General features: G+C 68.0%; 51 protein-coding genes. 23 read left to right on the forward strand and 28 right to left on the reverse strand.

The window, feature by feature from the left end:
* The 4 genes from U0177_RS22620 to U0177_RS22635 all read right to left on the reverse strand — a co-directional run.
* The coding region (locus U0177_RS22620; protein WP_409572941.1) for a (Fe-S)-binding protein at positions 1-724 on the reverse strand (724 nt) is incomplete at its 3' end.
* 94 nt (positions 725-818) lie between these two features.
* Complete coding sequence (locus U0177_RS22625; RefSeq protein ID WP_409572942.1) at positions 819-1,592, reverse strand: SDR family NAD(P)-dependent oxidoreductase; 774 nt, start codon at positions 1,590-1,592, stop codon at positions 819-821.
* Between the two features lie 36 nt (positions 1,593-1,628).
* Positions 1,629-2,369: a GntR family transcriptional regulator gene (locus U0177_RS22630; RefSeq protein ID WP_409572943.1), complete on the reverse strand. Its 741-nt coding sequence runs from the start codon at positions 2,367-2,369 to the stop codon at positions 1,629-1,631.
* A gap of 351 nt (positions 2,370-2,720) precedes the next feature.
* Positions 2,721-3,389, reverse strand: a complete 669-nt coding sequence (locus U0177_RS22635) for an adenylate kinase (protein ID WP_409572944.1) — start codon at positions 3,387-3,389, stop codon at positions 2,721-2,723.
* Between the two features lie 533 nt (positions 3,390-3,922).
* Here U0177_RS22635 and U0177_RS22640 point away from each other — a divergent pair.
* The gene (locus U0177_RS22640; protein WP_409572945.1) at positions 3,923-4,456 is read left to right on the forward strand and encodes a GNAT family N-acetyltransferase; all 534 of its coding nucleotides are present in this window, start codon (positions 3,923-3,925) and stop codon (positions 4,454-4,456) included.
* Positions 4,457-4,473: 17 nt separating this feature from the next.
* On the opposite strand, the gene U0177_RS22645 is transcribed toward U0177_RS22640, so the two are convergent.
* Positions 4,474-5,193, reverse strand: coding sequence for a response regulator transcription factor (locus U0177_RS22645; RefSeq protein ID WP_409572946.1), 720 nt, complete (start codon positions 5,191-5,193; stop codon positions 4,474-4,476).
* A gap of 444 nt (positions 5,194-5,637) precedes the next feature.
* Here U0177_RS22645 and U0177_RS22650 point away from each other — a divergent pair, with 444 nt between their 5' ends.
* The 7 genes from U0177_RS22650 (at position 5,638) to U0177_RS22680 (ending at position 14,993) form a co-directional block, all read left to right on the forward strand.
* Positions 5,638-6,447 carry a polyprenol monophosphomannose synthase gene (locus U0177_RS22650; RefSeq protein WP_409572947.1) on the forward strand — a complete coding sequence of 270 codons (810 nt, stop codon included), beginning with the start codon at positions 5,638-5,640 and terminating at the stop codon, positions 6,445-6,447.
* 12 nt (positions 6,448-6,459) lie between these two features.
* Positions 6,460-7,914, forward strand: a complete 1,455-nt coding sequence (locus U0177_RS22655) for a hypothetical protein (RefSeq protein WP_409572948.1) — start codon at positions 6,460-6,462, stop codon at positions 7,912-7,914.
* A 74-nt stretch (positions 7,915-7,988) separates the two neighbouring features.
* Positions 7,989-9,536: a hypothetical protein gene (locus U0177_RS22660; RefSeq protein WP_409572949.1), complete on the forward strand. Its 1,548-nt coding sequence runs from the start codon at positions 7,989-7,991 to the stop codon at positions 9,534-9,536.
* Positions 9,537-9,626: 90 nt separating this feature from the next.
* On the forward strand, positions 9,627-11,744 hold the full coding sequence (locus tag U0177_RS22665) for a molybdopterin-dependent oxidoreductase (protein WP_409572950.1): 2,118 nt from the start codon (positions 9,627-9,629) through the stop codon (positions 11,742-11,744).
* A gap of 377 nt (positions 11,745-12,121) precedes the next feature.
* The gene (locus U0177_RS22670) at positions 12,122-12,568 is read left to right on the forward strand and encodes a ribosomal protein L7/L12 (protein ID WP_409572951.1); all 447 of its coding nucleotides are present in this window, start codon (positions 12,122-12,124) and stop codon (positions 12,566-12,568) included.
* A complete protein-coding gene (locus U0177_RS22675) occupies positions 12,555-14,273 on the forward strand; it encodes a M14 family zinc carboxypeptidase (protein WP_409572952.1) in 1,719 nt (572 codons plus the stop codon). The genes U0177_RS22670 and U0177_RS22675 overlap by 14 nt, the downstream gene beginning before the upstream one ends.
* A gap of 24 nt (positions 14,274-14,297) precedes the next feature.
* A complete protein-coding gene (locus tag U0177_RS22680) occupies positions 14,298-14,993 on the forward strand; it encodes a 2-phosphosulfolactate phosphatase (protein ID WP_409572953.1) in 696 nt (231 codons plus the stop codon).
* A 36-nt stretch (positions 14,994-15,029) separates the two neighbouring features.
* Here the strand turns inward: U0177_RS22680 and U0177_RS22685 are convergent, their stop codons facing one another.
* Positions 15,030-15,683, reverse strand: coding sequence for an HAD family hydrolase (locus U0177_RS22685; protein WP_409572954.1), 654 nt, complete (start codon positions 15,681-15,683; stop codon positions 15,030-15,032).
* A 638-nt stretch (positions 15,684-16,321) separates the two neighbouring features.
* Here U0177_RS22685 and U0177_RS22690 point away from each other — a divergent pair.
* The 14 genes from U0177_RS22690 (at position 16,322) to U0177_RS22755 (ending at position 30,345) form a co-directional block, all read left to right on the forward strand.
* Complete coding sequence (locus U0177_RS22690; RefSeq protein WP_409572955.1) at positions 16,322-17,065, forward strand: AzlC family ABC transporter permease; 744 nt, start codon at positions 16,322-16,324, stop codon at positions 17,063-17,065.
* Positions 17,066-17,128: 63 nt separating this feature from the next.
* Entirely contained in the window at positions 17,129-18,088 is a 960-nt protein-coding gene (locus U0177_RS22695; RefSeq protein ID WP_409572956.1) for a threonine/serine dehydratase, read from the forward strand.
* 3 nt (positions 18,089-18,091) lie between these two features.
* Positions 18,092-18,427: an AzlD domain-containing protein gene (locus tag U0177_RS22700; protein WP_409572957.1), complete on the forward strand. Its 336-nt coding sequence runs from the start codon at positions 18,092-18,094 to the stop codon at positions 18,425-18,427.
* A gap of 179 nt (positions 18,428-18,606) precedes the next feature.
* Complete coding sequence (locus tag U0177_RS22705; protein WP_409572958.1) at positions 18,607-19,866, forward strand: MFS transporter; 1,260 nt, start codon at positions 18,607-18,609, stop codon at positions 19,864-19,866.
* A 34-nt stretch (positions 19,867-19,900) separates the two neighbouring features.
* A complete protein-coding gene (locus tag U0177_RS22710; protein ID WP_409572959.1) occupies positions 19,901-20,317 on the forward strand; it encodes a PaaI family thioesterase in 417 nt (138 codons plus the stop codon).
* Between the two features lies 1 nt (position 20,318).
* Positions 20,319-21,458, forward strand: coding sequence for a DUF711 family protein (locus U0177_RS22715; RefSeq protein WP_409572960.1), 1,140 nt, complete (start codon positions 20,319-20,321; stop codon positions 21,456-21,458).
* Positions 21,455-22,297: a GNAT family N-acetyltransferase gene (locus U0177_RS22720; protein ID WP_409572961.1), complete on the forward strand. Its 843-nt coding sequence runs from the start codon at positions 21,455-21,457 to the stop codon at positions 22,295-22,297. The genes U0177_RS22715 and U0177_RS22720 overlap by 4 nt, the downstream gene beginning before the upstream one ends.
* 21 nt (positions 22,298-22,318) lie before the next feature.
* Positions 22,319-23,233 carry a DMT family transporter gene (locus U0177_RS22725; protein ID WP_409572962.1) on the forward strand — a complete coding sequence of 305 codons (915 nt, stop codon included), beginning with the start codon at positions 22,319-22,321 and terminating at the stop codon, positions 23,231-23,233.
* Positions 23,234-23,520: 287 nt separating this feature from the next.
* The gene (locus U0177_RS22730; protein ID WP_409572963.1) at positions 23,521-24,783 is read left to right on the forward strand and encodes a THUMP-like domain-containing protein; all 1,263 of its coding nucleotides are present in this window, start codon (positions 23,521-23,523) and stop codon (positions 24,781-24,783) included.
* Positions 24,784-25,097: 314 nt separating this feature from the next.
* Complete coding sequence (locus U0177_RS22735) at positions 25,098-26,066, forward strand: ATP-binding cassette domain-containing protein (RefSeq protein WP_409572964.1); 969 nt, start codon at positions 25,098-25,100, stop codon at positions 26,064-26,066.
* A gap of 15 nt (positions 26,067-26,081) precedes the next feature.
* The gene (locus U0177_RS22740) at positions 26,082-26,882 is read left to right on the forward strand and encodes an ABC transporter permease (protein ID WP_409572965.1); all 801 of its coding nucleotides are present in this window, start codon (positions 26,082-26,084) and stop codon (positions 26,880-26,882) included.
* A 235-nt stretch (positions 26,883-27,117) separates the two neighbouring features.
* Entirely contained in the window at positions 27,118-27,915 is a 798-nt protein-coding gene (locus tag U0177_RS22745) for an ABC transporter permease (protein ID WP_409572966.1), read from the forward strand.
* Positions 27,916-27,979: 64 nt separating this feature from the next.
* Positions 27,980-29,209, forward strand: coding sequence for an MFS transporter (locus U0177_RS22750; protein WP_409572967.1), 1,230 nt, complete (start codon positions 27,980-27,982; stop codon positions 29,207-29,209).
* Between the two features lie 65 nt (positions 29,210-29,274).
* A complete protein-coding gene (locus U0177_RS22755; RefSeq protein ID WP_409572968.1) occupies positions 29,275-30,345 on the forward strand; it encodes a serine hydrolase domain-containing protein in 1,071 nt (356 codons plus the stop codon).
* Positions 30,346-30,431: 86 nt separating this feature from the next.
* Here U0177_RS22755 and U0177_RS22760 read toward each other — a convergent pair whose 3' ends face one another.
* From U0177_RS22760 to U0177_RS22800, 9 genes are all read right to left on the reverse strand, one after another.
* Complete coding sequence (locus U0177_RS22760) at positions 30,432-31,619, reverse strand: rhamnose ABC transporter substrate-binding protein (protein WP_409572969.1); 1,188 nt, start codon at positions 31,617-31,619, stop codon at positions 30,432-30,434.
* 269 nt (positions 31,620-31,888) lie between these two features.
* Positions 31,889-32,854, reverse strand: a complete 966-nt coding sequence (locus U0177_RS22765) for an ABC transporter permease (RefSeq protein WP_409572970.1) — start codon at positions 32,852-32,854, stop codon at positions 31,889-31,891.
* Positions 32,855-32,993: 139 nt separating this feature from the next.
* Positions 32,994-34,040: an ABC transporter permease gene (locus tag U0177_RS22770; protein ID WP_409572971.1), complete on the reverse strand. Its 1,047-nt coding sequence runs from the start codon at positions 34,038-34,040 to the stop codon at positions 32,994-32,996.
* Positions 34,041-34,145: 105 nt separating this feature from the next.
* Positions 34,146-35,681: a sugar ABC transporter ATP-binding protein gene (locus U0177_RS22775; RefSeq protein ID WP_409572972.1), complete on the reverse strand. Its 1,536-nt coding sequence runs from the start codon at positions 35,679-35,681 to the stop codon at positions 34,146-34,148.
* Between the two features lie 72 nt (positions 35,682-35,753).
* A complete protein-coding gene (locus U0177_RS22780; RefSeq protein ID WP_409572973.1) occupies positions 35,754-36,077 on the reverse strand; it encodes an L-rhamnose mutarotase in 324 nt (107 codons plus the stop codon).
* 151 nt (positions 36,078-36,228) lie between these two features.
* Positions 36,229-38,523: an alpha-L-rhamnosidase N-terminal domain-containing protein gene (locus U0177_RS22785; protein WP_409572974.1), complete on the reverse strand. Its 2,295-nt coding sequence runs from the start codon at positions 38,521-38,523 to the stop codon at positions 36,229-36,231.
* Between the two features lie 254 nt (positions 38,524-38,777).
* The gene (locus U0177_RS22790; protein ID WP_409572975.1) at positions 38,778-39,764 is read right to left on the reverse strand and encodes a uroporphyrinogen decarboxylase family protein; all 987 of its coding nucleotides are present in this window, start codon (positions 39,762-39,764) and stop codon (positions 38,778-38,780) included.
* A gap of 131 nt (positions 39,765-39,895) precedes the next feature.
* Positions 39,896-40,957 carry a DUF4037 domain-containing protein gene (locus U0177_RS22795; RefSeq protein ID WP_409572976.1) on the reverse strand — a complete coding sequence of 354 codons (1,062 nt, stop codon included), beginning with the start codon at positions 40,955-40,957 and terminating at the stop codon, positions 39,896-39,898.
* Between the two features lie 60 nt (positions 40,958-41,017).
* Positions 41,018-41,785 carry a DeoR/GlpR family DNA-binding transcription regulator gene (locus U0177_RS22800; RefSeq protein WP_409572977.1) on the reverse strand — a complete coding sequence of 256 codons (768 nt, stop codon included), beginning with the start codon at positions 41,783-41,785 and terminating at the stop codon, positions 41,018-41,020.
* A gap of 430 nt (positions 41,786-42,215) precedes the next feature.
* Between U0177_RS22800 and U0177_RS22805 the strand changes: the two genes are divergently transcribed.
* A complete protein-coding gene (locus U0177_RS22805) occupies positions 42,216-42,590 on the forward strand; it encodes a CBS domain-containing protein (RefSeq protein WP_409572978.1) in 375 nt (124 codons plus the stop codon).
* A 488-nt stretch (positions 42,591-43,078) separates the two neighbouring features.
* On the opposite strand, the gene U0177_RS22810 is transcribed toward U0177_RS22805, so the two are convergent.
* The 13 genes from U0177_RS22810 to U0177_RS22870 form a co-directional block, all read right to left on the reverse strand.
* Complete coding sequence (locus U0177_RS22810) at positions 43,079-43,609, reverse strand: GTP-binding protein (RefSeq protein WP_409572979.1); 531 nt, start codon at positions 43,607-43,609, stop codon at positions 43,079-43,081.
* 108 nt (positions 43,610-43,717) lie between these two features.
* Entirely contained in the window at positions 43,718-44,539 is an 822-nt protein-coding gene (locus U0177_RS22815; protein WP_409572980.1) for a DUF4388 domain-containing protein, read from the reverse strand.
* A gap of 73 nt (positions 44,540-44,612) precedes the next feature.
* Positions 44,613-45,611, reverse strand: coding sequence for a DUF1385 domain-containing protein (locus U0177_RS22820; RefSeq protein ID WP_409572981.1), 999 nt, complete (start codon positions 45,609-45,611; stop codon positions 44,613-44,615).
* A 140-nt stretch (positions 45,612-45,751) separates the two neighbouring features.
* On the reverse strand, positions 45,752-46,186 hold the full coding sequence (locus U0177_RS22825; protein WP_409572982.1) for a hypothetical protein: 435 nt from the start codon (positions 46,184-46,186) through the stop codon (positions 45,752-45,754).
* Positions 46,187-46,278: 92 nt separating this feature from the next.
* On the reverse strand, positions 46,279-46,527 hold the full coding sequence (locus U0177_RS22830; protein ID WP_409572983.1) for a hypothetical protein: 249 nt from the start codon (positions 46,525-46,527) through the stop codon (positions 46,279-46,281).
* Positions 46,528-46,531: 4 nt separating this feature from the next.
* Positions 46,532-47,704, reverse strand: coding sequence for a tRNA 2-thiouridine(34) synthase MnmA (gene mnmA, locus U0177_RS22835; protein ID WP_409572984.1), 1,173 nt, complete (start codon positions 47,702-47,704; stop codon positions 46,532-46,534).
* Positions 47,705-47,805: 101 nt separating this feature from the next.
* Positions 47,806-48,834, reverse strand: a complete 1,029-nt coding sequence (gene mvk / locus U0177_RS22840) for a mevalonate kinase (RefSeq protein ID WP_409572985.1) — start codon at positions 48,832-48,834, stop codon at positions 47,806-47,808.
* 2 nt (positions 48,835-48,836) lie between these two features.
* On the reverse strand, positions 48,837-49,967 hold the full coding sequence (locus U0177_RS22845; protein ID WP_409572986.1) for a serpin family protein: 1,131 nt from the start codon (positions 49,965-49,967) through the stop codon (positions 48,837-48,839).
* A 275-nt stretch (positions 49,968-50,242) separates the two neighbouring features.
* On the reverse strand, positions 50,243-51,718 hold the full coding sequence (locus U0177_RS22850; protein ID WP_409572987.1) for an aldehyde dehydrogenase family protein: 1,476 nt from the start codon (positions 51,716-51,718) through the stop codon (positions 50,243-50,245).
* A gap of 373 nt (positions 51,719-52,091) precedes the next feature.
* Complete coding sequence (locus tag U0177_RS22855; RefSeq protein WP_409572988.1) at positions 52,092-53,438, reverse strand: aminotransferase class III-fold pyridoxal phosphate-dependent enzyme; 1,347 nt, start codon at positions 53,436-53,438, stop codon at positions 52,092-52,094.
* 241 nt (positions 53,439-53,679) lie between these two features.
* Positions 53,680-55,080 (reverse strand): dihydropyrimidinase, encoded by a 1,401-nt coding sequence (hydA, locus tag U0177_RS22860; protein ID WP_409572989.1) that lies wholly within the window; start codon positions 55,078-55,080, stop codon positions 53,680-53,682.
* Between the two features lie 103 nt (positions 55,081-55,183).
* Complete coding sequence (locus U0177_RS22865; RefSeq protein ID WP_409572990.1) at positions 55,184-55,720, reverse strand: O-acetyl-ADP-ribose deacetylase; 537 nt, start codon at positions 55,718-55,720, stop codon at positions 55,184-55,186.
* 15 nt (positions 55,721-55,735) lie between these two features.
* Positions 55,736-56,737, reverse strand: coding sequence for a TIGR03842 family LLM class F420-dependent oxidoreductase (locus U0177_RS22870; RefSeq protein WP_409572991.1), 1,002 nt, complete (start codon positions 56,735-56,737; stop codon positions 55,736-55,738).
* Between the last annotated feature and the right edge of the window lie 88 nt (positions 56,738-56,825).

The following is a 56,825-nucleotide window of genomic DNA, read 5'->3' on the forward strand; positions in this document are numbered from 1 at the left end:
CGGTCGCGGCGAGGATCTCGGCGAGATGCACGGCGCGCACTCCGGCACGCTGGCGGTGCAGCGCCCCGCCGATGTGCATGAGGCACGAGTTATCGGCGGCGGCGCATATCTCGGCGCGCGTGTCGAGCACGCAGCGCAGCTTGTCGCCGAGCATGGCCATCGACGTGTCGGCGTTTTTGATCGCGAAGGTGCCGCCAAAGCCGCAGCACTGCTCGGCGTTGGGCAGCTCCACCAGGTCGATGCCGCGCACCTTGCGCAGCAGCCGCAGCGGCGCGTCGCCCAGGTGCAGGACGCGTAGCGAGTGGCAGGTTGGGTGGTATGTAACGCGGTGCGGGTAGTAGGCGCCCACGTCTTCGACGCCGAGCTTGTGCACCAGGAACTCGCTCAGCTCGAACACGCGCGGGATCAGCGCGGCCACCTCGTTGGCCAGCCAGCGGTCGCCCGACACATCGGCGACGCGCCCGTAGAACTCGCGCACCATGCCGACGCACGAGGCCGACGGCGCCACGATCGTCTCGTAGCGGCCGAAGACCTCGGCGAAGTGGCGCGCCAGCGGCACCGCCTCGCGCTGGTAGCCGGTGTTGAAGTGCATCTGGCCGCAGCACGTCTGGCCCTCGGGGAACACGACCTCGTGGCCGAGCCGCTCGAGCAGCCGCACCATGGCCTGGCCGGTCTGCGGGAAGATCGTATCGTTGAAGCAGGTGATGAACAGCGCTACGCGCATCGCTCTTCTTTCTTGTTCTGCATTTCCTCGCCCTGCCCGGCGCTTCCGTGCGCGGGAGAGGGAGGAATTCCCGCCCATGCAGGTGGATGGGCCGCTACTTGGCAGTCCAGCCGCCGTCGATCACCAGGCACGCGCCCGTCACAAATGCGGCCTCGTCGGCGGCGAGGTACAGCGCGGCCGAGGCGATCTCGTCGGGCCGGCCCATGCGGCCGATTGGCTGGCGGGCGTGCAGCTGCTCGCGCACCGCGTCGGCGGTGTCGGGGAAATTGCGCGCCAGGTAGCCCTCGACGAATGGCGTGTGCACGGTGCCGGGGCAGATCGCGTTGACACGCACGCCGCTGGTAGCGAAATCGATCGCGATCGAGCGGGTGATGCTGATCACCGCGCCCTTGCTGGCGCTGTACGGGAAGCGCCGGTCGACGGCGATCATGCCGGCCACCGAGGCGATATTGATGATACTGCCGCCGCTTGGCTGCTGGGCCAGCATGTGGCGCAGGCCCTCGCGCGCGCACAGAAACACGCCGCGCGCATTCACCGCCATCACGCGATCCCAGTCGTCGGCGCTGGTCTCGAGAATATTGCCGACATGGCTGATGCCGGCGTTGTTCACCAGGATGTCGAGCCGGCCGCGCTGCGCTACCTCGGCGAACGCCTGGCGCACCTCGGCCTCGTCGGATACGTCGAGCTGCAGCGCTTCGGCCGCGCCGCCGGCGGCGCCGACCTCGGCCACCACCGCCGCCGCGCCGGCCGCGTCGCGGTCGGCGACGATCACGCGGGCGCCCTGGCCGGCGAACAGCAGCGCAATCGCCCGGCCAATGCCCGAGCCTGCGCCGGTGACAAGCGCGTTTTTGCCGTCGAGCCTGAACATATACCCTCGCTGTGAAACAAAGTGCCCGGCCGCGCGCTAGCGGCTGCGCGGCGCTGCGAAGCGCACCAGCACGCGCTCTTTCATCGCCTGAATATGCCCGTGCATCGCCGCTGCGGCGTGCTCGGCGTCGCGCTCGATCATAGCCCGCACGATCTGCTCGTGCTCGTCGAGCGCCCAGCGCATCAACGAGAGGTCGCGCAGGCCGCCGATCAGGAAGATGCCGATCTGGGCGCGCTGCTGCGCGATCGCTTCGGCCAGGCGGCGGTTGCCGGCATTCGCGGCGATCATATCGTGGTGAAAGTCGATCTCGCCGCGCATCAGCCGCGCGCTGATCGCCGCGTCGGCGGCAATGCCCGCGCGCAGCGCGCCGATCTGGGCCAGCGCGGCCTGCATGCGCGCCAGCTCGACGCGCGGTGTGGCCGCGCGCACCGCCGCGACCTCAAGCACCGTGCGCAGGTCGTACAGCTCGCGAATGTCGTCGGCGCGAAAGATTGTGACGTGAAACCCGCGGCGCGGCCCCGTCTGCACTAGGCCGAGCCGCTGGAGCTGGTGCAGCGCCTGGCGCACCGGCGTGCGGCTGACGCCCAGCTCGGCGGCCAGCTCGGAGTCCGACAGGTTTTCGCCGGGCTGGCGCTCGCCGGCGACGATTTGCTTCCACAGGGCGCAGTACACCGTGTCGACCAGCATGGGCGACTCGCCGGCGAAGTGCACCATGGTCTGCCACAGGGCGTCGCCGATCGACGGCTCGGCCGCTGTCGCCTCGGTCGCGATGTTCATGGCTTCAGGTTTATGCTGGAATGAATACAAAAAGTATAAAGCCTTGAACCGGGCGTGTCAATAGCCGTGCGTGGCGTGGTGACGGCCGGGCTCGTGCAATGTCGGCCCTCACCCCCCTTTCCCGCCTCTCCCGCGCGGGGAGAGGGGAGTATTAACCAACTCTGTTTGATTACTTGTGTTTTCTTGCAGCGCCCGGCTTTGCCGGGCGCCGCACAAGAAAAGAATGGAGGCTTCGCCGCCCCAAAGCCCAATGAACAGCCGGGTAGGCACGAATGCCTACCCGGCTGATATATCAACGCGGGGCGCTACGGGCGCTTGGAGGCGGGCAACCCGCAACCCCCGACGATGACGCTAGGCTGCGTGCTCGAGCACGTTCAGCACGCCCAATGCCACAAGCATTGCTTCGGTCACCTGCTCGATCGGCTGCAAGCCGTCGATCTCGTGCAGCTTGCTCTGGCTGCGGTAGTAGCTGATCAGCGGCAGTGTCTGCGCGAAGTAGACATCCAGGCGGTTGCGCGCGGTGTCGATGTTGTCGTCGCTGCGCTGAATAAGCCGCGAGCCGCAGGTATCGCAGATGCCCGCGCGCTTGGATGGGAAGAAGTAGATGTTGTGCATCGCGCCGCACAGCCCGCACACCTGCCGGCCGGCCATGCGCTTCAGCAGCACATTTCCGGGCACGTCGAGGAACAGCGCCATATCGACCTGGCGGCCGTGCTCGGCCAGCGCCGCGTCGAGCGCAGCTGCCTGCGCCTCGGTGCGCGGGAAGCCGTCGAACAGCACGCCGTCGGCGCAGTCAGGCTGGAGCACCCGCTCGATCACCATGTCGATCACCAGGCTGTCGGGCACCAGCGCGCCGCGGTTCATATACGCCTGGGCCTGCTGGCCAAGCGGCGTGCCCTGCTTGATCGCGGCGCGAAACAGATCGCCGCTTGAGATGTGCACCAGGCCGGCCTGCTGCTCAATCGCGAGCGCCTGGGTGCCTTTGCCCGCTCCGGGCGGGCCGAGCAGAATGATGTCCATAACACCTCGTGAGTGGCAGCCGGCGCTGCATGCGCCGCCCGACCGACCGTAAACGCCATTGTTCCGATCGCCTCCACAATAGCAGCGGAAGCACTGAGACGCCCTACTCGATTGCCGACCCTGGCGGTAAGTTCCCGGTTTGCTGGAATGGTGCTGGCGCTGCGCGCCGCCAAATGAGGATATGAACAGTTTCCATGGCCGAGTTACAAATCAGTTCCAGCCTTGTGAAAAACGGCACGCTAGCGGCACTGATTGTGCTGGTATGGGCCACGAAGCGCCAGGCGCCGCCTGGCCGCGATGGTAGATTGGTATTTGCTAGGGCTTACGCAGCCGCGCTGCTTGGCATCTCACTGTGGCGAGGGTGCAGCCTGCGGCCGAGCGCCAGCGCGCAAGCCCTATGTGTACTACCAAAACGACTTGAACACGCGACACGCAGCAGGAACGGAAGGCAGAATACGAAGGACGAATAGCACAGCCTTCCGTCCAGAATGGCCGATCTAGATTGCTTTGGTATAAGTGGGGGATGGTGGGCGATGAAGAAAACAGCTGCTCAGTCGCGCGCGCGCGTGCACGCCCGCACCAGCGCGGCCCGCGCCGTGACGATCCGGCATATTCAGCATTCCGACGCCGAGCTGCTGCTCGATATGTTTCGCGGCCTTTCGCCGCGCACACACTACCTGCGCTTCATGCGCCCCGCAGCAGCCCTGAGCGAGCGCGCCGAGCGGGAAGAGATGGCGCGGCTGGCCGCGCCCGGCCCGCACCAGATCACGCTGATCGCCCTCGCGGGCGCGCGCGCGGTTGGGCTGGCCCAGCTGGTGCGCGATGCCGGCGACAGCAGCTCGGCCGAGGTGGCGCTGCTGATCCACGACGCCTACCAGGGCGAGGGGCTGGGGACGACGCTGCTCGATCTGCTGGCGCAGTCGGCCATGGCCTGCGGCATTGCGCGCCTGCAGCTGAACACCCTGGCCGAGAACCGGCCCATCCAGCGCGCGGCGCGGCGGCTGGGGCTGCCGGTCGCCAGCCAAACCTCGGCCGGCGAGACAACCCTTACGATCTCGGTGCTGTGATGCGGCGCGGCGCAGGGCTAGCCGCCGACCTCGATCTCGCGCAGCGCTGCGCGGGGAGGGGCGGCCTCGAACTTATAGCCCATGTTCCACACCGTGATGATATGGCGCGGCGCGGCCGGGTCGGCCTCGATCTTGTTGCGCAGGCGCAGGATGTAGGTCGAGATCACCGAGAAGTCGTTCGAGTCGCCGCGATCCCACACCTGATCGAGGATCTGGCGCGGGCTGAGCACGTGGCCGGCGTTGATCACCAGGTATTCGAGCAGCCGGAACTCGGTGGGCGTCAGCTCGATCGCGCGCGTGCCGAGCAGCACGCGCTGGCCGAACTGGTCGAGCAGAAAACCGCCGTAGCCGAACCGGCCAGCGGAGGCGGCCGGGATGTGGCCCGACCGGCGCAGCACTGCGGCGATGCGCGCCAGCAGCTCGGCGGCCTCGAACGGCTTGGCGACGTAGTCGTCGGCGCCGAGCGAGAGCCCAAGCACGCGCTCTTCGACCTCGGCCCGCTGCGCCAGGAAGATCAGCGGCACGTCGGAGAGGCCGCGCAGCCGCCGGCACAGCTCGAAGCCGCTGCCGCTGTGCAGCTGGGCTTCGAGCAGCACAAGGCCAGGCCGCACCTGCTCGATCGCGCCGATGCAGCTGGCCCAGTCGCTGGCGCTGGTGAACTGGTAGCCAGCGTCGTGCAGCACAAACGCGAGCAGCTTGAGCGTGTCGGGGTCGTCGTCGATGGCAAGAACGTACATAATGTTGTTCCACTAGATCAGGAGAGTCGCGCGGCTGCGGCGCGTGACGGAGGGTGAGTGATGCGAGTGGCAGCATTTGGTGTGCCATGAAACGGGCTTACCTTGCCCAGCGCGATATTTCCGGCTATAGGCGCCGGCTTTGGCGCGTAGCAGAGCGAGAAAGGCGAATGATGACATCTTTCTGCACTTTTTTTCATCTAGCGCGCCAACAGAGCTTCATCCAACCGTGACATGTTTCCTTAATAATGGCGCAAACCAATGCTGACCAGGCTCCACGCTATCCTCGGCCGATACGCGTAGCTACCAATGCCGCCTCACGGCAGACGCCCCACCTTATTTCCATCAGCTGCCTGTCTCGTTCCCCAACCGCCCACCGCGCGACGCTCGCGCCGTGTTTGTGGCGCATGGCCAGCACAGAGAGAGAGAAGAGAAGGAGTTACTACTATGTCGCATCGTGATGCGAATGACGCGCGAGCCGGCGGCGCGGTGGCGCCGGAAGGCGCGACGCCGCGCTACTGCCTGGTGGTAGTGCCGACGTACAACGAGGCCGCGAACATCGGCGCGCTGATCGCCCAGATCCTGGCCCAGGGGCCAGACTTCGACGTACTGGTGGTGGACGACGGCTCGCCCGACGGCACCGGCGACCTGGTGGCCGCTGTGGCCGCCACCAACCCGCGCGTGCAGCTGCTGCGGCGCAGCGGCAAGCTTGGCCTGGGCAGCGCGTATGTCGCCGGCTTTCGCGAGGGCCTGCGCCAGGGCTACCGCTTTCTGTGCGAGATGGACGCCGATTTCTCGCACCAGCCGCGCTACCTGCCGGTGCTGCTGGCCGTGGCCGAGCGCGCGGCCGACGTGGCGCTCGGGTCGCGCAACGTGCCGGGCGGGCGCGTAGAAAACTGGTCGTTTGTGCGCAAGCTGATCAGCAAAGGCGGCAGCCTGTACGCGCGCAGCGTGCTGGGCGTGCCGGTGCGCGACATGACCGGCGGGTTCAAGTGCTTTCGCGCCAGCGTGCTGCGCCAGCTCGATCTGGCGACGGTGGGCTCGAACGGCTACGCATTTCAGGTCGAGCTGAACTTCCGCTGCCACCAGGCCGGCTTCCGGCTGCACGAGATCCCGATCGTGTTCCCCGACCGGGTGGCGGGCGAGTCGAAGATGTCGGGGGGCATCGTGCGCGAGGCCGCGCTGATGGTGCTGAAGCTGCGCCTTTCGCCGAACCCCTACAAGGCGCTTGAGCTGGCGCGGCAGTACGAGGATTAGGGAGTGGTGGCAATGATGGCATTGATGGACGTAGGGGTGATGCGCCTGCGTGGGCGCCAGCTTGGGCTGGCGCTGGCGCTGCTGGCGCTGGCGCTGCTGGCCACTAGCCTGTTCTTCGCTTTTATTCTGCCGCAGTCGCCTGGGCGCATGGCCGACCCCAGCGCGGCGCTGATGCCCAGGCAGCAGCTGTGGGCGTTTGTGCTGGCGCTGGGGCTGCCGGTGCCGCGCAGCAGCGGCAGCCTGGCGGCGGCGCTGCTGGCCGTCAGCGCCGCGCGCTTCGCGCTGTATGGCCTGGCGGTGCTGCTGTGCTGGCAGGGCCGCGGCGGGCGGCTGAGCCTGGCCATAGCGATCGGCGGCGCGCTGCTGCTGTGCCTGGTGGCCGCCTGCGCGCTGCCGAATATCGACCGCGATATCTACAACTACATTTTATCGGGCCGGGTCGCCGCGGTGTATGGCGACAACCCGTACACCGTGCCGCCGAACAACTTCCCGGCCGACCCGATCTACCAGTTCGCAAGCCCGCAGTACACCGGCTTCGCCGGCGACAACAAGTTCCCGGCGTGGGCGCTGCTGAACATCGGGCTGGCGCGGCTCGGCGGCGACGCGCCGACCACGAACCTGCTGCTGTACCGCTCGGCGTTTCTGCTGGCGAACGGCGCGAACATCGGGCTGGTGGCGCTGATCCTGCGCAAGCTCCAGCCGCGCCGCCTGCACGCCGGGGTGGTGCTATACGGCTGGAACCCGATCGTGATCTCGTACGGCCAGAGCAAGGTCGACACGATCATGGTGCTGTTTCTGCTGCTGGGGCTGCTGGGGCTGGCGTATGGCCGGCGCCGGCTGGGCCTGCTGGCGCTGGGCGTCTCGGCCTGGGTGAAGCTGATTACGCTGCCGCTGGTGGTGGTGTACCTGCTGCGCGATCTGCGTATGCGGCGCTGGCGCGAGCTGGCGCTGGGCGTGGCGCTGCTGGCCGGCCTGACGCTGGCGCTGTACGCGCCGTTCTGGGCCGGCCCGGGCATGCTCGGCGGCCAGCTGCGGCTGCTCAGCAGCGGCGGATCGAGCAACCCCGCCGTGCTGCGGCTGCTCACCCAGGCCGGATTTGGCGTGGCAATGGTGTGGCTGGGCTACCGGCGCGACGCCGGACCGCACGAGCTAGCCCGGCGCTGGGCGCTGCTCGCGCTGCTGTTCTCACTGTTCCTGACGCGGCTGGGCTTCTCGTGGTACTTGCTGACGCTGATCGCGCTGGTGGCGGTAGCGGCCGAGTGGCGCCTGGCGCTCGCCACCGTCGTGCTCTCGTGCGGCGCGTTCCTGATGAACGTGTGGGACTCGGCCTCGAACGGGGCGTTTGCCTTGCCCGATCTGTTCGCGCTGCCGCGCTTTGTGATGTACCTGGCGTTTGTGGCCGCGCTGGCCGGCGCGGTGCTGGCGGTGCAGCTGGGGCGGCGCGGCCGGGCCCAAGGCAGCACGTAGTGCCTACCCACGACACACGCGCGCCCCGGGTCACTTCCCGCATCCCTGCGCTGAAAGCGCACGATCGAGGAGCCATGCCGGCCCGACAGCCGAACCTCCTGCGCTACGGCCTGCTGCTGTTTGCCGGCTTTCTGGCGCTGTTCGCGCTGCGCCACGCGCCAACCCCGCAGAAGGTGCCCGGCCTGCTGGCGCTGGACCCGGCCGGCTACCTGGAGCTGGCCAGCCGGCTCAACCCCGTTCTGCTGATCAACCAGTGGCTGGGCGTTGCGCCAATGTGGCTGTACCGCGCCGAGCTGCTGCTGGTGCTGGCATTTCTGTTCGCCGTCGCGTGGCGCGCGATCGAGGCGGCGCGCCGCCGCCCGCCGCGCCCCGCCGACGCGTGGGTGATCGGCGCGGTTGTGCTGCTGTGCAGCCTGCCGCTGCTGCTGCTGCCCTACATTTTCTCGCGCGATGTGTACTCCTACATTGTGTACGGGCGCATCGCGGCCATCCACGGCGCCAACCCCGAGCTGACGCCGCCCAGCGCCTACCCGGGCGACCCATTCTTCCAGTATCTGGTGTCGTGGAGAGACACGCCCTCGGTGTACGGCCCGGCGTGGACGCTGGTGTCGCAGGCGATCACGCTGCTGGCCGAGGCCGCCGGCGGCGCGCTGTGGCAGTACATGCTGGGCTACAAGCTGCTGATGCTTGGGCTGCACCTGGCGAATGCCTGGCTGATCTGGCGCCTGCTTGGCGAGTGGCAGCCGGCGCAGCAAACCTGGGGCACGCTGCTGTACGCCTGGAACCCGGTGGCGCTGATCGAGTTTGTCGGCAGCGCGCACAACGACATCCTGATGCTCAGCTTTGTGCTGCTGTCGGTGCTGCTGGCGTGGCGCGGGCGCTGGCGCTGGGCGCTGGTGGCGCTGGTGTGCGCCGGCATGGTGAAGTGGATCGCGCTGGCGCTGCTGCCGCTGTATGGCTTCATGCTGCTATGCCGCGCGCCGACGTGGCCGGCGCGGCTGCGGCTGGCCGGCGAGGCCGCCGCGCTGGTGGCCGCCACGGTGCTGCTGCTGCACCTGCCCTACGGCCAGGTGGCTCAGGCCATCGCGGCGCCGATCAGCACCCAGACGGCGATGAGGGCCGAGAATACGATCGGCGCGCTGGCGATTGCGGCTGGCCGCCACGCCGCCGGCCGGCTGGGCCTGGGCAGCGCCCACGACCCGGCGCTGCGCCAGGCGCTCGAGGCCGGCCTGGGGACGATCAGCAAGCTGCTGTTCGGGCTGGGCTGGCTGGTGGCGCTGTTCGCGATCGCGCGGCGGCCTACGCTCGAGCGCTACGTGGCGAGCAGCTGCTGGCTGCTGGTGTTTCTGCTGCTGGTTGCGCCGGTGTTCAGGGTGTGGTATGTCACCTGGCCGCTGGCGCTGGCCGCGCTGCTGAGCTGGCGCCATGCCGCCCGGCTGGTGTTCGTGTTCAGCGCCACCGCCCCGCTGGTGTACCTGCACTGGGGCGCCAGCGGCTGGTCCGACGCGCTGGTGTACGCGCCAGTCGTCGCGCTGCTGGCGGCACAGCTGTGGCGCGCGCGCGCTACGGCCTGGCGCTGGCGGCCGCTGGAGTGGCGCGCGCGCGCGTGGCGCGCCGAGTAGGCCCGCTCGGCGCAGCCGCAGCCCTCGCCTGCACAGTTGCATTCTGTGGTATGCTACAGGCCACTTCCGCACCATACCACGGAGACTGTGATGGCTGCTTCCCATGATACCCGGCTGGTGCGCGGCGCCTGCCCGCACGACTGCCCCGATACCTGCGCGACCGTCGCCGAGGTGCGTGATGGCACGGCGGTGCGCTTCTACGCCGAGCGCGACCACCCGATCACCCAGGGCTGGCTGTGCGCCAAGGTGCGCCCGTACCTCGAGCGCGTCTACGCGCCCGACCGGCTGCTGTTCCCGCTGCGGCGCGTCGGCCCGAAAGGCCCCGGCGGCGCCGGCCGCTGGGAGCGGATCGGCTGGGACGAGGCGATCGGCGAGATCGCCGCGCGCTGGAAGGCGATCATCGCCGAGCATGGCGCGGCCGCGATCCTGCCGTACTCGTACAGCGGCACGCTCGGCCTGCTGCAGCTTGGGATCGTGAACGCGCGGCTGTGGAACCGCATGGGTGCGAGCGGCCTCGACCGCGCGATCTGCGGCGCGGCGGCCGAGCGCGCGGTCGAGGCTACGCTGGGCGCGCGCTGGGCGCCCGACCCGCGCGACGTGCTGCACAGCGAGCTTGTGCTGATCTGGGGCCACAACCCCGCCAGCACCGGCCCGCATTTCATGCCGCTGCTGCGCCAGGCCCAGAAGCGCGGCGCGCACGTGGTGGTGATCGACCCGCGCCGCACGCTCACCGCGCGCAGCGCCGACGAGCACATTCGCCCGCGCCCCGCCACCGACGGCGCGCTGGCGCTCGGGCTGCTGCATGTGATCTTCGCCGAGAAGCTCCACGCCGAGGCCTGGCTCGAAGCCCACAGCGTGGGCTGGCGCGAGCTGCGCGAGCGCGCCGCCGAGTACCCGCCCGAGCGCGTCGCAGACATCACCGGCGTGCCCGCCGAGGCGATTGTGGCGCTGGCGCGGCGCTATGCCACCGCCCGCCCGGCGCTGCTGAAGACCGCCGACGGCGTGCAGCGCCACGGCAACGGCGGCCAGACGATCCGCGCGATTGCGTGCCTGCCGGCGGTGGCCGGCCACCTGGGCGCGCGCGGCGGCGGCCTGAGCTACAGCACCAGCGGCTATGTGCGCTGGGACGCCGAGGCGCTGGGCCATGCCGGCGAGTGCCCGCCCACGCCGCGCTCGATCAATATGAACCGGCTCGGCGCTGCGCTGGCCGGCGAGGCCTCCGGCCCGCCGATCCAGTCGCTGTTTGTGTTCGCGGCCAACCCGGTCGCCTCGGCGCCGAACGCCGGCCTGATCGCGCGCGGGCTGCTGCGCGACGACCTGTTCACCGTGGTGCACGAGCAGTTCATGACCGACACCGCCGAGTATGCCGATATTGTGCTGCCGGCCACCACCCAGCTCGAGCACGCCGACCTGCACAAGGCCTACGGCCACCGCAATCTGCAGTACAACCAGCCGGCGATCGCGCCGCTGGGCGAGGCGAAGAGCAACTGGGACGTGGCGCGGCTGCTGGCCGCCGCCATGGGCTACCGCGAGCCGTGGCTGCACGAGAGCGCCGAAGACGCCATTCGCGGCGTGCTCGACGCGACGCGCGCGCACAACCCGCTCCTGTCCGGCATCACCCTCGAGCGGCTGCAGGCCGAAGGCACCGTGCCGCTGAGCTTCGCCCCCGGCGAGGAAGTGCCATTCGCCGACGGGCGCTTCCCCACGCCTTCCGGCAAGGTCGAGCTGCGCTGCGATGCGCTGGCAGCCGAGGGGCTCGACCCGCTGCCGGAGTACACGCCGCCCGCCGAGTTTGCGAACGGCCAACGATCAAAACCCGAGGACGAGAGAGCTTCAAAAGAGCAATCGGCTTTGATCCTGATCTCGGGCGCCTCGCACCACTTTGTCTCGAGCAGCTTCGCCAACCAGCCCAGCCTGATGGCCAAAGAGGGCGTGCCGTTCGTCGAGCTCAACCCGGCCGACGCGGCCGCGCGCGGCATTGCCGACGGCGCGACGGTGTGCGTCGCCAGCGAGCGCGGCGATTGCGAGCTGCGCGCGGTGCTCACCGACGACGTGCCGCCGGGCGTGGCGGTGGCGCCGAAGGGGCAGTGGGCCAGCCGCTCGCCCGGCCGGCGCAATGTGAACTGGACGACCTCCGACGCGCTGGGCGACCTTGCTGGCCAGAGCACCTTCCACAGCAACCTGGTGACTATTCGCCCGCTGGGGTAGCCCGGCGCCGCGCAATCTTTTACCTGGCGTCGCCGCTGAGCCTCAAAGCTTGCGGAAGGGCGACGCCAACGTCAGCCCTCACTCCTTTCCTTCCTCTCCCGCGGGAAGGGGCGTTGGTGCGGTCGCCGCGGCGACCGCACCACAACGCCAGATATGTTTCCGCTTCCCCCGATACCAAATTCCGCTTGATTACTGACACTTTGGTGGGGTCCGGGGCGGCTTCGCCGCCCCCGAAATTTTTTTCTTAGCGGCCCGGCTTTGCCGGGCGCCGCACAAGAAAACACAAGTAATCAAACGGAGTTGGTATTACGAAGCCCTTCCAGCGCTGAGGCGGCTGTGGTACGATAGGCGTAGCTGTGAAGCGAGACGGAGGGCAGATGGACTCCAACACTCTGCTGCTGCTCGGCGCGGCCGTGCTGCTGCTCGCGCTTGTGGCGATCGTGCTGCGGCGCGGCTGGCGCGGCTCGCGCGATTCCACCGGCGTGCTGCGGCTCGATATGCCGCCGGCACCGCCCGCGCTTTCCGACGACGAGCGCGCGGCCGTGGTGGCGCTCGCGGCGGCCGGCAACAAGCTCGAGGCGATCAAGCGCTACCGCGCCCTGACCGGCGCGGGCCTGAAGCATGCCAAAGATTATGTCGATGCGCTGGCGTCCGGTCGGCCCGCCCCCGCCGACGCGCCGGCGCGCCTGGCCGCAGGCGGCGGCATGGACGAGGTGCGCGCGCTCGCGGCGGCCGGCAACAAGCTCGAGGCGATCAAGCGCTACCGCGCCCTGACCGGCGCGGGCCTCAAAGAGGCTAAAGACTTCGTCGATGCGCTTACCTAGATTCGCCACATGCTTGCTGCTGGTGCTGCTGCTGGCGCTGGCCGCGCCGCTGGCCCGGCCGCCGCTGGCCGCCGGCGCCGGCGGCCAGCGGCTGGTGCTGCGCGTGTACTACCACGGCGCCGCCGAGCGCGACCGGCTGCTGGCCACGCTCGCCACGCCCGACCACGCGGTGCAGCCGGCCGGCTACCTGCTGGCCTACGGCGACACGAGCACGCTTGGCAGGCTGCGCGCCGCCGGCCTGCGCGCCGAGATCGACCAGGCGCGCACCGATGACGAAGCGCGCCCGGCGGCCCAGGCCTTCGACGGCGGCTACCTCACCGTCGACGAGCTGTACGCCAACCTGCGCGCCGCCGTGGCCAGCCACCCCGCCATCGCCGAGCTTGTCGACGCCGGCGACAGCTGGTGTAAGCAGCAGGGCGGCTGCCCGCTGCCCTCAGGCCAGTCGCTCGCCGGCGACGACCTGCTGGCCGTCCATATCACTAATCGCAGCATCGCCGGGCCGAAGCCGGTGGCGTTCTGGGTTGCGGCGCACCACTCGCGCGAGCTGCACACCACCGAGATCGCGCTGCGCTATATTCACTGGCTGCTCGACAACTACGGCAGCGACGCCGACGCCACCTGGATGACCGACGACCTCGACATCTGGGTGATCCCGCTCGGCAACCCCGACGGCCGCCGCCTGACCGAGATGGGCGGCGACGCGCCATACTGGCAGCGCAAAAACCTGAACGTCGCCGATAGCGCGCCGTGGAGCGCGTGCGCCTGGCCGCCCACGGCGTACACCCAGTCGGGCGTCGATCTCAACCGCAACCACAGCTTCCACTGGCGCAGCCCGAACGGCGGCTGGGATAGCGCGCCCTGCGGCCAGACCTACCCCGGTGCACTGGCGCGCGGCGCCGCCTCCGAGCCCGAGGTGCAGGGCTACACCGCGCTGGCAAGCTCGCTGCTGATCGACCAGCGTGGGCCGGGCGACGCCGACCCGGCGCCCGATACCGCTACGGGCATCTTCGTCAGCCTGCACAGCGGCACATCCTGGCTGCTGATCCCCTACGACTGGACGTCCACGCCATCGCCAAACCTCGCCGACCTCACGGCAGTGTGGGGGCGCGTCGCGCAGTGGACGCCCGGCTGGCCAGCGTGCCAGACCGGCCCGTGCTATGGCATCACCGCAGGAACGGCGGCGGATTGGGCCTACGGAACCTTTGGCGTGGCCGCATCGATCTGGGAGATCGGCGACTTCATGCCGCCCTACGCCGAGGTGGACGGCTACTACTGGCCGTTTCTGCGCCCGATGATGATCTACACCACCCGGATCGCGCGCGCGCCCTACCGCGAGGCGCGCGGCCCCGACGCGCGCCCGGATGGCGCCGAGCTGCGGCCACAGATCGGCTGGCCCGCCACCGTCAGCGCGACGATCGACGACACGCTGAACGGCGACCGGCCGATCGCCAGCGCCGAGCTGTATATCGATACCCCGCCGTGGGCCGGCGGCACGCCGGTAGCCATGGCGCCGCTCGACGGCGCGTTCGACTCCCCGGTCGAGCAGGTTGTGGCCCAGGTGCAGCTGTGCGCCCAGCCGGGCGTGCGGCATATGCTGTTCGTGCGTGGCGCCGACGCCGACGGCAACACCGGGCCCGTGTTCGCGCGCTTCGCCGGCCCGTGCGCCGGCACGCCGCGCGTGTTCGTGCCGCTGGCTGCCCGTTGAGCAAATGTAGAAAGCGAGAATCCTGTGCAGATTGCGCGCGCCACCAACGAAACATGCGGCGACGCCACCGGTGCTGTGGTGGTGATCGACGTGCTGCGGGCGTTCACCACCGCCGCGTTCGCCTTCGCCGCCGGCGCCGGCGAGATCGTACTGGTCGGCACGGTGGCCGAGGCGCTGGCGCTACGCGAGCGCTTCCCCGGCAGCTTCGTGATGGGCGAAGTCGACGGCCTGCCGGTCGAGGGCTTTGATTTCAGCAACTCGCCCGGCGACCTGCTGGGGCGCGATTTTGCCGGCGCGCGCTTTATCCAGCGCACCAGCGCTGGCACGCAGGGCGTGGTGCGCAGCCGCCAGGCCAGCCTGCTGCTGGCCAGCAGCTTTGTGGTGGCCGACGCCACGGTGCGCTTTCTGCGCCAGCACGCCCCCGCCGGCGTCACGTATGTCGTGACTGGCATCTATCCCGATCGCGACGGCGACGAAGATGCCGCCTGTGCCGACTACCAGGGCGCGCTGCTGCGCGGCGAGCGGCCCGACCCGGCGCCATACCTGCAGCGCGTGCACGACTCGGTGCCGGGCCTGATCTTCGCCGACCCGGCGCGCCCCGAGTTTCCGGCGATCGACCTTGAGTATGCCAGCGAGCTTGATCGCTTCGACTTCGCCATGCTGGTCGAGCGCCGCGACGGCCTGCTGATCATGCGCGCGGTGCCGGTGGCCGCAGGCTGAAGGCGTGGCGTGATGTGATGCCTCGGGCCATTTCCTCTACCAGCCGGTGAGCCGTTCGAGCGCGCCCGGCAGCTCGGCCAGCGTCTCGAGCCGGATGTGCGCGCGCGCCGCCTCGGGCAGCCCGGCCTGGAGCATGGCCCACGGCCCGCGCCGCAGAAAAACCGCCAGCATCCCGGCCGCCGCCGCCGGAGCCACGTCGTTGTCGGCGCGGTCGCCGACGTAGGCGATGCGCTGCGGCGGCACGCCGGCCAGCCCAGCCACGCGCGCGAAGAACTCGGGCGCGGGCTTCTCGACGCCCCAGCTGGCCGATGACGCGATACAATCAACTGGCAGGTTCATGGCGCGCAGCGCCCGCTCGGCGCTGGCCGGGTTGTTGCCGGCCAGCCCAATGCGGTAGCCGCGCTGGCGCAGCGCAGCCAGGCACGGCAGCGCGTCGGGGTAGAAATCGCGCCGATCGAACACCGGCGCCTGCCCGGCGGCGGCGCGCGCGGCCTCCTCGGCGGCTATGTCGATGCCCGGCCGCACAATCTCGAACACCGCGCGGTGATGCTGGCCGCGCGCGATCACCCCGCCCAGCACGCCGAAAAGCGTCAGCTGCGGCACGTTCAGCCATTCGGCCCAGCCGGCCCACAGGCGCGTCTCGTCCACCAGCGTCTCGCCAACGTCGAAGAAGACTGTGTCGATCGGCATGTGCTCCCTCCCGTGTTGCTTGGTACCAAATCCGGCCGATTGCTTATACGCCTTTCGCTTGATCACGTATCGATTGTGTTGCACTACGTGGCTTGCCACGTAGTGCAACACAATAAGAAGTTGTTTGAAATTCGTGGCCGCCACCCGCCAGAAGGGAAGTGCGAGGGGCATAGCCCCTCGCGCACCCTCTTTTCAAACAGGCTCTAAGAAATTTGGGGGCGGCGAAGCCACCCCCAAACCCCCACCAAAGTGTAAGTCGTCCGGAGTTGGCATGAAATTGGCCCGCCTTGAACCGGGCGATTGTCACTGTATGAACCACCTTGTACGTGCTATACTCGCTGAACAATTGTTCATCCGGTACGTTATCACTCTGGACGTATCCGTGCGTCGCAGAGTTTCTTTTATCTATACAAGCTGCACGGCCGGCGTTTTTTCCTTCGGCAGAGCGCCCTATTGTATGAGTTTTCTGCGCGGGGCGCGGAAAATCGCGCTGCCGCAGTCTGAGCCAGCCCACGACGCGAGCACCGCGCCGTATATCTACCGGAACTACGCGCCAGGGGCGTGGGGCGGCCACTTTGCTGAACCCAAAGCCCCGCGCCGAGGCGAGCGCGTACGCCCGGTATGCACAGGAACCGCCCATGACCAGCGAGCCGCTTGGAGTCCAGGCTCAGCCGCACCCGCCCGAGGCGCACGGCCGCGCCGACACATTTCGCGCCGGCTTTCTTGCGACCATGCCGCTGTGGCTGGGGGCGGCGCCCTTTGGCGCGATCTATGCCGTGAGCGCGCTGGCGGCCGGGCTCACGCCCGCGCAGACGCTGGCGATGTCGCTGATCGTGTTTGCCGGCGCGTCGCAGTTTACCGCCGCCGGCCTGTTCGCGGCCGGGGCCGCGCCGCTGGCGATCGTCGTCACCACGCTGATCATCAACGCGCGCCACGCGCTGCTGGCGGCCTCGCTGGCGCCATATGTGCGCGGCGCGCGGCCGGCGGCCAAGGCCGCGCTGGCGTTTCAGCTCACCGACGAAAGCTACGCCATTGGCATGCGCCGCTTTCTGGAAGGCGGCGGCAGCATGGCCTACCAGTTCGGCTCGAATATCAGCCTGTATGTGATCTGGCAGTCGAGCACGCTTGCCGGCATCCTGCTAGGCGCGCAGATCCCCGACCCGGCGGCCTACGGGCTGGATCTGGTGTTCCCGCTGACATTTATTGGCCTGCTGGTACCGCTGCTGCGCGACCGGGTGAGCGGCGCGGTGGCCGCGCTGGCCGCCCTGCTGGCGGTGGCGGGCGCTATGCTGCTGCCGGGCAGCTGGTACCTGCTGCTGGCCGGCATTCTCGCCAGCGGTCTCGGCGCGCTGCTCAGCCCGCGCTGGCGCCGGGGCGGGTAGTTTCGTGCGCCGTGCGAGCCTTGCGAAAAGCCCAACCATCGCATAGGCGTGAAGGAGCATCCCATGCAGATCCCTTTGTTTCGCGATGTGCTGCTGGCGCAGCGCCAGATACGCCCGTACCTGCCGCGCACGCCGCTGCACACCTACCCGGCCCTCGACGAGCTGATCGGCGCGCGGGTGTTTGTGAAGCACGAAAACTACCAGCCTGTCGGGGCCTTCAAGGTGCGCGGCGGCGTCAACCTGGTGTCGCAGCTCAGCGACGACGAGCGCCGGCGCGGGGTGATCGCCGCCTCCACCGGCAACCACGGCCAGTCGGTGGCCTTTGCGGCGCGGCTGTTCGGCGTGGCGGCGCGGATCGTCGTGCCCGAGCGCGCCAACCCGGGCAAGGTGGCGGCCATGCGGGGCATGGGCGCCGAGGTGATCTTTCACGGCGCGAGCTTCGACGAGGCGCGCCTGCACTGCGAGGCGCTGGCGCGCGAGCACGGCTACCGCTACATCCACTCCGGCGACGAGCCGCTGCTGATCGCCGGCGTGGCCACCGAGGCGCTCGAAATGCTCGAAGATCAGCCCGGTATCGACACAATCATTGTGCCGATCGGCGGCGGCAGCGGCGCGGCCGGCACCTGCATTGCGGCCCACGCGATCGATCGCGGCATCCGGGTGATCGGCGTGCAGGCCGAGGCGGCGCCGGCCGCCTACCTTGCCTGGCAGCGCCGCGGGCCTGCCACCGCGCCCGACCAGACGTTTGCCGAGGGGCTGGCTACCGCCAGCAGCTTTGCGCTGCCGCAGGCGATCTTGCAGCGCGAGCTCGACGCGTTCGTGCTGGTGGCCGACGACGAGATCCGCCGCGCTATGGTGTGGATGATCGAGCGCGCCCATACCCTCGCCGAGGGCGCGGGCGCCGCGCCGCTCGCGGCCGCATACCGCCTGCGCGACGAGCTGCGCGGCCACACGGTTGGGCTGATCTGCTCGGGCGGTAATACCTCGCTCGACCACCTGCGCACCGCCTTGGCGCTGGAGTAACCCATGACACACCTGAGCCAAACGGCGATCTGGCTGACGCTGATCGGCATGGCGCTGGCCACATACCTGACGCGCGTTGCGACCATGCTGGCGCTGCGCGGCGATATGGCGCCGTGGCTGCGGCGCTGGCTGGGCTACGTCCCGGTGGCGGTGTTCACCGCGCTGGCGCTGCCGCCGCTGCTGCTGCAATCGCGCGACGGCGCGCGGGTGCTGGCGCTCGGCCCGGCGCTGCCCGCCGGCGTCGCCGGCGCGCTGGTGGCCTGGCGCGGCGGCAATGTGCTGCTGACGCTGCTGGCGGGCATGGCTACCTTCTGGGCGCTGCGCTGGCTGGGCATGTAGCCGGGCGCCGCGTGTGGCGCAGCCGCCTTCGGCAGATTGGACGTGTCCATTTTCCACGCGCAGCGCGAAAAACTGGACACGATGATCAAAAACTACCGTGCTGCCGCAGGCACCATGTACGGCTTTGGGAAGCCGAACAGCGCAACTGCGTGAGTCCATAAAAGAGTAGGAGTATTAGCGTGTACAAGCTACCAGGCGCGCGCCTGCACTACGGCTGGGTGGTGGTGGCGATCACCGCCCTGACCCTGATCATCTCGGCGGGCGTGCGCTCGGCGCCGGGCGTGATGGTGGTGCCGCTCGAGCAGGGCATGCACTGGAGCCGCGGCGCGATCTCGTTCGCGGTGTCGATCGGCCTGCTGTGCTATGGCCTGACGGCGCCGCTGAGCGGCTGGCTGATCGACCGGATCGGGCCGCGCTGGGTGATGTTCGCCGGCCTGGCGATCATGGGCGCGAGCATGCTCGCCAGCGCCTGGATGAGCGCGCTGTGGCAGCTCGACCTGTTCTGGGGCGCGCTCAGCGGCGTGGGCACCGGCGTCGTGGCGCTGGTGCTGGGCGCGGCCGTGGCCAACCGCTGGTTTGCGACCCGGCGCGGCCTGATCACTGGGATCTTCGGCGCCTCGACCTCGGCCGGCCAGCTGATCTTCTACCCGCTGCTGGTGTGGTACGTCGGCGCGTTTGGCTGGCGCAGCAGCGTGCTGATGCTGGCGGCCGTGGCCGGCCTGCTGCTGCTGCCGGTGCTGCTGCTGATGCGCAACGCCCCGGCCGACATGGGCCTGCGGCCGTATGGCGCCGCGGGCGAGGCGCCGGCCGTGGCCAGCGCGGCCGGCGACGTGGGCGTGCTGCGCCGCGCGGTCGCGACTCCGGCGTTCTGGCTGCTGACGATCACCTTTTTCATCTGCGGCGCTACCTCGAACGGCCTGATCGGCACGCACTTCATCCCGCACGTCGGCGACCACGGCATCTCGCCGAATATTGCCGCCGGGCTGCTGGCGATCATGGGCGCGATGAACTTCGTTGGCACGATTGTCTCGGGCTGGCTGACCGACCGCTTTGATCCGCGCAAGCTGCTGGCGTGGTACTATGGCTTCCGCGGGCTCTCGCTGCTGCTGCTGCCGTTTGTCACCAGCTACGCCGGCCTCACGGTGTTCGCGGTGATGTTCGGGCTCGACTATATCGCCACGGTGCCGCCAACCACCGCGCTGGTGGCCGATACCTTCGGCCGCCGCCATGTCGGCACGGTGTTCGGCTGGATCTTCTGCGCACACCAGATCGGCGCGGCGCTGGCCGCCTGGCTCGGCGGCGTGGCCCACGATCAGTTCGGCCACTACGGCACCGCGTTTTTGGTGGCCGGAATCCTGGCCGTCACCGCCGCCGGGCTGGCGCTGCGGATCGGCCGCGCCCCGGCTGCGCGCGCGCCCGAGGCGGCTGTCGCGGGGTAGCCGCCCGGTATTCTGCCGCACGAAGGAAGCGTCTATGACCGAAAACTATGCCGACGCGCTCAACCAGGTGACCAAAGGCACCCTAGCCGAGCTGCTCGGCATCACGATCACGCATGCCGAGCCGAGCCGCGTCGCCGGCCGGATGCCCATGCGTCCCGATCTGAGCCAGCCCTTCGGCTACATCCACGGCGGCGCGGTGATGACGCTGCTCGACACGCTCGCCGGCCTTGGCTCGGCCCTGAATGTGCCCAGCGGCAGCGCTTTCACCACGGTTGAGTTCAAGGTCAATTTTTTGCGCAGCCTGCGCACGGGCACGCTTGTGGCCGAGGCCACTGCCGTGCACATCGGCCAGCGCACCCACGTCTGGCAGGTGGCCGCGCACGACGATCGCGGCCGCCAGGTTGCGCTGGCGACGCTCACGCAGATGGTGATTGAGCAGCGCTTGGAGTAATATGGAAATTCGCACAATCACGGCCGGGGCGCGCGAGGCCGACCTCGAGCGCGTGGGGCGGGCGGCCCAGGCCGCGCGCGCTGCGCTTGCCGCCGCCGGCTACACGGTTCAGACGCTGCGCCTGGCGCTCGCCGCAACCGGCGCGAACCGCTGCGGCGATTTCGCGACGATCGCGCAGGCCGCCGAGGAGCAGGCACTGGCCGCCGGCTTCGACTACGTGTCGATCGGCGTGGTCGACGCCGAGCGCCTGGCGGCGCTGCCCGAGGCCATCCGCGCCACCGAGCGGCTGTTCGCCTCGGCGCAGATCGCCACCGTCGACGGCACGGTTCTGCCCGAGACGATCCGCGCGGCTGCGGCGGCCATGGCCGCGATCGGCGCCGGCACCGAGCTGGGCTTCGGCAACCTGCGCTTCGCCGCCGCGGCCTGCGTCGCGCCGGGCTCGCCGTTCTTCCCGGCGGCCTACCACGACGGCGGAACGCCCTGGATCGCCGTTGGCCCCGAGGCCGCCGCGCTGGCGGTCGAGGCGGCCGAGCACCAGGCTCGCGCTAGCCAGGCGGCCCCTGGCTCTCGGCTCGCGGCTTTGGCGCACCTCACCAGCCTGATCGAGCAGCACGACGCCCGGATCTCCGCCGCACTGAGCGGGCTTGCCGCCGATACCGGCGTGGGCTTCGCCGGCTGCGACTGGTCGCTCGCGCCGCACCCCGACCCGGCCCGCAGTGTGGGCGCTGCAGTCGAGGCGCTGGCGGGCGCGCCATTTGGCGGCTGGGGCACGCTGGCGGGCGTGCGGGCGCTCACCGCCGCCATCCGCGACGCGCGCGTCACCCGGCTGGGCTTCAGCGGCGTGATGCTGCCAGTGCTCGAGGATGCGACCCTGGCCGCGCGCAACGCCGAGGGCCGCTACGGCGTGCGCGACCTGCTGGCCTTCAGCGCGGTGTGCGGCACCGGCCTCGACACCATCCCGCTGCCCGGCGACACCGCGCCCGAGCAGATCGCCGGGGTGCTGCTGGAAGTGGCGACGCTGGCGAGCGCGCTGCGCAAGCCGCTGACGGCGCGGCTGCTGCCCATCCCCGGCATGCGCGCCGGCCAGCTCACCACCTTCGATTTCCCATACTTCGTGAATACGCGCGTGATGTCGCTATGACGGGCGCGATCGGCGCGCTGACCGTGGCCGAGCTGGGGCTGGCCGACGAGCTGCTGGTAGCGGCCTATGGCGGCCCCAGCCGGCGCAAGCGCCTCGCCAGCTACCTCGCGCTCCAGCCCGACGGCTGGGTGCTGGCCTGGCTCGATGGCGCGCCGGCCGGCGTCGGCGGAGTGATGCACTACGGCCCGGTCGCCTATGTCGGGCTGGTGGGCGTGGCCCCGGCCTACCGCCGGCGTGGCGTGGCCCGCGCGATCATGGCGCACCTGCTGGGCTGGCTGGCCGAGCGCGGCGGCCCGGTGGTGCTGCTCGACGCCAGCGCGTCCGGCGCGCCGCTCTACGAGCAGCTGGGCTTCACCGACGACGAGAAGACCGTCGTGTTCGTGCAGGACGACTGCGCGCGCCGCCCGCCCGAGCCGGCGCAGGTGCACGCGCTCGCCCCGGCCGACCTTGCGGCGGTGGCGGAGTTCGACGAGCCGATCTTCGGGGCTGGCCGCGCGGCAGTGTTCGAGCTGCTGCGCGCCGAGGCGCCCGAGCGCGCGTTTGTGGCCCGCGACGGCGGCGGCATCGCGGGCTACCTGTTCGCGCAGGACGCGCTGATCGGGCCGTGGGCCGCGCGTACGCCCGCCGTGGCCGAGGCGCTGCTGGGTGCGGCGCTGCGGCTGGAGTACCACAGCGCCCCGACGGTACTCGCGCCCGGCAGCAACCCCGATGTCGCGCGGCTGCTTATGCGCTACGGCTTCAGCCCGGCGCGCTCGCTGCGGCATATGCGCCTCGGCGGCGCCGGGCCGGTGGGCCAGCGCGCGTGGCTCTACGCGCTCACCAGCTTCGCGATTGGCTAGCTTCCAGTGGCAAGGAATACCATGCAAACTCGTAATTTGGGCGCGCTGCTGCTGCTTGGCGCGGTGTGGGGCGCTTCGTTTCTGTTCATCAAGATCGGCGTGCGCGAGATGCCGCCCGAGGTGCTGGTGGCGCTGCGCGTGGGCATAGCTGCGCTGGTGCTGCTGGCCATCCTGTACGCGCGCGGGCTGCGCCTGCCGGCCGCGCCGCGCATGTGGGGCCACTTCCTCTTCACCGGGCTGGTGGGGCTGGTGCTGCCGTACGTGCTGATCACCTGGGGCGAGCAGTCGATCCCCAGCGGCATGGCCGCCATCCTGAACGCCACCACGCCGCTGTTCACCCTGCTGCTGGCGTACCTCTGGACGCGCGAGGAGCACCTGACCGGGATGCGGCTGCTGGGCGTGGCGATCGGCTTTGTGGGCGTGGTGGTTGCGGTGGGCGCCGAGGGGCTGAGCATCTCGAATGCCAGCACGCGCGGCCAGCTGGCCGTGCTGGTGGCCGCGGCGGCCTACGGCGTGAATGGCGTGTACAGCCGGCGCGCGTTTCGTGGCATGCCGCCGCTGCTGCCGGCCACCGGCCAGATGCTCTCGGCGACGCTGATCATCGCCCCGCTGGCGCTGGCGCTGCACGGCCTGCCCACCGCGCTGCCCTCGGCGGGCGCGCTCGGCGCGGTGCTGGCGCTGGCGGTGTTCGGCACTGCGCTGGCGTACATTCTGCTCTACTGGCTGATTGAGCGCCTGGGCGCCACGCGCAGCTCGATGGTCACATACCTGCTGCCGCCGTTCGCGCTGGTGTACGGCACGCTGTTTCTGCGCGAGCCGATCGCGCTGAACGCGCTGCTCGGCCTGGCGCTGGTGGTGCTGGGCATCCTGCTGGCAAATGGCGTGCTCGGCCGTGCGGCGGGTCGGCGGGCAGCTGTTAGAACGATAGAACGGTAGCAGGTTCAGCTCTGCCGAAGGCGAAGCACGCCAACTGCGTTTGTCCTATCGTTGGGAGGCTTGGAGGGCGTAAGCCCTCCAAAATCATCTCTTTTTGGCCAGTCGCGCCACGGCGGTGGCCGCGGCTGGCAAATTTGAAGGCTCATACGCTGTTCGCTTGATCACGTATAGATTGTGTCACGACGTGGCTTCGCCACGTCGTGCAACACAATAAGAAATGGGCGGCTTTGCCGCCCCCAAACCCCCACCAAATGTACGTCATCAAGCACAGCCTGCAACCTGCAACGATGGATCTCGATACCTTCAACTGGCTGCTGTCCGACGACGGCCAGGCGCTGCTGGCGAGCGCCGAGCAGGCCGATCTGAGCGAGCCGGCGCGGCTGCGCGAGCTGACGCAGCTGCGGCGCCTCGCCTCGGCCGAGCGCGCCGCTGCGGCCTACGAGATCGCCCGGCTGCGCGCGCATGCTGCGGCTAAGTTCGCGCGCGCGGGCGCTATGTACTTCACCCGCGAGGCGCTTGAGCAGGCGTCGGGCGAGCTGATCGCCGGCTACCGCGCGCGCCGCTATGCCGCCTATGCCCGCGTGGCCGACCTGTGCTGCGGCGTGGGCGGCGACACGCTGGCGCTGGCGCGCGTGGCCCACGTCGCCGCCGTCGACCGCGACCCGCTGCGCCTGGCCATGGCCGAGGCCAATGCCCGCGCGCTCGGGCTGGCCGGGCGTGTCGCAGCTAGTCTGGCCGATCTCGAGCAGGCGCCGCCGCCCGACGCCGACGCGCTGTTCTTCGACCCATCGCGGCGCAGCGCGGGGCGGCGCGTGTTCGCGCTGGCCGAGTACCAGCCGCCGGTGGCGCTGCTGGCGCGCTGGCGCGCCGCCGCCCCGGCGATTGGCGTGAAGCTGGCGCCTGGCGTGGCCGACGAGGATCTCGCGTGGCTCGGGCGCGCGGTGGGCGCCGAGTTCGAGGCCGAGTTCATCTCGGTCGATGGCGAGCTGAAAGAGGCGGTGCTGTGGTTTGGGCCGCTCGGCGGCGCAACCCGCCGCGCGACGCTGCTGCGCTCGGGCGAGGCGGCGCCGGCTTCATCCGGCCTCGTGGCCGCAACGCTATGCGCCCAGCCGGCGCTCGCGCCCGCCGCGCTCTCCGAGCCGCTGGCCTACCTGTACGAGCCCGACCCGGCGGTGATCCGCGCTCACCTGGTGGCCGAGCTGGCCCAGAACCTCGGCGCGGCCCAGCTCGATCGGCAGATCGCGTACCTCACCGCCAGCCGCCACGACGCTACGCCATTCGCGCGCTGCTGGCGCGTGCTCGAGTGGCAGCCGTTTGGCCTGAAGCGCCTGCGCGCGCGCCTGCGCGCCCTCGACGCCGGCCCGGTGACGGTGAAAAAACGCGGCTCGCCGCTCGACACCGACGCGCTGGCACGGCAGCTTTCCGGCGCAGGTGCGCGCGCGCTGGTGGTGGTGCTCACGCAGGTGTCCGGCAGGCCGGTGGCGCTGGTGTGCGAAGGCCCGCTCGGCGCGCCGGAACACTCCACCCCCGCCGCCAGCCGCAGCGCCTGAAGCTCGGCCTGGAGCTGCGGCGGCAGCGACTCGATATCGATGCTCGCCAGCACAGCTGGCCACTCGCGCACGGCGTCGGCGCCAGTCTGATTCATATACGGGCAGCCAAGCTGGTTGCGCGCTTCGTTTGCTGTGCTCTGAGCGATCATGCCTGCCCTCCCTTCGGGCACTGTGCTGGTGCGGGTACTACAAGCGATAAAACAAGAATCGTGCCACCGCGTAGATCAGACGTTTTGCCCCGCCGCCCGGTGGCGGCCCGGCGCTCGGCCGAAAGTCGTAGCGGCGCGGCGCGATTTACGTGGTAGAGTAGCGACATGACAAGCGCAGTCGAACTTCAGGGCCTATCCAAGACCTTTCAGCTCAGCTCGGGATGGGGCCGCCGCCGCGTGCGCCGCGATGTGGTGGCCGTCGACGGCATCAGCCTCGACGTGCCGGCCGGCCAGGCGGTGGCGTTTATCGGGCCGAACGGCGCCGGCAAATCTACCACCATCAAGATGCTCACCGGCATCCTGCACCCCTCGGCCGGCGAGGCGCGCGTGCTCGGCTACACCCCGTGGAAAGAGCGCCGCGCGCTAGTGCGGCATATCGGCGCGGTGTTCGGCCAGCGCTCGCAGCTGTGGTACCACCTGCCGCCGCGCGACACATTCGAGCTGCTGGCGCGGATCTACAGCCTCGACCGGGCCAGCTACACCCGCCGCCGCGACATGCTGATCGAGCGCTTTGGGCTGGCGCCGTTCCTCGAAACCGCCGTGCGCAAGCTTTCGCTCGGCCAGCGCATGCGCGCCGAGGTGGCGGCCAGCCTGCTGCACGCCCCACGCGTGCTGTTCCTCGACGAGCCGACGATCGGGCTGGACGTGATCGCGCGGCAGGAGCTGCGCGACCTGATCCTCGAGTGGAACCGCGACGAGGGCCTGACGGTGTTTCTCACCAGCCACGATGCCGGCGATATCGAGCGAGTGGCGCGCCGCGTGATTGTGATCAACCACGGCCGCGTCGTGCTCGACGACAAGGTTTCGGCGCTGCGCCGCCAGTACCTTGGCTCGAAGATCCTGAGCGTCAAGTTCCACGCGCCGGTGCAGCCGCTCGTGCTGCCGGGCGTCACAACGCTCAAGGCCGCCGAGTACGCGCTGAAGCTCGAGGTCGATACGCGCGTCGCCCCGATCGAGCAGGTGATGGCTGCGGTGCTGCGCGCCGGCTCGGTGGCCGATATCGCGATTGAGGACCCGCCGCTCGAAGAGGTGATCGCGCATATCTATGCGCAGGCGCCGGCGGGCGCGGGCTAGCTGCGTGTGAATGGCATGATCCAAGCAACCCGAAAGTATAGCTGGATCGCCCTGACCGCCGCGCGCTCGAACCTGGCCTACCTGAGCGAGGTGGCCACGCGCGCGCTGTTCCTCGCGGTGATCCTGTATATCTTCCTGCGGCTGTGGCAGGTGACGTACGGCGAAACCGGCGCCGAGCGGCTGGGCGGGCTGTCGCTGCCGCAGATGCTGTGGTACCTGGCCATGACCGAGGCGCTGACGCTTTCGGCCCCGCGCGTCGCGGCCGAGGTCGACCAGGACGTGCGCACCGGCGCGCTGGCGGTGCAGCTCATCCGCCCGCTCGACTACCCGCTGGCGCGGCTGTGGACGACGCTGGGCGAGCGGGTGGTGCGCTTTGGCCTGAACACCGGCGTCGGCGCGGCGCTGGCGCTGCTGATGGTCGGCCCGATCGCGTTTTCGCCGGGCGGGCTGCTGCTGTTCGCGCTGGCGCTGCCGCTGGCCTTCACGCTTGAGTTCATGGGCCAGTTCCTGATCGGGCTGGCGGCATTCTGGCTGGAAGATACCAGCGGCCTGATGCTGATCTACTCGCGCATCACCATGATCCTCGGCGGTATGCTCATTCCGCTCGAGCTGTTCCCGCCGGCGGCCCAGCCGGCCCTGCGCGCGCTGCCATTTTCGAGCATTATCTACGGCCCGGCGCGCATGTTTGTACACCCCGACGCGGCGTTTCTGGCCGATCTGCTGCTGCGCCAGGGCCTGGCGATCGTTCTGCTGGCGCTGGCGGTGGCGCTGGTGTACCGCGCCGGGCTGCGGCGCATCCACTCAAACGGTGGCTGATACACTTTGGTTGCAGGCTGGCACTCTACAAGCGCCAACTTGCACCAAGAAAGAGATAAACGCACGCGGTTGCTTTGCATCTTGATGCAGCGCTTTTGCCTGCGGCAGCATGGTACTCATAATCCTTGTGTGCGGTTGTTCCGCGCGACGCGCGGCAACAACCGCACACAGATACACAGAAAGTACCGCTCTGCCGAAGGCTGAGCACGCCAGCTGCGTGCATCCAAAGAAATATATGATCAAACGTTTCGCAAACTACCTCGGCCTGGCGGCGGCCTACACCCGCCTGAACCTGGGCGCGCAGCTCGAGTACCGTGGCGCGTTTGTGTCGCAGGTGGCCGCGATGATCCTGAACGACAGCGTGTGGGTGGTGTTCTGGGTGCTGTTCTTCACGCGCTTCCCGGTGCTGCGCGGCTGGAACGTCGCCGACGTGATCACCGTGTGGGCCATGGCCGCGGCCGGTTTCGGGCTGGCCCACGCGATCTACGGCAATGTGCTGGCGCTCGCCACGCTGATCGCGCAGGGCCAGCTCGACGTGTGGATGCTCTACCCGCGCGCGCTGCTGCCGCACCTGCTGCTCGGCCGCATGAACGCCAGCTCGTGGGGCGACGCGCTGTTCGGCTATGGCGTGTACCTGGCGTTTGTACGGCCCGACCTGGCGCACTTCGCCATGTTCGTGGCGCTCACGCTCGCGGTGACGCTGCTGTTCGTGGGGTTTGGCGTGCTCACCGGCAGCCTGAGCTTTTTCGTGGGCAATGCCGCCGGCCTGGCCGACCAGTGGCGCTTTGCCATGATTACGTTTAGCACCTACCCGGCGGTGCTGTTCGAGGGCGCGATCAAGCTGCTGCTCTATACGCTGGTGCCGGCCGGCTTTGTGAGCTACCTGCCGGTGCAGGCGCTGCGCGAGCTTTCGCCCGGCTACGCGCTGCTGACGCTACTCGGCGCGCTGGGCATCACGGCGGCCGGCGTGGCGCTGTTCTACCTCGGCCTGCGCCGCTACGAGTCGGGCAACCTGATGGAAATGCGCGGGTGAGGCCGGCTTGAAAGTTTGAAGGTTTACACCTCGCAACTTGCCAACCTGTAACCGGAACCATGCCATGCAACAATCGAGCGCCCTGGGCGAAGCGGCGCGGCGCCGCGGCCTGATCGCCATCCTGATCGACATCTTCTTCATGTGGGGCGGCTTCTTCATGGTCGTGCCGCTGATCTCGGTGCACTTCGTCGACGACCTGGGCTGGTCGGCGGCGTCGATCGGCCTGGTGCTTGCGCTGCGCCAGCTGATCCAGCAGGGGCTGACGCTGCCCGGCGGCATGCTCGCCGACCGGATCGGCGCGAAGGGCTTGATCTGCGTCGGCATGCTGATCCGCTGCGCCGGGTTCGCCGGCATGGCCTGGGCCAGTTCGTTCCCGCTGCTGCTGGGCAGCGCGGTGCTGGCCGCCGTCGGCGGCGCGCTGTTCGAGTCGCCGCGCGCCGCCGCGATTGCCGCGCTCACCACCCCCGAGAACCGCGGGCGCTACTTCTCGCTGCAGGGCATCGTCAGCGGCCTGGGCATGACGCTTGGCCCGCTGCTGGGCGCGCTGCTGCTGCGCTTCGATTTCGCGGTGGTGGCGCTGGCGGCGGCTAGCTGCTACATCGTCACCTTTCTCGTCACGCTGCTGATGCTGCCGCCGGTGCAGGTGGCCACCGAGCGCCGCAACCTCACCTACGGCGTCGGGCTGGCGCTGCGCGACCGGCCATTCATGATCTTCAATGTGCTGCTGATGGGCTACTGGTTTATGTGGGTGCAGCTGTCGATCTCGCTGCCGCTCGAGGCGCGCGCGGTCGCCGGCACCTCCGACGCGGTGAGCTGGGTGTATACGCTCAACGCCGGCATGAGCGTGCTGCTGCAGTACCCGCTGCTGCGCCTGGCCGAGCGCCGGCTACGGCCGCTGCCGATCTTGCTGCTGGGCGTGGCGATCATGGCGCTGGGGCTGGGCGGCGTGGCATTCGCCGGCAGCACCGCCGCGCTGCTGCTGTGCGTGGCGCTGTTCTCGGCCGGGGCGCTGCTGGCCGGGCCAAGCCAGCAGACCGTAGCGGCCGAGTTCGCCAACCCGGTGGCGCTTGGCTCGTACTTTGGCGTGAACGCGCTGGCGCTGGCGCTGGGCGGCAGCCTCGGCAACTACAGCGGTGGCCTACTGTACGGCCTGGGCCGCCAGTACGCGCTGCCCGCGCTGCCATGGTTCATATTCGGCGCCGCCGGGCTGGCTACCGCCGTGGGCATGCTGCTGCTGCACCGCTGGCAGGGGCGCGCGGCGACGGTGACGGTAGCTCTGGATACGGCCCCGTAGGCCCGCCGCGTCGGCGCGTCATGCGTTAATGCCTTTTACGTTTTATGCACTCCAAGGAGCTACTTATGCCCTTCACCGCCGAGCTCGATCGCTACTTCGAGCAGCGCACCGCGCAGGATCTGTTTTCCGGCGTGGCGCTGATCACCCAAGGCGCACATACGCTGTACGCGCGCGCGTTTGGCTACGCCCAGCGCGGCTGGCACGTGCCCAACACGCTTGGCACGCGCTTCGATACGGCTTCGATCACCAAGCTGTTCACGGCCGTCGCGACGTTGCAGCTGATCGAGCAGGGGCGGCTGACGTTCGACACACTGGTGGCCGAGCGGCTGGGCCTGGTCGGCACCGCGATCTCGCCGGCGGTGACGGTGGAGCAGCTGCTGACCCACACCTCGGGGATTGGCGACGACGCCGACGAGGAGGCCGGCGAAAGCTACGAGGATGTATGGAAGACCAGGCCAAATTACTCGGTGACCGAGACGCGCGACTTTCTGCCGCAGTTCGCGTACAAGCCGGCCAACTTCGCACCCGGCCAGGGCTGCCGCTACTGCAACTGCGGCTACGTGCTGCTTGGCCTGCTGATCGAGACGATCAGCGGCATGAGCTACCGCGACTACGTGCGCGCGCATGTGTTCGCCCCGGCCGGCATGGCCAGCTCGGATTTCCTGCGTATGGATCGGGTTCACCCCAACCTGGCCGAGGGCAGCGACCCGATCCGCGACGCGGATGGCGTGATCAGCGGCTGGAAAAAGAACATCTACTCCTACCCGCCGATCGGTTCGCCCGACGGTGGCGCGCACGTCACCGCCGCCGACCTCGACCGCTTTCTGCGCGCGCTGCTGGCCGGCCGGCTACTCTCGCCTGAGCTGACCGCCGCGTTCCAAAAGCCGCAGGTGCTACGTAAGTCGTACGACGGCTGGAGCCAGATGTTTGGCTACGGCCCGTGGTTTCATGTCACCCACCAGGATGAGGTCGTCTGCTTCGAAAAAGAAGGCTTCAACGCCGGCGTCAGCGGCCTGATCCGGCACTTCCCGGCGCTGGATCTGAACGTGGTGCTGCTGTCGAACATGTCGGCCGGCGCGTGGCAGCCGATCGGGCATATGCACAAGATGGTGGTCGAAGGCAAAATATCTCGATAGCCTTATCTTTTTACCACCAAGACACCAAGATTCTGAATATTTAAAGAATCTTGGTGTCTTGGTGTCTTGGTGGTTACTTTCGAAACTTACTTGTCGACGTTATCCTTGTTATAGACGGTAAACGGCCCCATCAGCACGCGCAGGCCCTTGTCGCGCGTCGGGTCCTTCTCGATGGTGTAGCTGCCCATCCGCCCGGCCTTGAATGTTTCGCCGGCCTCGCCCTTCAGCGCGCCGGTGGCCAGCATGTACGTGGTGTAGTATGTCAGGTAGCCGAGGTCCTTGAACGACCACAGCGCGAACTGCGGCGCGCAGCCGTTCTTGGTGTAGCTGGCCATCTCGGCCGGCAAGCCCAGCCCCGACACCTTCACCTTGTCGCACAGGTTCTCGTCCTGCATCGCCTTGGCCGCCGCCGCGATCCCCACCGTCGTCGGCGCCATGATCAGCTTCATGTCCGGGTACTTGTCGACCAGCGCCAGCGCCTGCTTGTAGCTCGTCTCGCTCTGGTCGTTGCCGTACACCACGTCGAGCAGCTGCAGCTTGCTGTACTTCGCGTCCTTGAGCGCGTCCTTCATCGCCGCGATCCAGGCGTTCTGGTTGGCGGCGTCGGGCGAGGCCGACAGCACCGCGAACTTGCCGCCATCGGCGCCGAGGATGGAGAGCGCCATATCGGCCATGACCTTGCCGGTCTCTTTGAAGTCGACCTGGGCGATGAACACGCTCTCGCCGTCGGCCGAGGGGATGGGCGAGTCCCAGGAGACGACCTTGATGCCGGCGTCGGCGGCGGCCTTGGCGGCAGGGGCGATCTGGTCGCCGGCGTTGTTGGAGATCATCACCGCGTTGACGCCCTGGGTCTTGGCGTTGGTCACGATCTCGATCTGGCCGGCGACGCTGTTATCGGCGGTGGGGCCGGTGAAGTTGAGCGCCTCGGGGTTCTGCAGCTCCTTGGCGGCCTCCTGCGCGCCCTCGTTCGCCTGGTCGAACACCGCGATCCCCAGGAACTTCGGCAGCAGGATCATCTTCAGGCCCTTGCCGGGCGTGGCCTTCACTACGCCGCCGGCAGCCGGCGCGGCAGTGGGCGCCTCGGCGGCTTTGGTCGGCTCGGGCGCGGCAGTGGGCGCCTCGGCGGCTTTGGTCGGCTCGGGCGCGGCGGCTTTGGTCGGCTCGGGCGCGGCGGCCTTGGTCGGCTCGGGCGCGGCGGCCGGCGTGCCGCCGCAGGCCACCAGGATAAACGTGGCGATCACCAGCAGCGAGATCAGCTTCAGGAACCTGCTCATACAGCTATCCTTTCGTATGCGAAGTCCGCGGCGGACTTGTGTCGACAACGGTGCGTTCAGACTGACGTTAGGCCTCCTTTCACCTAAGATTTATTACCAAAATTATCCGCAGATTACACGCATTGCGCAGATTAGCAATCCTATCGGGTTCATAAAAGGGAGGAGGTTTTCTTTAGGGCCGCGCCCCTTGGCCCCTGCTTTTTATGATTCATTTAGGGTTGCTATAATAAAAATGACACAATCCGTGTAATCTGTGCGATCTGCGGAGGTCAAGCTCTACGCTGTAGCGCCCCTCGCGCCGCGCGCGCCCAGTTTGGCACCAGCACCGACAGGATCAGCAGCGCGCCGATCACGCCGGTCTGGGTGTTGCCGGTGATATTCACCAGCGACATGCCGTTGCGCAGGTTCAGGATGATCAGGATCGACAGCAGCACGCCCACCAGCGTGCCGGTGCCGCCGAAGATGCTCACGCCGCCCAGCAGCACCATGGTGATGATATCGAGCTCGAAGCCCTCGGCGGTGTTGCCGCGCACCGCGCCCAGGCGCGCCGCCAGCAGCAGCCCGGCCAGCGCCGAGACAAACCCCGACGCGATATACAGCAGCATTTTCACGCGCTGCACCTTCACCGCCGAGTAGCGCGCCACGTCGCGGTTAATGCCGATCACATAGATGTAGCGCCCAAACGCCGAGCGCTGCAGCACGATCACCGCCAGCACCACCAGCGCGAAGAACAGCACCAGCGCCAGCGGGAACGGGCCGACCAGCGGCTGCTGGCCCAGCGCGTTGAGCCAGGGCGGGAAGTTGCCGATCGAGCGGTCGCCCAGCAGCACGCGCGCCAGCCCGCGGTAGCCGATCAGCCCGGCCAGCGTCACCGCCAGCGAGGGCAGCCCGACATACGCCACCCAGTAGCCGTTGAACGCGCCGCACAGCACGCCCACCAGCAGCCCCGCGCCGATGCCGATCGGCGCGGGCACGCCGCGCTCGTAGAGCGCCGCCAGCACGCACGCCGCCAGCCCCATGATCGACGCCACCGACAGGTCGATCTCGCCGTTGATGATGATCCCGGCCATGATCAGCGCGATGATGATCTTTTCGATCGAGAGCTGCAGCAGATTGATCTGGTTGTCGAGCCGCAGGTAAAATGGCGACTGCGCGATGTTAATGATCACGATCACCACCAGTATCGCCAGCAGCAGCCCTTCCCAGCTGCGCAGGCGTGCCCAGACACGACCCATGACACTATACCTTTCAGCGATCGGGGCGAGCGAATTGGGCGAATAGGCGCCAGGCGCTGCCCGCCACGGGCACGCCGGCCGGAAACGAGCTATGCTCCGCTGCGCCGTTGCGCCGCCGTGGCAGCGCTCTGGCTTATCACTACGATGTCCGGGCGGTCTCTGCCGGCGCGGGCCGTGCCTGGGCGTCGCCGCGCGCCCACAAGCGCCGCAGCCGCTCGACGATCACCGCGTCGGTGGCCACAGCCATCAGGATCAGCAGCCCCTGGATCGCGTCGCGCCAGAACTCGCTGATCTCCGGCCAGCGGATCAGGCTCTGCTCGAGCGTGTTGATCAGGATCGTGCCAAGCAGCGCGCCGAGCATGGTGCCCGAGCCGCCAAACGTAGTGACGCCGCCCACCACCACCGCCGCCACTGCCTGCAGCTCCATGCCCTGCGCCGCCACCACGGTGATCGTGCCGAAGCGCGCCAGAAACATAAACCCGGCCAGCCCCGACAGCGCGCCGCACAGGATGTAGGCCGCCAGCAGGGTGCGCTGCGCCGGCAGCCCGGCGGTGCGCGCCGCGTCGGGGTTCGAGCCGATCGCGTACAGCCGCCGCCCGAAGCGCAGGTAGCTCAGCGCCAGCTGGAACGCCAGCACGATCAGCAGCGCGGCCACCACCATCACGCGGATCTCGATCGCGCCGATCTTCAGCACATTCGCGCTCGATAGGTCGACCAGCCACTTCGGCAGCGAGTCGGTGGTCACCGTCTTGGCCCCCGAGTAGTCGACCAGCAGCGAGCGGTAGATCGCCAGCGTGCCGAGCGTGACGATAATCGCCGGGATCTTGCCGTAGGCCACCAGCAGGCCGTTCAGCAGGCCCATGATCGCGCCAACGCCAAGCGCCAGCGCCAGCGCGGCCAGCGGCGCCATGGCGTTGTTCGCGGCCAGCTGCGTGCCCACGAAGTAGGCTGTGAAGCCGACAATCGAGCCGACCGAAAGGTCGATGTTGCGCGTCAGCACCACCAGCGTCTGCCCGACCGCCACCACCGCGAGGATGGCCGCCCCGGTGGAGATGCGGGTGAAGGTGCGGCCGCTGTAGTAGCCGTCGATCTGCGTGCCGAAAAACAGCACCGCGCCGCCGATCAGCAGCACCAGGCTCAGCTCGCGGATCTGCTCGGGGCGAAACAAGCGCCTGATCGAGTTCATACGTTCTTCCTAGCGGTGCTTCATTTTTATCTGTGTGCAGTTTTTCTGCGCTGCGCGCAGAAAAACTGCACACAAAAGGATGACTAAGTACCATGCTGCCGCAGGCTAACGAGCAGCGGCGCCAGCCGCCTGCCCCATCGCCGCAGTCATCACCGTCTCTTGGTTTGCCTCAGCGCGGCTGAAGATGCCCATCTGGCGGCCCTCGCGCATCACCAGGATGCGGTCGCTCATCGCCAGCACCTCGGGCAGATCCGACGAGATCAGGATGATGCCCATGCCCTGCGCCGCCAGCTCGTTCACAATCTGGTGCACCTCGGCCTTCGCGCCCACGTCGATCCCGCGCGTCGGCTCGTCGAGGATCAGCAGCTTGGGCTTGGTGTTCAGCCACTTGCTCAGCATCACCTTTTGCTGGTTGCCGCCCGAAAGCTTGCCGGCCTCGATCGCCACCGACGGCGCGCGGATGGCCAGGCGCTTGCGGTACTGCTCGGCGATAGCCACCTCGGCGCTGTGCTTGATCAGGCCGAGCCGCGTCAGGTAGTTGCGCAGCGTTGGCAGCGAGATGTTCGCGCTGATCGACATCGGCAGCGAGAGCCCTAGCTGGCGGCGATCTTCGGTCACATACGCGATCCCCAGCCGTAGCGCCTGCTCGGGCGAGCGGATCTGCACGGCCTGGCCGCCAAACACGATCTCGCCGGCGTCGGCTGGCTCGATCCCAAACAGCGCCAGCCCCACGTCGGTGCGGCGCGCGCCGATCAGCCCGGCGAAGCCCAGCACCTCGCCGCGGTGCACCTCGAAGCTCACGTTCGCGAATGCGCCGCTCTTGCCCAGGCCGCGCGCCGCCAGCAGCACCTCGCCGCGCTCGGCCGTGCGCTTGGCGAAAAACTCCTCGACCTTGCGCCCGACCATGTCGCGGATCGCGCCCTCGGGCGTCACCTCGCGCGCCGGCTTCGACGAAACCAGCTTGCCGTCGCGAAACACCGTGATCCGGTCGGCTAGCGCGAACACTTCTTCCATGCGGTGGCTGATGAACAGGATCGCCACGCCTTGGTCGCGCAGGGTGCGCATCAGCTTGAACAGCTGCGCCGCCTCGTGCGCCGAGAGCGATGCGGTTGGCTCGTCCATGATCAGCACGCGCACCTGTAGCGAGATCGCCTTGGCGATCTCGACCGTCTGCTGCGCGGCCAGCGTCAGGCCGCGCGCCTGCGCCCGCACATCCAGCTTCACGTCGAGCTTGGCCAGGATCGCTTCGGCCTCGCGGTACAGCTGGCCCCAGCGCACCACGGCCCCGGTGTCGCGGTGGGTGATGAAGATGTTCTCTGCCACGTTCAGGTCGGGGAACACCATTGGCTCCTGGTAGATCGCCGCGATGCCGTAGGCCTGCGCCTCTACCGGGCTGCCGATCGCCAGCGGCTGGCCGCTGAGCAGCATCTCGCCCTGATCCGGCCGGTGGATGCCGGTCATGATCTTGATCAGCGTGCTCTTGCCGGCGCCGTTCTCGCCCAGCAGCGCGTGGATCTCGCCGGGGTACAGCTCGAGCGCCACATCATCAAGCGCCTGGGTGGCGTCGAAGCGCTTCGAGATGTGCCGCATCTCCAGCACTGGCGTTAGCTTTGGTGTTTCTGACACTATTCGCTCGCTCATCATTGGTGGCTAAGCCGCAACGGCCGCTTCCCCCTGCCGCTCCTCGCACAGAGAGGGAGCGGCACCCAGGCACTAGTCGAGGTGAAACACCTCGGCTAGCTCGTGCATCATCTCGTCGGCGTGGGTGCCGCCCAGGCCCTCGAAGTACGGCGCCATGAACTCCTGCCACTTGGCGTTGATCTGTTCCTGGGCCATGCCCGCGCGCGCCGCGTCGAAGCTCTCGGGCGTCTCGAAATAGCCGAACAGCAGCCCGTCGCCGCGCATGAACAGCGAGTAGTTGTGCCAGCCGGTACGCCGCAGCGCGTCGAGCATCTCGGGCCACACGCGCTCGTGGTGCGCCTTGTACTCTTCGATCTTCTCGGGCTTCACTTTCAGCAGGAAACCTACTCGTTTCATCGCTGTGCTCCCTGGTGGCGCCAAGGGCGCCAGCTGCGTACGTCATATCTTCATCACTCTGGTTTGCCCGTCGGGCAAACCAGAGTAGCCGGGACTGAGGCACGCACATACCTATATCAACGCTGTGCCCTCTGTGCCTCTGTGGTGATATTTATAGCCCGCCCCGAGCGCGGGCGACCTCGGCCAGGTGGTAGAGCGGGTGGGCCGAGAAGGCATGGCAGCGCGATCCATCCGCGAAGTCGACATTCCAGTTCTCCCAGGTGGTCGGCTCGCCCGCGCCGGCCCAGCGCCCCCAGCGCCGCCGGATGATCTCCAGCACATCGGCGCCGCGCCCGCCGCGCCGCAGCGCCTCGAACAGGTAGTGGTGCATGAACGGGCTGGCCAGCACGATCTCGCCGGGCCGGTGCTCGTCGCGCACATCCAGCGAGCGCGCGGCGATTGCGTCGAGCAGCGCGGGCCATTCGCCCGGCAGGGCCGCGCCGGCCACGATCGCCAGCGCCGCCGCCAGCTGCGAGCACGTGGTGCGCGCCAGGTCGTCGTGCCAGCGCTCGCCATCCCAGAACGCCGCCCGCGCCGCTGCGCTTAGCGCATTGGCCCGCGCGCGCCAGCGCGCCAGCGGTTCTGCCGCCAAGGCTCCAAGACTCCAAGATTCATCCGGCGAGGTGCGCGCCAGCTCGCTTGAAGCTTGCCCCGCGAACCTTCGCGCCTTCGCGTCTTGGTGGCCGATCAGCGCTTCCGCCAGCGCGATCGCGCAGCGCAGCGCCAGCAGGTAGTGCAGGTTGTACACCGCGCTCGGCTCGCCGCGCGCGAGCGGCCCCCAGTCGAGAAACAGCCGCCGCCCTGGCTGGCTGATCAGCAGCCCGTCGGCATTCACGTCGCGGTGAAAGCGCTCGAGCAGCGCGGCCAGCGTGGGCCACATGCCCGCGACGAACTGCTGATCGCCGGTGAGTGTGTGGTAGAGCCGTAGCAGCTCGACCCACACAAAGTTGTAATCCACCACGGTGTAGGCGTGCGCCTCGCTCGGCAGCACGCCCGGCAGCACGCCGTCGGCGTAGGCGCCCTGCGCCGCCAGCTCGATCGTGCGCCGCAGCGGGCGGGTGTCGTCGCTCAGCGCGCTCATGATCAGCGCTTGCGGCAGCGCGTCGCCGAGCCACTGCGAGCTTTCGCGCCAGGCGCAGTCGACGAAGCCATCGGCCAGGCAGGCCCGCAGCGTGTTCTCGCACATCGCGGCCACGCGCGCCAGCAGCGGGTCGGCCGGCTCGGGCCGGCGCGCTACCTCCAGCGGGTACTCGCTCGCTCGTACGTGGAAGCGCAGCCGCAGCGCGCCGCCGCCCGGCGCGGCCAGCTGAAACAGCACCAGCCGCCCGCCGCGCAGCGCGAATGTCTCGGCCTGCTGCGCGCCCGGCCGCAGCCTGAAGCGGTCGGTCAGCCGCACACGGCAGTAGGTCGCCGGGTCGGAGATCACCGGCTCGGCGCTGTTATTCACCACAGCGGCGCTGAGGGCGCCGAGATGTGTATGTTCTGGTCGCTCTGCGTCCGCTGTGCCTCTGTGGTGGTCGTGCAGCTTATCCAGGTAGCTGACGCTCAGCAGCTCGCCGCCGCGCGCGCCCTGCACCTCGGCCCAGCCCTGGCAGGTGTAGCCGCGCCCCAGCTCGAACAGCCAGTACACCGCCGTGCCGGCGCTCAGCACTACGTCGAACCAGCCGTCGCGCGTGGCAGCCGGCGCTACGGGCCTGGCCTGCTGCCAGCCAGCGCGCAGCGCGGCGTGCGCGTCGTGCGCCAGCTCGGCCGGGTAGGAGCCGCGCCGCGCTGCCAGCAGCGTCAGCGGCAGCTCGCGCTCGGCCAGCGGCGGCAGCGCCCGCGGCTGCGTGGCCGTCCAGGGGTAGCCGCCTGCCAGCGCCACCACGCGAGCCATGGCCCAGCCGCTGGCGTCGTACTCGGGCTGCTGCCAGGGCTCATCCAGCGCCATGTCGCGCTCTTCCACGCCGCTGCCGTAGATCGACACCCGCGGCACCAGCGCGCCGAACGAGCGGTCGCGGCGCGTGCGCCAGCCCGTGTCGGTTGCCAGCGCGGCCGTGCCGTCGCACTCGAGCCAGGCGAGCAGGCCGGCGGCGGCGCGGTGCACATACGCAAAGTGCGAGTAGCCCGGCTGGTACACCTGCGCCGCGATCGTGTTTGGCCCGGCGCGCAGCAGCCCGGCCACGTCTACGCAGTCCACCACCTGGGCGTGCGGGTAGCCGCGCGCCGGGCCGCGCGCCGCGGGCTGGCCGTTCACCCACAGCCGGAAGCGGCTGTCGGCGCTGATGTGCAGCGGCGCGCGCTCGGGCTGCTGCGCCAGCGTCAGGCTGCCGCGAAAGCACAGGTACGCCTCGTGCAGGTCGAACGGGTGATCCGAGCCGATCCAGAATGCCTGCGGCGGGGCTAGGTTTTGGTTGGCTGGGATCATCGTTCTTTTCGGCTCCGCACTTCCTCTTTTATTTGCGGGCTGCGCGCAGCCCCGAATTTCTTTTTGTGTTGGACTGCGTGGCTTCGCCACGCAGTCCAACACAATCTGTAGGTGGCAGGGCTTACGCGGTCGCCTGCGCTATCGGCTTGTTCTGCCTGCGGCAGCATGGTACTCCGCTTCCTTTTGTGCTGAGATTTTGGCGCTTTGCGCCAAAATCTCAGCACCATCCATGAGCGGAATGACCCGGAACATCTTCACGTAGATGAGCCATACTGGCGCGCCAGCTGGTTCACCAGCCGGTAGGCCCGCACCAGGCGCAGCGGCGGGATGTCGGGCTGGATGAAGTGCCCGCCGTTGAAGATAAAGCCGCCGCCCGGCGCGTAGATCGCGAAACGCTGCGTAATATACTCGTCGAGCGCCTCGCCCTCGTAGGCCAGCAGCCCGTCGATCACGTCGAGCGAGCCGTAGATTGTGATCTTGTCGCCGTAGCGCTCTTTGATCGTGCGCGGATCCATGCCGGCGCTCTCCTGCAGCGGGTGCAGCGAGGTGTAGCCGATCTCCACCAGGTCGTCCATGATATCCATGATGTAGCCGTCGCTGTGCAGGTTCACCGGCAGCCCGCGCGCGCGCGCGTGGCGCACCACCCGGCGGGCGTATGGCGCGATCATGCGGCGCCACATGCGCGGCGAGAACAGCATGCGCCCGTTGCTGCCCCAGTCGTCCGAAAGCGTGATCATGTCGACGCCCGCGTCGGCTACGCTGTCGACCAGCCCGCACATCCAGTCGGCGTAGCGGTCGAACCAGGCGATCATGCGCTCGGGCTCGGCGCCCAGGTTCATCCAGCAGTTCTCGATGCCCAGAAACGAGCTGGTGCCTTCGACCATGCCCCACATATGCGCCACGATCGCGCGCTTGCCGCCCTGCTGCTCGATCGCCTGCCGCACGTTCAGGCCGGCGAAGTCGTCGTTCCAGCTGGTGTGTTCCAGCCACATCGCGTCGCGCGGGTCGCGCAGCGCTATCTCGGCCAGCTCGCTCACGTCGAAGCGGCGCCCGTACTGGTTTGGCCAGGGCACGAAGCCCAGGAAGATGTCGATATTGAATTCGTCGAGGAACTGCTCGCGCGGGCCATACTCGGCCGCCAGCTTCTCGACGAACTGCTTCTGGTAGAGCCAGCAGTCGATCGGCGTGCGGTCGGTCGGCTGGTGCGCGAGCGTCGCGAGTACGCGCTGTTTCGCATCCATATCGTCACCCAAGGGCGTAGGGGCGCAGGAAGCCGCGCCCGTGCGGTATCATGGCATTTGGCGATATTCTGCGGCTTTGCGGTTTCCCATCGCTGCCTGCTGCCTCCTGCCTCGTGGTTTCTGCCGGGTGGCTACTCGCCCGTGGTTTCTGCGCGCAGATTCAGCAGCCCCTGCCACGTCGGCATGTCGAGCGTCGCGACATAGCTGCTGTGGAAGCTTTCCCAGTGCACCTGATCCCACACCGGCACGATCGGCGTCAGCTCGCTGGGCAGCTGCTTCAGGATCTCGGCGTAGGCGCGCTCCATCAGGCGGTAGCCCGACGACTCCGAGCCTGCCAGCGGCGGGTGCGGCGCGATGGTTCGATCTTCGACCATGGCCTGGTCGAGCACGTCGGAGATCTGGTCGAGCAGCGCCAGCTTGCGCTCCCACGACGTGCTCAGGCGCACCGCCTCGCTTACCAGCGTGCCCATGCGCCCGGCCATACGCGGCAGCTGGTTGAAGCTGTGCAGCAGCCATTTATCGTACGGGAAGTAGGTGCGGTCGAGCAGAAACGCCAGCTGCACGCCCAGCCGGATGGCCCGCGCAAAGGTGATCGTGGCGTACAGCTCGTTCTCGCGCAGCAGCGCGCGCTTGAGCGCGTAGGCGCCCATGCCCGAGTAGTAGCGGCACCAGTGGGCGATCCGCCGCAGCCGCACCGGCTCGGGGTAATACGCCTGCAGCGCGGCGCGCACTGCGCTGAACTGGCCGGCTGGGTCGTGCCAGACCTCGCCGGCCACAACGTGCGTGATATCTTCTTCGGGGATGCTCAGCCACTCGGCGTAGCTCGTGGGCGGGTGCGCCAGCCCGATCGTGCGCTCGAGATGCCCCTCCAGGCTGGTCAGCTCGAGGCCGCCCCATTTGGTGTAGCCTTCGCGCAGCGAGTGGCCGCGGAAGCTGGCCGGAAGCTGGGCGCTGAGCGCCTGCATCAGCGGCTCGGCGCGGCTGCGGTATAGCGCCTCGGGCATCAGCGCGTTGATCCGCAGGCCCCAGTGGTGGTCGCGCGAGTGCTCGTCGTCGAGCCGCAGCACCTCCGAGCCGTAGCCGAACACACCGAACACCATCTGCGCGGCCTCGTCGGCAAACTCGCGCGCCAGGATCGGCATGACGATCTCGTCGAAGAACTCGTGGCTGATATCGATGATCGAGTCGCCCATGGGGAACACCTCGTCGTGTTGGCAAGTGCGCGTGTCCGGTGGTAGTTCGTATGCCGGCGGCTAGCCGCACAGCGTAAACGCGATCCCGGCCTGCCGCAGCCGCTCGGCCCAGTCTGGCGCGAGCGAGCGGTCGGTCAGCAGCATCGAGATCTGCGCCATGCGCAGCGAAGGCGTCAGGTCGAGCTTGCCGAACTTGCTGGCGTCGATCAGCGCCACCACCTGCGTGGCCGACTCAACCGCCTTGATGCGGAATTGGGCCTCGTACACATCGACCTCGGTCATGCCGTTTTCGGGCGTAAAGCCGCTGCACGAGACGAACGCGGTTTTGATGCGTATGTCGTGCAGAAAGCGCTCGCTCCACGGCCCGATCACCGAGTCGATCCCCGCGCGCACGATCCCGCCCACCAGGTTCACGGTGTTGGTCGGGTTCTGCGCCAGCATGCAGGCCACCTCAATGCCGTTGGTCACGATCCGCAGGTTGCGCCGGTCGAGCAGGCAGCGCGCCAGGTGGTACACCGTCGAGCTGGCGTCGAGCAGCAGCGCGTCGCCGTCGCCGACAAGCTCGGCCGCGCGCGCGCCAATCATGTGCTTGGCGGCCTCGTTGGTTTTCACGCGCCCGGCAAACGCCGCACCGCGCGGCAGGCGGCTGCTCGTCGGCACGCCGCCGCCATGGACGCGGATCACCTGCTTTTCTTCCGCCAGCGCGTTGAGGTCGTTGCGAATGGTGCCCTGCGATACGCCAAGCTGTTCTGCCAGCTCGGGCACGCGCAGGGTTGGCTCGCGCTGCATCAGGGCCAGAAGCTGCTGCCGGCGGTCAATGGCTTTCAAACAATCACCTGCGATTGCTCAAACGGCGGATCGTGCGGGCGCAGCAAGGCGGCGCGCTGGTGTGCTGCGTCTCGCACTACCGGGGATGCCAGGCATCCGGTAGATGTATGAATTTACTTTGGTTTAACGAGGGAACAGTATGCGCGGATTATACGGACTGTTGTAGATTTTGTCAATAGCAACAAACTCGCCCGGCTCGATCATGGCGATTTTTGTTGTTTGGTTGTCGATTTCGCTAAAACTGCTGCGGCGCCGTAGAAGGCCGCCTGTGCCTTCGATTGGCTGGCGCCAGCATACGCGCTGTTCTATGGTATCTTACTGCTGGTCATTATTCTGAATGCGCTGGCGGCGCTGATCCTGCTGATCCCGCAGCCTTGCGCCGGCCGAAGTAGCAGCCGCGCGGCTCGCGCGCTACCGAAGGAGCAGTGCTATGCTCGTGCGCGATATCATGACGCAGGAAATTACCGCGCTCTCGCCGGCAGTGTCGATCGCCGACGTCGCCGCGATCATGCGCCAGCTCGACATCGGCTCGCTGCCGGTGATGCAGCAGGACGCGCTCGTCGGCATCATCACCGACCGCGATATCGTGGTGCGCGTTGTGGCCGATGGCCTCGACCCGCACATGGAGACGGTCGAGTTCCACATGACCCGCAACCCGATCGTTGCCGCCCCCGACTGGACGCTCGAGCAGGCCGCGCAGCTCATGCTGAGCCGCCAGTTCCGCCGGCTGCCGGTGGTCGATCAGGGCAAGCTGGTGGGCTACCTGGCGCTGCGCGATCTGGCTGCCCGCCCCGCCGGCGCCTGATGCCAACTCCGCTTGATGACGTACACTTTGGTGGGGGTTGAGGGCGACTTCGCCGCCCCCAAATTTCGTATTGTATTGCACTACGTGGCTTCGCCACGTAGTGCAATACGATCTATACGTGATCAAGCGAACAGCGTATAATACCAGCTCCGTTTGATTACTTGTGCTTTCTTGTGCGGCCCGGCAAAGCCGGGCGCCGCACAAGAAAAGAAATTTCGGGGTGGCTTCGCCGCCCCCGAACCCCACCATAATCCAAGCGATCAGCCGGATTTGGTATAAAGTCCTAAAGAAATTCGGCGGTGGCGCAGCCGCCCCGAACCCCACTGCAGAGCATGTGGCATAAAACATCCCCCGATCCTCGCGCGAGGATCGGGGGATGGTGTGTGCGCCGTGCTACGGCTGAAGGCGCATCCTATGGTGAAGAGCAGCGCCCGCCGAAGCCAGGCACCGCAGCCGAAGGCCGCTCGGCAGCCAAGCCGCGCCGGGTGCTATTCCTCGCTCTGCTGCAAGATCACATACAGCAGCTCGAGCAGCACCTGCTTGACGCTCTCGCGATCCGAGGCAATGCACGGCAGCACCTTCACCTGCGGCGGCAGGCGCAGCGCCAGCCGCAGCTCGTCGGGCGACCAGGCATTCGGCTTGTCTTGCTTGTTTGCGGCTACCACATATGGCGTATCGCGGTACGAGACGAAGAACTCGATGATCCGGTTGGTCTCGCGGAATGTCTCGGGCCGGGTGCTGTCGACCAGGATCACCAGGCCGAGCATGCCCTCCGACAGGATCTCCCACATGAAATCGAAGCGCTTCTGCCCGGGCGTGCCGAACAGGTGCAGCACAAGATCATCGGCGATCGCGATCCGGCCGAAATCCATCGCCACAGTGGTCTCTTTTTTGATCAGCTTGGTGTCGTCGGTCGCCTTCCGCTCGGTCGAAACGACCTCGATCTCGCTGATGGCCTTGATGAACTCGGTTTTGCCCGCGTTCACCGCGCCGCTGATAACCATTTTTACCGTCTGCACACCGGCCCTCCGCTGCGGTGTAGTGCCTTAAACGACCGTTGCCGGCCAGAAAGACATACGGCGCTCTATTCGCATACCTTGGCGCTCGGGCGAACGCCGCGGCGAGCATCACATCCCACGAATCCGATTGATAATCCGCGAAACCAGCCCGCGCTTCACCTTGGGCGCTTCGGCGATAGGCCGGCCGCCGGCAGGCACCGGCAGCGGCTTGGGCTTCCTGATCACATCGACCAGGCCGGCAGTCAGGAAGCCGTACACAATACGGCAGACATCAAACTCGCTCAGGTTGGTCTTCTGCGAGATCTCGGCCAGCGTGTCTTTGCCATTGATACGCGCGAACACCCGCCACTCTTCAGGGGCGAGCTGCACGCCTTTGGCTTTATCGCCGGGCTGCTCGACAAATTTAACGATCATGTCGGTGCTGGGGATGCGATCTTTGATGCGCCCCCACTCGTCGATCCGCCGCACCCCTTCCATGATCAGGTGCTCGACCGGCAGCGGCACCGGCATGATCGGCGCCGTCGGGTCGGGGTGCTGGTTCTGCTCGAACTTAAACTCGCCGTCAGGCCAGCCGAACAGCCCATACACCGACTCTTCGATGTGCTGTTGCAGGATCTTCTGCAGTTCGTCGCGGGTGATGTAGTGCAGCTCGGTGAGCACCTGCGAAAGGCTGGCCCCGCCATCGTTGCGCTGGGTATCGAGCGCCTGCTGCGCCTGCGAAGGCGAGAGCTTGCCCTTGCGCAGCAGCAGCTCCGTCACCGATGCGGCTTGATCCTTGCGCGAGGCAGTGATCAGCTTGCCCTTCTCGAAATACAGCGAGGCTGCCTCGTCGAGCCGACTCAGGTGAAGACACCCGGTTTTGTAGCCGCGATCGACGAGGTACAGAAAATCTGAAAGGCCGAAATCCCGGATGTTACCGACCAGCGCCATTGTCGTCCTCCGCTCACAGGCGTGAGTGGTTAGTGTGCATCGTATGAGTTGGCGCGTTCGCCGCAGGTGCAGGTTATACGAAGGCGCCCTGCGCCTCGGCCAGCTCGGGCGTGCCCGCCGGCAGGCCGCCGGCAAGGGCAGCGTCGTGCTCGCCCAGCGCCACGCCGTCGGCCGCCAGCACCGGCAACAGCGCGGCAATCGCCACAGCGATCATGGTATCGTCGGGCTCGCGGGTGGTGAGCTTCTGGAACGCCAGTGATGGCGCGACCAGCACTCGCACCCAAGCCCGGTGGTAGTTTGCCGCCGAGAGCCGCAGCAGCTCGTAGCTCACGGCCGCGATCAGCGGGATGAGCGGGACGTGCGCGAGCACACGCCAGATCAGCGGCAGATCGCGAACGAGCAGAAACGACGCGACGAAATTGATCAGCAGCACCACCAGCAAGAAGCTTGTGCCGCAGCGCGGGTGAATCAGCGTAAACTCGCGCACATGCTCGACGGTAAGCGGCGCGCCGGCTTCGTAGGCGTTGATGGTTTTGTGCTCGGCGCCGTGGTAGCCGAAGAGCCGCTTGACATCGGGCAGGGTGCCGATCGCCACGATGTAGCCCACGAAGATCGCTAGCTGTAGCACGCTCTTGATCGCCTCGCGCAGCGTCGGCGACGCGCCAAAGCGGTCGGCCACGCTGGCGATCAGCGTCGGCAGCACGAAGAACAGCCCGACGCCGAACAGCAGCGAGATCAGCATCATGCCGGTGGATGCCGCCTCGGAGAATGGCTTGGCTGCGGCCGGCTTGCCGCCCGCCGCCGCCTCGGCCTGCGCTTCATCGCCGATTGCCACTGAGGCTGAAAAGTTCAGCGCGCGCGTGCCGAGGCCCAGCGCGTCCCACAGCATCAGCACGCCGCGTAGAAATGGCAGGGTTTCCCATATATGGCGGCGCCGTACGTCGAGCCGCTCGTGCCGAAACACGATCTCGCCGGCGGCATTGCGCACAGCAACCGTAGCCTGGTGGAGGCCCCGCATCATCACGCCCTCAAGGACGGCCTGGCCTCCGTATGGGAACCGCTTGATACTCATGAAACTACCTGTTTGTCCAGCCGCCCGAGCGCATCCTGGAGCGGTAGGAGCATGCCGACGCTAGGTATGATACCACGTAGCAACGCTGGCGACAATAGCGATCGGGTACCGGATGTGGGGGGGCCAAAGGGGATATTTTGCTACTTTTCGCCACGGCGCGCCAGGAATGTCGCGGCCGCGCGCACGCCGGCCAGCAGCCCCGACACTCGGATCACCGGCGACACGACCTGCTCGGCGACATACGAGGTGGTGGTGCCTACCGATGCGGTGGTGTCTTTGATATTCGTGGTGATTGCCTGAGTTGTGTCGATCACGCCGTCGAGCTTGGCGCTAAGCACGTCGATCTTGGGAACGATCGTGTTGGTGGCTAGGCGCTTGATCACAAACACGGCGTAGAGAATCGCCAGCAGCAGCGCGGCCGTGAGCAGCGCGCCGATCATCTGGAATACCGCAAGGATGACGACGGCGATATCGCGCGTGGCCTCGCGAAAGTTGGGGTACAGGTACGCGGCGACAATAAAGGCAATGGTAATGATGGCTATCACGGCCAGGCCAATGCCAATCCACTTTTTCAATGCAACGCTCCTCTGCTTGGCGATAGCGCGGCCCAGCGGCAAGTTTAATCGGCGCTCGATCGCTTCGGGAAGGGCTAATCGGCGCGATTATATCATACTCGTAATCGTGAGGCAACAATCAGCAAGATCCACGCCCCAAGCACTGCCTCGAGCACCGGTACGCCGGCGGGGGCCGGCAGCGCCAGCGGCAGCCGCAAACCCAAGGCGTAGGCGATCAGGCAACCGGCGCAGGCCGCCAGCCAGAAGATTGGCAGCTGGAGCAGGCGCCGGCCCCACAGGACGTGCGCGAGTGCGGCGCTGGCGCTGGCGAGCAGAAACAGAAGCAGCAATGCTGGCGACATAGGCTCAGGCGTTGGGCGCAGCGGGCTGGCTCTGCACTGCGGGCTTCTCGGCCGAGATGCGCCCGCCGCCGAGCACAACCTCGCCGTCGTACAGCACCACCGCCTGCCCTGGCGTGACGGCGCGCTGCGGCCGGGCGAACTCAACGGTGACCTGGCCGGCGGCGCCGGGCGTAACCTGCGCTGCCACCGGGTCGGCGTGCGAGCGAATCTGCGCCAGGCACTCGAATGGCGCCTCGGGCCACTCGCCGCCGACGAACGTGACCTGCGTGGCTTCGAGCGAGCGCCGCTCGAGCGCGGCGGCTGGGCCTACCACCACGGCATTGCGCGACGCGTCGAGCGCGGTGACATACAGCGGCTCGCCTGCGGCGACGCCCAGGCCGCGGCGCTGGCCGATGGTGTAGAGCGGCAGGCCCTGATGGCGGCCGATCTCGCGCCCGGCGAGGTCGACGATCGGGCCGGGGCGCAGGCTCTCGGGGCGCTCTTCGCGCAGCAGGTTGCGGTAGTCGCCGCCCGGCACAAAGCAGATATCCTGGCTCTCGGGGCGGTCGGCGCTGGCCAGGCCGCGCTCGGCTGCGAGGGCGCGCACCTGCGGCTTGCTATACTCGCCAATCGGGAACATCAGCCGCGCCAGGTCGGCCTGGCCGAGCATGTGCAGCATGTACGATTGGTCCTTGTCGCGGTCGCGGGCGCGCAGGAGCTGGAAAGACGAAGGAGCAAGGACGCAGGATGAATCAGCTGCGCCGACACGCCTTTTGTCTTCCATATTTCGTCTTTCGTCGACTCGCCTGATACGGGCGTAGTGCCCGGTGGCGACGTAGTCGAACCCCAGCGCGGCGGCGCGCGTCAGCAGCGCGCGAAACTTGATGTCGCGATTGCAGGCCAGGCAGGGGTTGGGCGTGTAGCCCTGGGCGTATTCGTGCAGAAAATATTCGATAACGTGCCGGCGGAACTCTTTCTGATAGTTGAACACATAGTAGGGAATGCCAAGCTGCGCGCAGACCCGCCGCGCGCTCTCGGTCATTTCGAGCGAGCAGCACAGGCTCTCGGCCAGGCGCTCGTCGTCGCCATCCCACAGGTGCATTGTCACGCCGGTGACGTGGTGCCCGGCCTCGTGCAGCAGCGCGGCGACAAGCGAGCTGTCGACGCCACCGCTCATGGCGACCATGATCTTTGCCATAGGTTTGCCTGATGTTCCGTAAAAGGACGGTCTTCAAGGGCCTGCGGCCCTTCGGCCTCCCGCGCGGGAGGCGGCGGCGCAAGCCGTGCTGATACAGCGCATTATACCGCAGCGGCGCCGCTGTGCGCCTCGACAGTGGTTTCGATCACGCGGCAGGCGCCGGCCGCGCGCAGCGCCTGGGCAACCGCAGCTTTGTGCTGCGTGTCGGCGAGCGCGAGCATCACGCCGCCCCAGCCCGCGCCCGAGAGCTTGGCGCCCAGCGCGCCGGCGTTCAGCGCGGCCGCAACCAGCGCGTCGAGCTCGGGCGACGAGACGCCGATCTGCTGGAGCAGCGCGTGGTTCTGGCTGAGCAGCGCGCCCAGCGCCGCGATCTGGCCACCGGCCAGGCAGCCGCGCGCGGCCGCAACCAGCGCGCCAACCTCGTCGAACAGCGCCTCGTAGCGCGGCGGGTCGGCCTGCCAGCGCCGGCGCACCTCGCCCACAGGCGCGTGCGTAGCGCTGCGCACGCCGGTGTCGCCGATCAGCAGCGTGAATGGGGCGGCGATGGCGATGGGCTCGATCAGCGGAGTAGCGCTCGGGCCGGCCGAAGGCCGCGCGTCCGGAGTGCCGGCGTGTGCCGCTGGATGTTCGGCCCGCGCCCGCTGGAACCAGATCGGCTGCTCGTAGGCCACCACGGTGTTGTCGATGCCGCTCGGCGTGCCGTGGAAGCGCCGCTCGCTGGCGTACACCAGCGCCGAAACCTCGGCGGGCGCGAGCTGGCGGCGCTGCTGCTCGGCCAGGGCGCGCACCAGCGCCGTAGCCACGGCGGCGCCGCTGCCCATGCCGCTGGCGATCGGAATGCCCGAGGTAATCGCCACGCGTATATCGGGGAAGGGCGGCGCGCAGCCGAGCCGCGCGAGCGTACTGGCAATCAGCTCGTTCAGCGGGTTGCTTATGTCGTCGCCGAGCGCCCAGCGCTGGCGTAAGTCGTGCGCGACGACGACGACGCCGCTGCGCAGCTGGGAGGGCGCGATGCGCGCATAGGCGCGGATGCTCGCCAGCGGCAGGGCGATCGCCGGGCGGCCGTACACCACGGCGTGCTCGCCGCAGAGGATCAGCTTGGCAGGGGCGCTAGCGATGATCGCAGGCATAGCTACGAGGCCGGGTCGACGATCGAGCCCATGAACAGTATCACGCCGGTTCGCTCGTCGCGGATCGCGCAGAAAAACGGGCGATCCACCACCATGCTGAACGACTTCTGGGGCATGAACGAGGCGCGCAGCATGCCGACGGACGTGGCGGCGGCGGCCTCGGTGCCCTCCTCATTCACCTCGACAAAGGTTTTGTGGCGCACCTCGTCGATCTTGAGGCGCGTGCCGTCGCGGGCCATCGCGCCGAAGTCGGCGCGCGGCTCGAAGGCGATGCCCATGCCCAGCGCTTTGAGTGCGTCGTTGAGCTTGGCGGCGTACTCGGCGCGGAAGCGCGGCAGCGCCAGCCGGCCCTCGGCTTGGGCGAAGCGGCCCATCCACGCATCCCAGCTTTTCGCCGTCAGGCTGCGCGAAAACGCGCCCAGGCTCGATTCCGGGCGCGGCAGAAAGACGTACATGCACACGCGGCCGCCGCCGTACGGCAGGCTCACAGCCTGAAACGCGCGGTCTTCGTAGTAGCGAAAGCGGCCGCGCTGCGCCATGAGCGGGTGCTGGATCTGGCGGCCGTCGCCGCAATTGAATGGCGCCTCGTGCGTCAGCTGCCGGCTGAATGGCTCGGTCCAGCTGCCTTTGAAGTAGATCGCATTCACCAGCAGCAGCAGCGTGTCGCGGTCGAGCTGCTCGACGATCTTGCTGATCTTGCCGCGGGTATGCTCGGCGACCCAGCCATTCACCACTGCGGCGGCCGGGCCGTGTGCGAAGTCGAGCGGGCGGATGGCGGCCTGGTAGGCGCCCTCGGCGGCGCTCACGAACTCGCCGCTGAGCTGGAATGCGTCGCTGACCCACAGCGCGTTGGCAATCGCCAGCTCGACGTGCGGGTCGATCTGGCCGAGCTGGTGAGCCAGGTCGGCATTCGCCTGGTTGATGTCGTCGGCGTCGGCGTCGCCGAGCGCTAGCGCGCCGGCCATGGCGCGGCGCGTCTCGCCGCGCGCGCCGTTGTACACCATGGCCAGCGCCAGCGCCACGCTGGCGGGCGAGATGAACAGATTTTTGCCGTGGCTGTGCTCGGCCAGCTGCGCGAATAGCTTGCATGCGAAGGCGGTTCCGGCCGATGCGACCTGGCTGCCTTTGATCATCGCGAACCTCCCCGCGACGCCGGCGAACGATACGGGCGACAAAGGCGGCCCGGCGGGCCGCCTCTGCGGGCGTATTGTAGCACAGAATAGGGGTCACGCACTTGCGTGATTCGGCTTCCTCACGGTGCGAGTTTGAGCCTGCGGCAGCATGGTACTTGGTCATCTTCTGTGTGCGGTGTTTTCGGGCTCCGCGCGAAAAAACCGCACACGATACGGAGGAGGGCAGCGCTCTGCCGAAAGCTGAGCGCGCCAACCGCGTTTGCCCTAACAGAAATTTAGTACAGCTTGCCCTCGCGCTTGGCGCCGGTGTAGTCGACATACACCACCTTGGTTTCGGTGTAGAAGTCGAATACCTCGGTGCCCTGCTCGGTGGGGCCTACGGCGGTGGCCTTGGTGCCGCCGAACGGCACCTGTGCCTCACCGCCGAGCGTCGGCGAGTTTACGTGGGTCATGCCGGTCTCGATCTCGTCGATATAGCGGAACATGCGGATGGCGTCGCGGGTGTAGATGCTCGACGTGAGGCCAAACGGCGAGTCGTTGGCGGCGGCCATGGCCTCGTCGAAGTTTTCGACACGGATGACCGACAGCACCGGGCCGAAGATTTCTTCCTGGGCGATCCGCATCTCGGGCCGCACCCGGTCGAACACCGTCGGCTCGACGAAGTAGCCGTTCGCCAGCGCCCCGGCCGAGGCGCGCTGGCCGCCGCACAGCAGCTCGGCGCCCTCGCCGCGGCCGATGTCGATGTAGCTCAGCACGCGCTCGAGCTGCGACTCGCTGACGATCGGGCCTATGTCGACATCGGCGTCGAGGCCGCTGCCCAGGCGCAGCTTGGCGGCCGCGTCGGTAAGCCGCTCGAGAAATGCGTCGGCGACGGGGTGTACTAGGATCACCCGGCTGGTAGCGGTGCAGCGCTGGCCGGTGCTGCCGAACGCGCCCGACACCACGCCGGCCACCGCCAGGTCGAGGTCGGCGTCTTCCAGCACGATCACCGGGTTTTTGCCGCCCATCTCGCACTGCGCCGCGATGCCGCGCCGCGCAGCCTGGGCGTAGATCGCCATGCCGGTGGGCGTCGAGCCGGTGAACGACACGCACTTCACGGCCGGGTGGTCGATAAACGTGGTGCCGACGTCGGCATCGCCGTGCACCATGTTCAGCACCCCGTCCGGCAGGCCTGCGTCGGCGAAGCACTGCACCACCAGCCCGGATGTCTCGGGGGTAAGCGGCGAGGGCTTGAACACCACGCTGTTGCCGGCCACCAGCGCCGGGGCGATCTTCCACACCGGAATGGCAACCGGGAAGTTCCAGGGTGTGATCAGCGCGGCCACGCCGCGCGGCACGCGGATGGTGTAGCCAAAGTTGTTTGCCAGCTCAAGCGGAATGGTCTGGCCGCTCAGGCGCCGGCCGTGCGCGCCGCTGAACTCGGCCACATTGATCGAGCGGTTCATCTCGCCCTGGGCCTCGCTGAGCAGCTTGCCCTCTTCGCGCGCCAGCGCGCGGGCGATCGTGTCGCGGCGCTCTTGCATCAGCTGGGCCGCGCGGGAAACGATCGCGCCGCGGCGGGGCGCCGGCACGCGCCGCCACTGGCGGAACGCCTCGGCGGCGACGGCGCATGCGGCCGCGGCCTCGTCGCGCGTCGACATCGGCGTCTCGCCCAGCACGTCGCGGGTGTCGGCCGGGTTGATGTTTGGCACGCGCTTTTTCGAGCTCGAGGTGGTCCACTCGCCGCCAATATAGTTTTGGTATGTTTTCATTTGTCCTCCTCTGTGAGGTGTTGTTGGCGCAATTGGCTGCGGCCCCGCCCGCAGGCCGCTGCGGCAGAGCGGTGCTGCTCATAATTTACACAAGCTACGCGGTGCGGGTTCGGGGGCGGCAAAGCCGCCCGCGAAAACTTCCTTTTGGCAGGTCGCGGCTACGGCGGTGGCCGCGACCTGCCAAAAAGAGTGATTTTGGAGGGCTTGCGCCCTCCAAACCTCCCACGTGGGAGAACACTGCGTAACTCCTGTACTTTAGGGCTTGCTTGGCGCGCACTGCCGCAGGCTGGGCGTTCCGCGCGGCAAAACCGCAGACACGACGATGGCAGAGTACCATGCTGCCGCAGGCGAACGGCAGCGCCGCGCGCGAGAGCTAGGCGACCGCCTGATCCACAATGTCGAGCCCGCGGTCGATGATCGCCAGGCCTTCGCGCAGCTGCTGCTCGGTGATGCACAGCGGCGGGTTGACGAAGAAGGTGTTCCAGCGCACGAACGTGAACAGGCCATTCTCGCGCAGGAATGCGTTGAAGGCCGGCATAGGGCCAAGCTCGCTGGGCTTGGGGTTGTAGGGCGTCAGCGGCTCGCGCGTGTCGCGGTTTTTCACCAGCTCAACCAGGCTGAACAAGCCGATCGCGCGCGTATCGCCAACGCTGGGGTGCTTTTCTTTCAGCCTGGCTAGCTCGACCTTCAGAATTTCGCCCATGGCGCGGGCGTTTTCGATCAGCTTGTCTTCTTTGTAGATATTGATGCACGCGACGCCGGCCGCGCAGCCCACCGAGTGCGCGTTATACGTCAGCCCGGCGTAGAGCGGGTGATCCTCGAAAAACTCGGCGATCGTGTCGGTGACCATGGTCGCGCCCAGCGGCACGTAGGCCGATGTCAGACCCTTGGCCAGGGTCATGATATCGGGCGTGACGCCCCAGTGATCGACCGCGAACCACTCGCCGGTGCGGCCGAATCCGCTCATCACCTCGTCGCAGATCAGCAGGATGCCGTACTTATCGCACAGCGCGCGCAGGCCGTGGATGTAGCCGGCCGAGGGGATCAGGATGCCGTTGGTGCCTACCACGGTCTCGATGATCATGGCGGCGATCGTGTGCGGCCCCTCGAACTGAATAATATCCTCGGTGGCGTTCAGCACCGACGCGGTGTACTCGGCGTCGTCGAGCGCCTTGCCGGCGCGGTAGGGGTAGAAATCGGGGATGCGCACTACGCCGGGGATGCCCGGCTCGGCAGCCCAGCGCCGCGGGTCGCCGGTGAGCGTGATCGCGCCGGCGGTGGCGCCGTGGTAGGCGCGGTAGCGCACGAGGATCTTATGGCGGCCGCTGTACATGCGCGCGATCTTGACCGCGTTCTCGTTGGCTTCGGCGCCGCCGTTTGTGAAAAACGCTTTGCTCAGGTTGCCGGGCGTGATCTCGTTGAGCAGCCGGCCCAGCTCGGCGCGCGGCGCGGTGGTGGCCACGGTTGGCGCGATATAGGCGACCTTCTGCATCTGCGCGGTCACCGCGTCGATCACGCGCGCGTCGCCGTGGCCGATGTTGACGCACATGAGCTGCGAGTTGAAGTCCATGTAGCGCTTGCCGTCGGCGTCCCACATGTAGATGCCCTTGGCGCGGTCGATCACCAGCGGCTTCATGGCCTTCTGCGCCGTCCACTCATACAGCGTGGTGTCGCGCGAGATGTCGAGGATCTCCTGGCGGGATAGCTCGGTTGCCGTCATTGGTCGTGTTCTTTCTTTTATGTATAGAGCGAGCATCCACAGATGGCGCACATGCACAGAAGATGATCGTGCCTACGCCAACGAATCGGTGTGGATTGTACAGCCTCTATCTGATCGCTCTATGAGGTTTTGCGACGACATTGTGGTGGGGGGGCGGCGGAGCCGGCGCACCAGCATCGTAGTAAGTTTCCCCGCCCCGCGAGGGAGGGGCAGGGGTGCACCAAAATAAGCAGGCGCCAGCCTAGATCTTGAAGCGATTGCGCCGCACGAACTTGCCTGCGCCCTGCTCGCCCTTCCACTCGCCGTCCTGCACCAGCACGCGCCCGCGCGAGAGCACCACGCTGGGCAGGCCCGTCACCTCCATGCCCTCGTACAGGTTGTAGTCGGTGCGCTGGTGCTGCTTGGCGGCGGTGATCGTGTAGCTGGCGTTGGGATCCCACACCACCACGTCGGCGTCGGCGCCCGGCGCGATCGTGCCCTTCTGCGGGTAGCAGCCGAACAGCTTGGCCGGGTTGGTGCAGCACAGCTCAACCCAGCGGTTGAGCGAGAAGCGGCCGCCGCGCACGCCGGCAGTGTACAGCACCATCATGCGATCCTCGATGCCGGGGCAGCCGTTGGGGATCTTGGCGAAGTTGCCGATGCCCAGCTCTTTGCCGGGGGTGCGGCCATCCTTGCCGCCCTCGAACCAGAACGGGCAGTGGTCGGTGCTGATCACCTGCAGCGCGTTGCTGGCCACCGCGCCCCACAGGGCCTGCTGGTCGTGAACCTCGCGGTAGGGCGGCGAGCAGACCCACTTGGCGCCCTCGAAGCCGGGTCGCGCCAGGTCGTCTTTGGTGAAGAAGAAGTACTGCGTGCACGTCTCGCCGAAAATCTGGCGGCTGCGGCCGCGCGCGCGCGCGCTCTGGATCGCCTCCATCGCGCCGGCGTTGGTGACGTGCACCACGTACAGCGGGCTGCCGGCCACCTCGGCCAGGCGGATGGCGCGCTCGGTGGCCTCGGCCTCAAGCTCGGGCGGGCGGGTGAGCGCGTGGTATTTTGGCTCCAGGTTGCCGGCGGCGATCGCCTCGTTCACCAGAATATCGATCGCATCGCCGTTCTCGGCGTGCACCATGATCAGCAGGCCGTGCTCGGCCGCCTGCTGCATCGCGCGGAACAGCGTCGCGTCGTCGACCATGAGCGCGCCCTTGTAGGCCATAAACAGCTTCAGGCTGGTGACGCCGTAGTCGGGGCACTGCTTGATCTCGTCCATCACGCTGTCGGGCAGGTCGGTGATCGCCACGTGGAAGCCGTAGTCGACGGCGGCCTTGCCGTTGGCCTTGCCGTGCCAGATGTCGAGCGTCTCGCGCAGCGTGGCGCCCTTGGGCTGGATGGCGAAGTCGATATGCATGGTCGTGCCGCCGAAGGCCGCGGCCCTGTGGCCGGTGAAGAAGTCGTCGGACGACACCGTGCCGCCAAAGGGCATGTCGAGGTGGGTGTGCACGTCGATGCCGCCGGGGATCACATACTTGCCGCTGGCGTCGATCGTGGTGTCGCCGCTAAGCCCGTGGCCGACGGTGGCGATCTGCTCACCCTCGATCAGCACGTCGGCCTGGTAGGTGTCGCTGGCGGTGACGATCGTACCGCCTTTAATGACTGTGCTCATTGTTTCCTCCTCGAATTGCGGATTATACACTGGAGATTGGAGATTGCGGCCTAGCCGAGGCGCAACCTGCAATCTGCAATCTACAATCAAATCACCCGGTGAACTACTCGCTCGAAAACAGGCTGTGCGCGGCGCGCTCGAAGGCCGCCAGCGCGGCATGGTTCCACAGCACAAAGCGCACCAGCCCAAGCACGACGCCCTGCGCCAGAAAGGCTTGTACAGCGCCGAGCGCGACCGGCGCGGCCTCGGCCAGCGGGTAGCCATACGCGCCCGTGCTGATCGACGGGAAGGCGACGCTGCGCAGGCCGTGGGCGGCCGCCAGCACCAGGCTGCTGCGATACGCGCTCGCGAGCAGCGCGGCATCCTGCGGCCGCCCGTGGTATACCGGGCCGACCGTGTGGATGACATAGCGCGCCCGCAGCCGGTAGCCCCTGGTGATGCGCGCCTCGCCGGTGGGGCAGCCGCCCAGCGTGCGGCACTCGGCCAGCAGCTCGGGGCCGGCCGCGCGGTGGATCGCGCCATCGACGCCGCCGCCGCCCAGCAGCGAGCTATTTGCGGCATTCACGATCGCGTCGACGTCCTGCTCGACGATGTCGCCCTGTACCAGCTCGAGAGCACAAGAATGCACGGCAAAGCGCATGGCTGGGCTCCTTGCCTACTGCGCAGCGTGCGCAAACTCCGGCACGATCTCGTTTCCGTACACCGCAAGCGTCGCTTCCTCGTCGCCGCTCATCAGGTAGATGTTGAACTGATCCACGCCCGCGTCGGCCAGCTCGCGCAGCTTGCGGCGGTGGTCGTCGGCGGTGCCGACAATGCAGAAGCGGTCGGTGACTTCATCCGACACGAACTCGGCGTTGCTGCTGCCGACCTCGGCGTGGTGCAAGTAGTTGTAGCCCTGGCGATCGCGCACATACGTCGTCAGCTCGGGCGGCAGGTCGGCCGGGTCGTAGCGGTTGATCAGATCCATCACGTGGTTCGACACCAGCGCCGGGAACCAGCGCACGTGCTCGCGCGCCTCGGCCAGGTTGTCCGAAACCCACACCGGCGCGGCGGCCATCACCTTGATGCTCTGAGGGTCGCGGCCGGCCTGGCGTGCGCCCTCGTGCACGAACTGCAGGCACCACTTGATCAGGTTCGGGTCGGCGAACTGCAGGATCACGCCATCGGCCACGCGGCCGGTCAGGTTCAGCGCCTTGGGGCCGTAGCCGGCGATCCACACCGGCAGGCTGCCGCCGGCCCAGTCGAGGCGGATCTGCTCGCCGTCGTAGTCGGTAGCGCGGCCTTCGGCCAGGTCTTTGATGATCCGCACGGCCTGCTCGAGGTTCGCCAGGGTGGTGGGCTTTTTGCCAAGCACGCGCCGCGCGCTATCGCCACGCCCGATGCCCAGGTCCATGCGCCCGCCCGACACCACGTTCAGCGTAGCCAGCGTGCTAGCGGTGACGCTCGGGTCGCGCGTGGCCGGGTTGGTCACGCAGGTGCCCAGGCGCATGCGCGTGGTGCCGAGCGCGATCATCGTCAGCAGCGGGTAGGGATCGAGCCAGAGCACGTGCGAGTCGAACAGCCAGCCATAGCCGAAGCCGGCCGCCTCGGCCTGCTGCGCCAGCGCCACCGCGCGGCCAGGCGTCATGTCGGGCTTGAGGGTGATGCCAAAGTCCATACGCTTCTCCAGTCGGCAGTAAGCAGTAGGCAGTAAGCAGTAGGCATATATGCCTACTGCTTACTGCCTACTGCCTACCGCACAGGCG

Origin of the sequence: Kouleothrix sp. (assembly GCF_046328425.1) — a bacterium.
Taxonomy (GTDB): Bacteria; Chloroflexota; Chloroflexia; order Chloroflexales; family Roseiflexaceae; genus Kouleothrix.

What these genes read in the sequence shown, in the direction of transcription:
- U0177_RS22625 (WP_409572942.1), bottom strand. Translation starts at nt 1,592, where the DNA reads ATGTTCAGGCTCGACGGCAAAAACGCGCTTGTCACCGGCGCAGGCTCG.
- U0177_RS22630 (WP_409572943.1), bottom strand. Translation starts at nt 2,369, where the DNA reads ATGAACATCGCGACCGAGGCGACAGCGGCCGAGCCGTCGATCGGCGAC.
- U0177_RS22635 (WP_409572944.1), bottom strand. Translation starts at nt 3,389, where the DNA reads ATGGACATCATTCTGCTCGGCCCGCCCGGAGCGGGCAAAGGCACCCAG.
- U0177_RS22640 (WP_409572945.1), top strand. Translation starts at nt 3,923, where the DNA reads ATGAAGAAAACAGCTGCTCAGTCGCGCGCGCGCGTGCACGCCCGCACC.
- U0177_RS22645 (WP_409572946.1), bottom strand. Translation starts at nt 5,193, where the DNA reads ATGTACGTTCTTGCCATCGACGACGACCCCGACACGCTCAAGCTGCTC.
- U0177_RS22650 (WP_409572947.1), top strand. Translation starts at nt 5,638, where the DNA reads ATGTCGCATCGTGATGCGAATGACGCGCGAGCCGGCGGCGCGGTGGCG.
- U0177_RS22655 (WP_409572948.1), top strand. Translation starts at nt 6,460, where the DNA reads ATGATGGCATTGATGGACGTAGGGGTGATGCGCCTGCGTGGGCGCCAG.
- U0177_RS22660 (WP_409572949.1), top strand. Translation starts at nt 7,989, where the DNA reads ATGCCGGCCCGACAGCCGAACCTCCTGCGCTACGGCCTGCTGCTGTTT.
- U0177_RS22665 (WP_409572950.1), top strand. Translation starts at nt 9,627, where the DNA reads ATGGCTGCTTCCCATGATACCCGGCTGGTGCGCGGCGCCTGCCCGCAC.
- U0177_RS22670 (WP_409572951.1), top strand. Translation starts at nt 12,122, where the DNA reads ATGGACTCCAACACTCTGCTGCTGCTCGGCGCGGCCGTGCTGCTGCTC.
- U0177_RS22675 (WP_409572952.1), top strand. Translation starts at nt 12,555, where the DNA reads ATGCGCTTACCTAGATTCGCCACATGCTTGCTGCTGGTGCTGCTGCTG.
- U0177_RS22685 (WP_409572954.1), bottom strand. Translation starts at nt 15,683, where the DNA reads ATGCCGATCGACACAGTCTTCTTCGACGTTGGCGAGACGCTGGTGGAC.
- U0177_RS22690 (WP_409572955.1), top strand. Translation starts at nt 16,322, where the DNA reads ATGACCAGCGAGCCGCTTGGAGTCCAGGCTCAGCCGCACCCGCCCGAG.
- U0177_RS22695 (WP_409572956.1), top strand. Translation starts at nt 17,129, where the DNA reads ATGCAGATCCCTTTGTTTCGCGATGTGCTGCTGGCGCAGCGCCAGATA.
- U0177_RS22700 (WP_409572957.1), top strand. Translation starts at nt 18,092, where the DNA reads ATGACACACCTGAGCCAAACGGCGATCTGGCTGACGCTGATCGGCATG.
- U0177_RS22710 (WP_409572959.1), top strand. Translation starts at nt 19,901, where the DNA reads ATGACCGAAAACTATGCCGACGCGCTCAACCAGGTGACCAAAGGCACC.
- U0177_RS22715 (WP_409572960.1), top strand. Translation starts at nt 20,319, where the DNA reads ATGGAAATTCGCACAATCACGGCCGGGGCGCGCGAGGCCGACCTCGAG.
- U0177_RS22720 (WP_409572961.1), top strand. Translation starts at nt 21,455, where the DNA reads ATGACGGGCGCGATCGGCGCGCTGACCGTGGCCGAGCTGGGGCTGGCC.
- U0177_RS22725 (WP_409572962.1), top strand. Translation starts at nt 22,319, where the DNA reads ATGCAAACTCGTAATTTGGGCGCGCTGCTGCTGCTTGGCGCGGTGTGG.
- U0177_RS22730 (WP_409572963.1), top strand. Translation starts at nt 23,521, where the DNA reads ATGGATCTCGATACCTTCAACTGGCTGCTGTCCGACGACGGCCAGGCG.
- U0177_RS22735 (WP_409572964.1), top strand. Translation starts at nt 25,098, where the DNA reads ATGACAAGCGCAGTCGAACTTCAGGGCCTATCCAAGACCTTTCAGCTC.
- U0177_RS22740 (WP_409572965.1), top strand. Translation starts at nt 26,082, where the DNA reads ATGATCCAAGCAACCCGAAAGTATAGCTGGATCGCCCTGACCGCCGCG.
- U0177_RS22745 (WP_409572966.1), top strand. Translation starts at nt 27,118, where the DNA reads ATGATCAAACGTTTCGCAAACTACCTCGGCCTGGCGGCGGCCTACACC.
- U0177_RS22750 (WP_409572967.1), top strand. Translation starts at nt 27,980, where the DNA reads ATGCAACAATCGAGCGCCCTGGGCGAAGCGGCGCGGCGCCGCGGCCTG.
- U0177_RS22755 (WP_409572968.1), top strand. Translation starts at nt 29,275, where the DNA reads ATGCCCTTCACCGCCGAGCTCGATCGCTACTTCGAGCAGCGCACCGCG.
- U0177_RS22760 (WP_409572969.1), bottom strand. Translation starts at nt 31,619, where the DNA reads ATGAGCAGGTTCCTGAAGCTGATCTCGCTGCTGGTGATCGCCACGTTT.
- U0177_RS22765 (WP_409572970.1), bottom strand. Translation starts at nt 32,854, where the DNA reads ATGGGTCGTGTCTGGGCACGCCTGCGCAGCTGGGAAGGGCTGCTGCTG.
- U0177_RS22770 (WP_409572971.1), bottom strand. Translation starts at nt 34,040, where the DNA reads ATGAACTCGATCAGGCGCTTGTTTCGCCCCGAGCAGATCCGCGAGCTG.
- U0177_RS22775 (WP_409572972.1), bottom strand. Translation starts at nt 35,681, where the DNA reads ATGAGCGAGCGAATAGTGTCAGAAACACCAAAGCTAACGCCAGTGCTG.
- U0177_RS22780 (WP_409572973.1), bottom strand. Translation starts at nt 36,077, where the DNA reads ATGAAACGAGTAGGTTTCCTGCTGAAAGTGAAGCCCGAGAAGATCGAA.
- U0177_RS22785 (WP_409572974.1), bottom strand. Translation starts at nt 38,523, where the DNA reads ATGATCCCAGCCAACCAAAACCTAGCCCCGCCGCAGGCATTCTGGATC.
- U0177_RS22790 (WP_409572975.1), bottom strand. Translation starts at nt 39,764, where the DNA reads ATGGATGCGAAACAGCGCGTACTCGCGACGCTCGCGCACCAGCCGACC.
- U0177_RS22795 (WP_409572976.1), bottom strand. Translation starts at nt 40,957, where the DNA reads ATGGGCGACTCGATCATCGATATCAGCCACGAGTTCTTCGACGAGATC.
- U0177_RS22805 (WP_409572978.1), top strand. Translation starts at nt 42,216, where the DNA reads ATGCTCGTGCGCGATATCATGACGCAGGAAATTACCGCGCTCTCGCCG.
- U0177_RS22815 (WP_409572980.1), bottom strand. Translation starts at nt 44,539, where the DNA reads ATGGCGCTGGTCGGTAACATCCGGGATTTCGGCCTTTCAGATTTTCTG.
- U0177_RS22820 (WP_409572981.1), bottom strand. Translation starts at nt 45,611, where the DNA reads ATGAGTATCAAGCGGTTCCCATACGGAGGCCAGGCCGTCCTTGAGGGC.
- U0177_RS22830 (WP_409572983.1), bottom strand. Translation starts at nt 46,527, where the DNA reads ATGTCGCCAGCATTGCTGCTTCTGTTTCTGCTCGCCAGCGCCAGCGCC.
- mnmA (WP_409572984.1), bottom strand. Translation starts at nt 47,704, where the DNA reads ATGGCAAAGATCATGGTCGCCATGAGCGGTGGCGTCGACAGCTCGCTT.
- mvk (WP_409572985.1), bottom strand. Translation starts at nt 48,834, where the DNA reads ATGCCTGCGATCATCGCTAGCGCCCCTGCCAAGCTGATCCTCTGCGGC.
- U0177_RS22845 (WP_409572986.1), bottom strand. Translation starts at nt 49,967, where the DNA reads ATGATCAAAGGCAGCCAGGTCGCATCGGCCGGAACCGCCTTCGCATGC.
- U0177_RS22850 (WP_409572987.1), bottom strand. Translation starts at nt 51,718, where the DNA reads ATGAAAACATACCAAAACTATATTGGCGGCGAGTGGACCACCTCGAGC.
- U0177_RS22855 (WP_409572988.1), bottom strand. Translation starts at nt 53,438, where the DNA reads ATGACGGCAACCGAGCTATCCCGCCAGGAGATCCTCGACATCTCGCGC.
- hydA (WP_409572989.1), bottom strand. Translation starts at nt 55,080, where the DNA reads ATGAGCACAGTCATTAAAGGCGGTACGATCGTCACCGCCAGCGACACC.
- U0177_RS22865 (WP_409572990.1), bottom strand. Translation starts at nt 55,720, where the DNA reads ATGCGCTTTGCCGTGCATTCTTGTGCTCTCGAGCTGGTACAGGGCGAC.
- U0177_RS22870 (WP_409572991.1), bottom strand. Translation starts at nt 56,737, where the DNA reads ATGGACTTTGGCATCACCCTCAAGCCCGACATGACGCCTGGCCGCGCG.